Source organism: Pseudactinotalea sp. Z1739 (assembly GCF_049725055.1).
Classification (GTDB): Bacteria; Actinomycetota; Actinomycetes; order Actinomycetales; family Beutenbergiaceae; genus CALKWS01.
The window spans coordinates 1-57048 of the sequence record NZ_JBMPQA010000004.1; the positions used below are offsets into that span (position 1 = coordinate 1).

A 57048-nucleotide genomic window follows, 5' to 3' on the forward strand; every position below is an offset into this window, starting at 1 on the left:
CGGCCACCATCGCGATCAACGCCAGCCAGCAGACCTTCCCGCCCCAGATCCCGACCGACAAGCAGACCCTCCTCGACGCCCTCCACCACCGCTGAGATCACGCACTAACGAAATGACCAAACTCAGGTTACCTACCCCCGCGCCGAACCGCCGTTCACCTCATTAGAACAGGCGCCGGTGACATCCGGGGACGCTTTAGCGGTCCCGTGAAGGGTCGGCTGCTTCGAGCGGGCTTCGCGCACGGTGCTCAGACCCGCTTGGCATCCCGCTACACCAAAGCGCGTGCTGAATTCGAGATTAGCCGCGTGCGCTAAAGTCGGCGCAGAGTTCGTTTACACCCTTCAACCATTTGTGGATGAAGATAAACGGACCCACAATGATAAGGGCCCCCAGAATACTCCAGAGCCAGAAATCGCTAGCCGAAACCGATCTTTGCAGACCGCGACGCTGAAGTTCGTTACCTATGCGATTTGAAGTGCTGTGCCACCAGACGAGATAACCGACACCAAGAGTGATCGGACCGACGAGCAAGGCGAGAAGCCAGAAATTCATCGATCGCTTGTTGTCCCAGCGGCTTGCTATGGAGTTTAGATCGTCACCGGCTCTAGCAGTAACCCAGATTGCGTATATCCCGAGGGGACACCTAGAAGAACATACTTCGCGAGTGAGCGGTTAGTGTCATAGTTTGCGTGCGGTGCGGCCACTACAGTTGGGCTAGTCACAGTCGATCAGTCCCCCGACAGTCGATTTGGCGCTCACGCAATAAGCGTAAACGCCGCGGTTTATCAGATCCTAGGGATCTCTCTCGCAACAGATGCTATCTGGTCAATGCAGGCCATGTCCTCGAATCCCGAATCGTTTTTTCCCATTTAGCGATCACCCTGAGGCACCCCGGGCATCCCGCACCGCGAGCGCCACTTTCACCCGGTTGTCCACCCCCAACTTCGCCAGCACGTGTCCCACGTGGGTCTTCACCGTGGTCTCCGACATGTACAGCGCTGCCGCGATCTCCGCATTCGAGGCGCCCTCACCCACCAGGTCGGCCACCTCGCACCAGCGCATCATCGTCAGCGATCAGCACCCGGATCATCGCCGCTCCTGCCCTAACCCGTCTCGCACCTCGTCCGAGGCCCCCGAACTCCCGACCCCTTGAGCCGGCAGTTCCGCCCGCAGCACCCACCGCTCCCCCATCGGCCCGGCCTCCAGCGTGCCGCCCAGCACCCGCACCCGCTCGGCCAGTGACGCCAACCCCATCCCGGCCCGAGCAGCCTCCCCGCGCCCAGCAGAATCCCGGCGCCCAGCAGACCCCGGCAACGCATTGCTCACCTCCACCACCACAGCCTCACGGCCTCCCCCGCGCACCGAGACCTCCACCGAGCCCCCGGACCCGTGTCGCAGCGCATTGGTCAACCCCTCTTGCACGATCCGGTAGACGGCCCGTCCCACGGCCGGGCCCGCCTCCTCGTCCACCGCGAGCGCGAGTTCCACCTGCACCCCGGCCGAGCGGGTCCGCTCCACCAGGGCGGGCACCTCCTCAAGGCCTGCCTGCGGGGCCAGGGGAGCGTCGTCGTCGACCATCATGTCCAGCAGTCCGCGCAACTCCGCCTGCGCCTCCCCGGCCGTCTGCCGTAGCGATTTGGCCTGGGCTTCGACCACCTCCCGCTCGGCGTCGGGGTTCACTTCCAGGGCGCCGGCCTGCATGGAGATGAGCGCCAGTTTGTGGCCCACCAGGTCATGCATCTCCCCAGAGATGCGCTCCCGCTCGGCGGCCACGGCCCGGGCGGCCCGCAGTTCCTGCTCCTCCTCGGCCCGCCGGGCCCGTTCGCGCAGCGTCGCCACAAGGGCCCGGCGCTGGGCGAGGAACGCCCCCAGCAGCATCGGCAACCCGATCAAGAGCGCCAACTCGGCGGCCAACTCCAGCCACGGTTCGAGCAGAGCCGGCACCGGCTCTCCCTCGAACGTCAGTCCGGCGCCCATGGTCGACGGGAACGCCTGCACCTGGAAACTGATCACTACCAGCCCCGCGGCCAGCGCCGCCACCAGGGCGGTGAGTCGGTCCCGGCGCCGTAGCACCAGGGAGAACATCGCCACCGGCAGCACCGCATCGGTGCTGGTGGCCACCAGCACCAGGGCCACCACGGGCAGCACCAGCGGCCGGTGGTGACGCACCAGCACGCCCCACACCACCGCCGGAACAGCCAGGGCGATCAGCACTCGCTGCCAGGTGTGGGCATCGGGTTCGATGATCGCGGAGAGGCACGATCCCACAGTGATGAGCAGGTACAGCCAGGTCCACCCGCCCAGCCACCGGTGCAGCCACCCGCGCGAACCTGCCCGCGCCGGACCGCCGCTCACCGCTTCTGGACTGCCCCTCACGCGCCTCAGCCTACGGGCGGCCCTGCGCGCGGGTCCTCCTGCTTTGGTGCCCCACGACCCCGGCGGGCCTACGACGTTGGTCGCAGCACACTCCGGCCGTAGGCAGGAGGATCGCCGCGCGCCACCGCGGCAGGCTGCTGGGCATGATCACTTATGAGAACGTGACCAAGCGATACGGCGGGCGCACCGTCGTTGACGACGTGACCTTCACCGCCCCGGCGGGCGCGGTGACCGCGTTCCTGGGGCCCAACGGTGCCGGGAAGTCCACCAGCATGCGGATCCTGGCCGGCCTGTCCCGGGCCGATTCGGGCGCAGCCCTGGTGAACGGGCAGACGGTGACCCAGTTGCCCAACCCCGGGCGCGTGGTGGGCCTGATGCTCGATGCCAGTGCCCTGCACCGCGGGCGCACCTGCGCAGAATCGGTGCAGATGGCCGCCGCTGCCACCGGGGTGGGAACGCAGCGGGCGCGCGATGCCTTGGACGCTGTGGGCCTGGGCGCAGCCGCCGGAATACGGGTGGCGGCGTGCTCGCTGGGGATGCGCCAGCGGCTCGGCCTCGCGGTGGCTCTGGTCGGCAGACCCCGGGCGCTGGTGCTCGACGAACCGTTCAACGGCCTGGACCCCGAAGCGATCCACGACCTGCGCTCGGTGCTGCGCGACTTCGCCGCGGCCGGCGGGGCGGTGCTGCTGTCCTCCCACCTGCTGGGTGAGGTGCAGTCCGTGGCCGACCGGCTCGTGGTGCTGCGCGCCGGCACCGTGGTGGCCAACGGCAGTGCTGCTGATCTCACCGCGGCGGGGCGCACCAGGGTGCGAGCCGAGCGATCGGGCGATCTGCAACAGGCACTGACCGGTGACGGGCTGGAGGTCACGGCCGACGACGGCGACTGGCTGACCGTAGCGGCCCCGCCCGGGCAGGTCGGTCACCTCGCCCTGGCTGCCGGGATCGCGCTGACCGGCCTGGAGGAGCGACGCACCGACCTGACCGACCTGTTCCTGACCCTGACCTCCGGCGACTCGGCCCACGACGCCAGATCAACCCACGACGCCACTGATGACACCGAGACCGACCCCAACCACGACACTGCGAGGGCAGCCTGATGACCACCACGACCACCACCCCACCGACACCGGCCGCGTCGAACCCTCTCGCACGCCTGCTGGACTCGACCTCCGCTGGCACCCCGGCCCGGCCGATCACCATGCGCACCCGCCTGTACCTGGAACTGCGTAAGGCGCTGAACACCCGCTCGGGACTCATCCTGACCCTGGCGGCCCTGGCGTGGGCGCCCCTGGTGCTGATCGCCTGGCTCGTTGCCGTGGGCACCAGCGGGCACGACGCCGAGACGATCCTGGGCATCGGCGCCACCGGTGTGGCGGTGCTGTTGCCGATCGTCACGTTGTTGCACGTGACCGGCGAGTGGGGGCAACGCTCGATCCTCACCACCTTCTCCCTGGATCCCGCGCGCGGGAAGATCCTGGTCGCCAAGGTCTTGGCCGGTCAGGTGCTCGCGCTGGCCGTGATCGCCTCCGCACTCGCCTTCTCCCTGATCACCGCGCTCCTGATGGGAGTGGACCTGGGCGGCACTGAGGATCTGGGGCGCGTCCTGCTGGGTCTGGCGGCCGGGGGGACGCTGTATGCCCTGATGGGCTCGGCCCTGGGTGCCATGACCCTGTCCACCCCGCTGGGCCTGGGCGTTCTGCTGGTCGCGCCGCAGCTGGTGCTGAACCTGGGCCCCTTGGCCGGCGAGCGCTGGGCAGAGGTGGGGCCCTGGGTGGAGATCAGCATGCGCCTGGGCGAACTCACCGGCGGCACCGTCGCGCACTGGGGCCATCTGGCCGCGGCGTGCGTGCTCTGGATCGCCTTGCCGCTGTTTGTTGGGTTCTGGAGGGTTCGCCGGGCCGACGTGGCGTGAGGCTCTGCCGAGCACCGGGTCTCAGATCGCCATCGCCTCACACTCAGGTATAGACCGCAAAGCGTTCGCCGATCCTCCTCGACGAAGTCCAATCCTCCGCTCTAGGAGGCCCAGGCGCAGGTTTCCCTTGACACAGACGGAGGTTTCTCTAGTGTTGGTCTAGACCTGACTGGTGCGATACCCCACGGAGAACGATGATGTCTTCAGCCCGAACCGAGACCACCTCGACCGCCTTGTCACTCAAGTCCCTCACCACGTCGGTCAGCCGGCGCGCCGTCCTCCTGGGCGGCGGAGCCGGTGCGCTGAGCCTGGCCCTGGGGGGCGGGCGGGTGCACGCGGTACCCGGGGGCGAACCGGGCAGTTTCGCGATGCTGATGGACCTGCACATCGATGATGAGCGTCCCGCCCGCACCGCCGACTTCGAGCGCATCATGGCCCACATCGAGGCCCGCAACCCTGGCTTCGTGCTCAACTGCGGCGACATCACCGAACTCGGCCTGGCCCGGGAGTACGAGGCCTACCTGGCCGCCATCCCGGAGAGCCTGCGCGAAGCGATGATGGAGGTGCCCGGCAACCACGAGCAGCAGTGGAGCGTCAACTACGACCTCTACGAGCAGTACCTGGGCGAGGGCACCTACAGTTTCGACGCCGGCGGACTGCACTTCATCGGGCTGGACCCCCAGGCGATGATGGAGTGGGGCTGGTTCTACGACGACGACGTGCTCGACTGGCTGGAGCGGGACCTGCGCAGCGTCCCCGAGGACACGCCGATCATCCTGTTCCAGCACTACGCCATGGGCGCGGACTGGAACTATGTCCACAACGACGACGAGGTGCTGCGCATCATCGAGGGCTACCCCGTCCGAGGCATCTTCGTGGGCCACTCCCACCTCACCGAGGTCTCCCGGTACAACGGCGCCACCCAGGTCATCGGGAACTCCCTCAAGAACGGGCCGTACTACTACTGGGTGGAGCGCACGGACACCGACTCCGGGCCGGCACTGGAGATCACCGAGGTGACCGTCCACGCCGATGGGGAAGCCGAAGAGGAACAACTCGCGATCGTGCCCCTGGACGATCCGGGCCCCGGTGGAGACCTGGGCCCCTTCCAGATGCGCGCCAACCCCGAGGGTTCGGAGGTGTCGATGCGGGTGGACGTGCACCCGCGTGCCGACGTGCAGGAGGTTCAGGCCCGGGTGCACCCCTACGCCTACGGGCGGGACCTGGAGCGGTGGGTGAACCTGGACCGCACCGGGCAGGCCGGGGGGCGGCGCTGGGCCGGGCAGGTCGACGCCGCCGAACTGTGGCCCGGACCGCACAAGATGGAGGTGCGGGCCGTGGGCGCCGACGGTGCCGTCTACGACGACGTGGTGCGCTTTGAGTTGCCCACCTCTTCGGCCCGGGTGGAGTGGACCACGCAACTGCAGGGCCGCATCCAGGGCGCCCTGGCGGAGCGCGACCGCGTCGTGGTCGCCGGGACCACCACCGGTCACCTCGAGGCCTACGCCCCCACCCACCGGTCGAACCGCCCGGTCTGGCGCACCACCACCGGCCCGGTGTACCGGCAACCGGTGTTCACCCCGGACGGCTCGCAACTCCTGGTCCCCTCCTCCGACCATCACCTGTACGCCCACGACGCCGGCAGCGGCGCCGAACTGTGGTCCACCGAGCTCGGTTCACCCCTGGCCGGGGATCTCGCCCTGGCCGAGGTGGACGGTCAGGACCGCGTGTTCGTGGCGGTGGGGACCACCCTGTTCAGCCTGGACCTGGGCGGTGAGGTGCTGTGGTCGGCCGAGTTGAACGGCATCTGCGCCGGCCGCCCGGAGTGCGACGGGGAGCAGGTCTACATCGGCAGCGGGGACGGCAACGCCTATGCCTTCGACGCCCGCACCGGCGAACTGGCCTGGCAGCGGGCCCTGGTGGACCGGGGCAGCACCTACGGCAACGTGTTGTACGGCCCGTGGGCGTGCTACGTGCGCCTGCTGCCCGACGGTGCGGTGCTGTTCACCACCTTCACCAACGCCATCGCCCTCGATACCGCAACCGGTCAGGTGCGCTGGGAGGGCCAGGGCGGTGAACTGGGGATGCTCCAGGTGCTCTACACCCCGCCGACGCTGACCGACCACGGGATCCTGCTGGTGGACGGGTTCAACGGAACGGTGCACCTGGTGGATGAGGCCACCGGGCAGGAGAAGTGGCAGGCCGAGGCGCTGCCGCGCAACTTCGGTGCGGCCCCGGTGCCCAGCCCCGAGGAGGACTCGGTGTACTGGCTCATCGGGCAGAGCGGCCTGCTGATCCGGATCGACCTGGCGAATGAGTCGGTGGATCAGGTGCTGCAAGTGCTGCCGAACTACACCCAGTCCACCGCTGCGCTGGTGGGTTCGGGCAGTGAGCAGGTGCTGGTGGCGGGCGGTCAGGACGGGGTGCTGCACGGCGTGGTCGGCCTGGACCAGGTGTAGCCGACCTCAGGGCTCGGGTCGGGCCACCACGAAGGAGAAGTCGTACAGGTCCCCGCGGCACAGCGACTGCCCGCTCTCCACGACCCGGCCGCGCTGATCCCTGCTGACCCGCTTCACGTGCAGGGCCGCGGAGTTCGGTTCCACATCCAGCAGTTGTGCCGTGCGCTCACCGAGGTTGACCGCCCGGACGTCCTGGTGCGCCCGCTGCAGGCGGACACCGTAGCGCCGCTCCAGCAGTCGGTAGAGGGATTGGGCCAGGTCCTCCTCCAGCAACCCGGGGAACCGGGCCGCGTGTAGGCACACCTCCTCGTGGCACATGGGGCTGCCATCGCCCAGCCGCAGGCGTTCGATCCGGTAGATCGTGGTGCCCGGTGAGATGCCCAGGTCCACGGCGATGTGAGTGGGGGCGGGGATCTCCTCGGCCGCGATCAGTTCGGTGCGGGGGTCATAACCGCGCGCAGCCAGGTCCTCGGAGAACGAGGTCAGCGAGGGCCCCTTGGACACCCGGGGCCGTGCCACGAAGGTGCCGACACCTCGCACCGAGCGCAGCACCCCGTCCTCACGAAGTCCGTTCAACGCCTGGCGCACCGTCATCCGGCTGACGCCGAACCGCTCGGCCAGTTGGCGCTCGGTCGGCAGCATGTCATCGGGAGCCATGGTGGAGCGCACCTCCGCGAAGATGCGGTCCCGCAGTTCCTCATGCTTGGTCTGGTGCGCCATCGGTGCCTCCTGCAGCCAAGGCTAGGTCACCGCGCCGGCCAAACCGTTCACTCCGGGAAGCGGCTCAGGCCGGGAAGACCTGCAGGTACGGCTCACGGGATGGCAGGTCGCCCGCGGCCGCTCCGGCGGCCAGCAGCAGCGCGCCATCCAGGCTGCCTCCCTGCGGGGGCAGGGCCTGCGCCGTCGGGCGGTGCTTGCGCAGCCAGTCGCGAAACGGTCCGGTGAGCAGATCCCCGGCGTCGAACAACCCGCCGCCCCAACTGATCCGGGCGGGCGGGCCGCCGGCGACCGCGTCGGCAGCGGCGGCACCGGCCTCGGCCAGCCGGTGAGCCGCCTCGGTCCAGACCGAACGAGCGATCCCATCACCCTCCCGGGCGGCCTGGGCCACCGCCGGGGCGAAGGAAGCCAGCAGTGCCGCGGGCGCCTCGGCTCCGTGGACAGCCGCTACCAGGGTGAGCGGGTCCTCGAACCGGTCCCGCATCCGATCGGCCAGTAGGGCCGAACCGCCGGGACGGCCGTCGACCGAGCGCAGGGCCGCCTGCAGGCCGTGCCGGCCGATCCAGGCGCCACCGCCCTCATCGCCCACGAAGAGCCCCCAGCCGTCCACCTGATGCCACACGTCCTGATGATTGGTGCCCAGTGCGATCACCCCGGTGCCGGCGGCCACCACGGCGCCGGGCTGCCCCGCCAGGGCGCCGACGTGGGTGGTCAGGGCGTCCCCGGCGATCACGACGGCCCCGACCTGCAGTTCAGCGCGCAGGCCGCGAGCGATCTGCACCGGCTCCGGGACCAGCCCGGGCAACCCGGTGATCCCCAACGCCAGCGCCTCCACGCGCCGCGCGCCGAGCCGGGCCAGCAGGGGATGCACCTGCGCCAGCACCTGGGCGCACAACTGCGGCACGTCCACCTGGCCGCGCGAGCGCGGGATGGACACCTCGCGCCGTTCCTCCAGGCGCTCGCCCAGGGGCGCCTGATCGGCCTGGACTCGCACGCGCACGCCGCCGCCGCCGACGTCGACCCCCACCAGGGCCCCCGGCACCCCGGGCCGCTCCCGGCTCATCGGCGGCCACCGGCCAACAGGCCCAGGGCCGCGCGCACGCTCCCGCCCCGGGTCAGCGCCTCCTCGGCATCGGTCACGGGCACGCCGGAGAGCAGCACCGCCAGCGCCACCGGAACCCGGCCCGCGCACTGCTGCAATGTTGCGCGGCACTGCTCCTCGGGGCTCCCGGTGGCCTCCCGCAGGATCGCCACCGAACGCTCCCGCAGTTTCTCGTTGCTGGCCACCAGGCCCACCATCAGGTTGGAGTAGGTGCGACCCAGTCCGATCATCACGGCGGTGGAGAACGCGTTCAGCAACACCTTCGCAGCCGTGGCCGCTTTCAACCGGGTGGAACCGGTGAGGGCCTCGGCGCCGGTGTCCGGGGCGATCAGGATCTGCGCGTGCGCGGCCAGCACCGCGCTGGGGTTGCTGGTGATCAGCGCGGTCAGGGCCCCGGCCCGCCCGGCCGCGTCCAGCGCGCCGCGCACATAGGCGGTACTGCCCGAGGCACTGACCCCGATCACCACGTCGCCGGCCGTCACGCCGGCCAGGTCCGCCCGGCCCTGGTCCGCGGCGTCCTCGAGGTCGATGGTGGAGTCGGTCAGGGCCGCCGGGCCGCCGGGGAAGTGGGCTTGGATCAGACCGGGGTCGACGCCGAAGGTGGGGGTGGACTCGGTGGCGTCCAGGACCGCGAGGCGTCCGGAGGCGCCGGCGCCGGCGTAGTGGATCCGCCCTCCGGCCCGGACGCGGTCCACGGCGGCCTCCACCAGGTCCGCGAGCGCCGGGATCACCTCCCGGGCGGCCGCCACGGCGACGGCGTCCTGCCCCAGGATCATCTCCAGGCGCTGGGCGGGCGACACCACGTCGATGTCGCGGGTGGCCGGGTTGCGCCGCTCCGTGCTCGGCGACGGGGCGGTCATCGGGGTGCTCCGTCGTCGTCGGGCATGTCCTGCTCGCGCAGTGCGCGGGCGGTGTTGATGAACAACGGCCCGTACGTGTCGAGCAGTCGGCGGGAGACCACGGTCACCGAGTCGTGTGCTGGGGGCGCAGCGGGGCCCTCGCTCAGGAAGTCGGCCTCCATCTGCTGGAGACGGGCCTCCCACTCCTCGGCGCTCCCGATCGGGTGCCACCGCGCCCACTCGCGCCAGCGGCGTCCGTAGTAGCCCACCAGCCCGGACCAGTACCGGGCCGAGTAGTCATCGAGGTACCCATCCCCCACCTGCCCCCAGACGGTGACCAGGCGGCGGGCGTTGTCGGCGAGCACGCGCGCGTCCTCGTCGCTGGTCGCCCAGCGCAGGGCCTGGGCCTCCCAGTGGTCGTACCGATACTCGGGCCGGGTGGCCAGCAGCGCGTCGAGGTCGTCGAACACGGTGAGGAAGCGCTCGGCGGCCTCGTCGTCGCATCCCCCGGCGGGATCGAACGCGGCGAGGAAGGTGAGTTCGCCGCACCGGGCCAGCACGCCCACTGCGGTCTCGACCAGGTCCGCACCCAGCGGCCCGGAGGCGAGGTGGGGGTGTTCTTCGGCCAGTTCCACCAGCGTGGTCCAGGCCCGGATCAGCGTGTCCGGTTCGTACCAGAGCAGGGCGCGGACCTCCGCGGCGAGCGGCCCTGGGGCCTCGGGAGTGCTGGGCGAGGCCTGGGTGCCGCTGGTCCCGGGGGTGTCGGGAGTGGTGGGGGCTGCCTGTGAGGGGCGCGCCAGCGTGGTCTCGAACGGGTTCACCGGTGGGCGCATGGTGAGCAGTCCGGTGAAGGCCTCGGGGAATATCCGGTAGCCCCCAGCACCCAGCACCGTGCGGGCCAGCCCGTCCCAGGCGGCGCCGGCACGCTCAGCGGCCTCACCGGGAGGCAACCGGTAGCGTTGGGCGGCCCAGTCGCCCAGCCACTCCGTCAGCGGTGCGGGCGGTCGCCAGGTGGCATCCAGGACGCGTTCGAAGAACACCGGCACCGACCCGGTCGCCTCCATCGACAACCCGGCACCCATCGGCGGGTGGGAGGCGGCGAGGGCGGCCTCGAGCTCCTCGGTGACCCCGGGCAGGTCGGCCAGCGGCTCGTTGCGGCCGCCGAAGTTCAGCAGCGCGCACCACATCCAGTCACGCCCGCCGAAGCCGTCGAACCGGCGCCACTGCGGCTGCGCCTCGGCCCACAGGTCCAGCAGCACCAGGCGACCGGCGTCGATGTCACCCAGGAAGGCGCGCACGCGTTCGGCCGTCCAGAAGTGCTCCTGGTAGGAGAACGGCCAGGTCTGCAGGAACCAGGTGGCTTCCGGGTCGGCGTCGGTGAGCCCGGCGAGCAGCGCGGCGGCCACCCGGCCGGGGTAGCCGGGGTCATCCTGCACCGGGATCATCTCGATGAACGGGTCCGCGGCGTAGCGGTGGTCGGTGCCCCAGAACTTCTGCTGGGTGCGTACCGTCGCGGCGGCCAGCCTGCGGAAGGTCGGATCCTCGGGCCCGACGACGTGGGTGCGGTGGCCCTGCCAGTCCCGGGCGCCGGCGGAGTCGACGGAGTCGGCGGCCGTGGTGAGTGCAGCCGGCCCGGCGTCGCCGGCGAGTTCAGCGGGCACGTGCCCGGTGAAGGCCGGCAGTACCGGGCGCATCCCCAGTTCACGCTGGCGGGTCAGGATCTTCCCGGCCAGGTCCCGGTGGGCACCGATCCAGCCCTGCGGCAACGGGCCGGCGTGACCCTCCAGCGCGCCCATGGCGAACCAGGGCAGATAGGCCGGGCCGGCAAGGAACTTCTGCACGGTCTCGGCGGGCACACCATCATCGAGCAGCACCTGCTCCACCACGGCCTCGTGGCCGACCATCATCAGCGGGGCGGTGATCCCGCGCAGGGCCATCCAGTCGATCTCTCGTTCCCACTGCTCCCAGTCCCACCACGGGCTGGTGTAGCCGAAGGTGCAGAAGTTCAGGTAGTAGGTCTCGGCTACCCGGGCAGCCCCCTCGGTGCGTAGCGCATCGGGCAGGTGTGCCGGGGGCGGGGGGCGCAGATCGTCCCAGCTGACCGCGATCCGGCACTGCTCGCGCAGGTACTCGTGCAGCCCCACCGCGGCACTGGCGGCGTCGGTGGCGTCGACCCACAGCCGGTTCCCCTGCGCGCGGTAGGCGTACGCGCGTCCCTGGCCGGGCAGGGCACCGAAGGTGACGCGGGTGCCGATCGCTCCCAGGACCCGCTCAGCCAGAGCGCTCAGCGCCGGGGCCCAACCGGGACCGCTACGCGGGCCTGCGTCGCCGCTCACGGCGGTCCCGTCGTCGTCGGGTTCCTCCGAACCGCCGGCAGAGGGTAATGAGGTGGCGTTGTTCATCCCTTGATGGCTCCCTGGGTGATTCCGGAGATGAAACTGCGCTGGAAGGCCAGGTAGACCAGCACGATCGGGGCGATGGTGATGATGGTCGCGGCCGACAGCAACGGGATGTTCGTGGAGTACTGGCCCACGAAGAAGCCCAGCCCGCCGGGTGCGGTGCGCATCGCCGGGTTCTGCATCAGCACGATCACGAGCAGGAACTGGTTCCAGGACCACATGAACACCAGCACCGCCAAGGTGGTCAGTGCCGGCCAGGAGATCGGCAGCAGGACCCGGCCCAGCACGGTCAGGTCCCGGGCGCCGTCGATCCGCCCGGCCTCGACCAGTTCGGGGGGCACCGAGGAGAAGTGCGACTGCATCCAGTACACCCCGAACGGCAGGAACAGGGCCACCTCGGCCAGGATGACGCCGGTGTAACTGTTCGTCAGGCCCACGCTCTGCAGGTTGTAGTACAGCGCGATCACGATCAGTTCCACCGGCAGCGTCAGCCCGAGCACGAACAGGATCGAGATCGGGCGGGCGCCCCAGGCCTTGAGCACCGCCAGGGCGTAGCCGGCCAGGGTGGCGCACAGCGCCACCAGGGGCACCACGCCGCCGGAGATGATGAAACTGGAGCGCATCAGGTTGGAGTATCCGCCCGCCTCCCAGGCGAGGGCGAAGTTCTCCCAGTGCCAGGCCTCCGGCAGCCGCAGGCCCGAGACGGTAGATCCCGAGGGGTGCATGGCCGCCAGCACGATGGAGACGAACGGCAGCAGCACCATCAACGTCAGGGCGACCAGCACCAGATAGCGCATGCTGAGCCCGAAGGTGGTGGTCCTCATGACTCCTCCCGCGCCACCCGGCGGATCAGCGTGACGAACACGATCACCAGCGCGGTGAGCGTGATCGCCAGGGCGCTGGCGGTGCCGATGTCACCCTCGTTGAACGCCAGCCGGTAGACCAGCAACGCCGGCACCGTGGTCTGGTTCGCCGGGCCGCCGTTGGTGGTGACGAACACCAGGTCGAAACTGGCCAGCGCGGCGATCGTGGTGATCACCGCGGCGATGGTGATCTCCTTGCGTACCCCGGGAATGGTCACCGACAGGAACTGCCGGAAGGCGCCCGCGCCGTCCAGGGTGGCCGCCTCGTACAGGGCGCCGTCGATCTTCTGGGCGCCGCTGAGGAAGAGCATCATGCACAGCCCGCTCATGGTCCAGGTACCGATGAAGCCCAGCGCGTACAGGGCCAGGTTGTAATCCCCCAACCAGGCGCGGGTGATCGACCCCAGGCCGATGGCCTCCAGGAACTGGTTCAGCAGGCCGTTCTGGTTGTACAACCACCGCCAGGTGATCCCCACCGCCACCAGGGGGAGCACCTGGGGCAGGAAGTACACGGTGCGGAAGAAGGTCATGCCGCGCCGCACCCGGCCCATCAGCAGCCCCGTCATCAACAGACCCATGCACACCGGGATCAGGGAGAAGAAGATGATCAGCACCAGGGCGTGCAGGATCGAGTTGTACAGCGCCGCATCCTGCAGGATCGATGCGTAGTTGGCCAGCCCCACGTAGGAGGGTTGCTGCACCCCGTCCCAGTCCAGGAAGGACAGGTAGAAGGTGTTCAGCGCCGGCCAGATCGCGAAGCCGAGGTAGATCACCGCCGCGGGCGCCAGGTACACCCACGCCTTCAGGGCCCGCCGGTTCGGGCGCCGCCGACTACCGACGCCCCCGCTCGCGCCGCCGCGGGTGCGCGGCGGCGCGAGCGAATCCAGTGCTGCATCAGCCATGGTGGCCGGCCCACACCTCCTGCAGGGAGGCGAGGTAGTCCTCCGAGGTGGTCTGCCCGGCGATCACGCCCTGCAACCCGCCGGTGAGGGCGTCGATCATGCCCGGGGCGGCGAAGTCGGGGAAGGGCACGATGTTGCTCTCCTGGGCCACCGGGGCGAAGCTGTCCGCGATGTCGCCCAGCAGCCCCTCGGTGGCCACGTCGGCGCCGGTGTCCACGGGCATGAACCCGGTGTCGATCTGGATGGCGGCCGCCTCGGGTGAGTTCATGAAGTCCAGGAACGCCGCGGCCACATCCGGGTGCTCGCTGGCGGCGGAGATCGAGTACGCCACCGAGGACCCCGAGGCCACGGGAGCGGCACCGGGCTCGGTGCCGGGTAGGACGAAGAAGCCGGCGTTGTCCATCTCGCCGTCCACCGCGGCCGCGGCCCAGTTCCCGGTGACCAGGAAGGCGGCCTCACCGGAGGTGAAGTCGGCCAGGGCGTCGGCGTCGGACGTGGCGCTGGCGGCCTCGGTGATGTAGCCGGCCTCGACCCACCCGGCGATGATGTCGGTGGCCTGCGCGGCGGCGTCGGTCTCGATGGTGGCATCCGGTGCCCCGTAGACCCAGTCCAGGTAGTCCTGGCTGGGTCCCACGCTGTTCAGCACCGCGTTCCACAGGTGCAGGGCCCCGACTTCCAGGGCGCCCAGGCTGAGCGGACGGTCCCCGTTGTCGGAGACCGCGGCCATCGCCTCGGTGAATTCATCCAGGGTGGCCGGGGGCTCGGCGATCCCGGCGTCGGTGAGGATGTCCTCGTTGTAGTAGACCCCGAGCACCGACAGTGCGCCGGGCACCGCGTACAGGCCCCCGGTGCCGAACTGCTGGGCGTCGTCGTCGGACATCAGCTGCTCAAGGCTTGCCGGTGGGAACGCGCCCTCCCAGCCGTACAACTCCGAGTACTCACCCAGTTCCAGCACGTGCCCGGCCGGAACCAGAGAACGCATCGCACCAGGGTTGTACTGCGCGATGTCCGGGGCGGTGTCGGAGGCCATGGACCGGGTGATCGAGGTGATGTAGTTGCCGAAGTCGGTCTGCTCGGTCTCGATGGTCACGTTCGGGAACTGCTCGGTGAAACCCTCCACGAGCGCTTCCGTGGGCGGGTCGTCGGTGTAGGCCAGGCGCAGGGTGACCTCCTCGTCGGTGACGTCGGACGAGACGTCCTGGGCCTCGCCGTCGTCGCCGTTCTGGTCCTCACCGTTGCCGCTGCCTGCGGTCACGCAGCCGGTCAGGACGAGCAGGGACGCGGCGAACAGGCCGAGACTGCGGGTGGTGCGGGATGGAGCCTTCATGGAAACCTTCTCCTTCGAGTGATTCGGGTCCGGGTGGGGTGGCCGGGTCGGCCGCGTCAAGGTCGGGCTCCTCTCTCGAGGGGGACGTACCGGTTCTGTTCCAACTCGTCGAGGCAGTGCCGGATCCCGCCCTGCACGACGGCGTCGGCGCCCAGGGTGGAGACCTGCAGTTCGGGTAACTCCAGCGGGAAGTCCACCAGCGCGGAGCGCAGCGCTTCCAGGAGTGGTTCACCGACGCGGGCCAGCGGGCCGCTGAAGACCACCAGGTGTGGGTCCAGCAGGGTGCGGATCGCGGCCAGGCCGATCGCGAAGCGTTCGGCCACCCGGGTCAGGGCGGTACCGGCGTCACGATCGCCGGCCTGGATGGCGGCCAGGACCAGGTCCAAGGCGTCGTCGCCCGCGTCGAGGACCTGTTGGGCCCGGCCGGCATCGCCGGACCGGGTCATCTCCTCCACCGCGAGCGCGGTCAGCGCGGACGCCCCTGCCCAGGCCTCGAAGCGTCCCAGGCCGGAATCGGTGGTGCCGTGCCCGCCCTCGGCTATCACGTCCAGGAAGCCCAGGTCACCGGCGTCGTTCGTGGCGCCCCGGTACAGCGAGCCGTTCAGCACGATCCCGGCGCCGATGCGCTCGCCCCAGTGCACCACCACCAGCGATTCGTCGTCGCGGCGCACCCCGTGCCACTGCTCACCGCGGGTGGCAAGTTTGACGTCGTTGTCGAGGTAGACGGCGCAGTCCAGGTACTCCCCCAGGGCGCGGACCGCGCCGTCGCCGCTGAGGCCGGACATGGAGGGCACCAACCGGATCACGCCCGCGGTGGGGTCCACGATGCCCGGGGCCCCGATCGCGGCCGAGTACACCTGCTCCGGTGCGGTCCCGGCCCGGGCGAGTAGTTCCCGCACCTCTTGCACCATCAGCGCAATGGCTGCCTCGCCGTCGGCCCCGTGCTCGAGCGCGGCCTGCCGGGAGGTGACCATCTCCCCGCGCAGGTCGGCCAGGCCCAGCCGGATCTGGTGCGGGTCGATGAACGCGCCGACGACGTAGCCCGCCCGGGCGCGGAAGCGCACCAACTGGGCCGGTCGCCCCGAGCGCTTGGCGTCGCGTTCGGGGGGCAGGTATTCCACCAGACCGACGTCCTGTAGTTCGGTCAGGGACCGGGTGACGGCCTGGCGGGAGAGTCCACTGGCCTTGGCGAGTTCGGCCACGCTCATCCGGTCCTGGCGGCGCAACCGCTCCAGGACGGCAGTCGCGTTGACCTCGCGCATGAACCGCAGATCCGCCGCCACCGGCATGTCCGCCATCGGTCCTCCTCGACGCTCACGCCCGGTTCTTCGGGGCGCCGGCCCACGGGACTTCCGTGGGCTCTGCGTCGAAGCATACTTACGTGCTGTACGAAATTAAAGAGCCAAGTTCGATCCCGCACGTCAGCGGCACCGAACGCGCGGACTTTGAGGTCCCCTTCCCCATAGGGGTGGTCCCGGCCGACTTGGTCCGACCCGCGCCATAGGCGGTCCGGCTCAGGCGTGAGGGCCGGTGCTCCGCGTCCTCACTGCGCCAGGGTCGCTCCGGAGAATTCGATCGGTGTGAACTTCTACGGGCGGTGGTTGTCATCGCTGCCCACCGGCGTCCATGCCCAGCCCACGTTCTGGCCGAGTTCGGCCAGGCGCTCGTAGCGGGCGAACTGGAACATCCAGACCTCACCCTCACGCGGTGGTAGGGACCGTTCCCCGGCGAACCCGTGCAGCGACTCCCACGGGATGCTGATCAGCGCCTCCCACCCCACATCCACATCGGAGTCATCGTTCAGTGTTCCGTCCAGTGCCACCTGGGTCTGCAGGCCGGGCATGTCCCAGTCGGTGAAGGCCCACCGCAGGCCGCGTGGGTGCGTGCCGGTCCAGAACGTCTCCGCGTTCCGGTCATGGTTGCCCCCGAACGTGATCGCGCCCCGCTTGATCGGGTCAAGGTCACGAACCAGTTCGCTCGTGGAGCCCGTCATGGCGTCCTGCCAGAGGAACAGCGCCTCGTAGACCACGTTGCGGGCATTGACCTCGAGTTCGTAGTAGACGTCGCCGCCGTCGATGAACAACTCGACGTTGTTCTCGTTGAACAGCAGCGAATCGCGCTCCTCGAAGGTCGCGTTCAGGAAGGGCTCCTGCACCCAGTACTTCACATACAGGTGGCGGCGGCTCCAGACGACGGCTGCATGGGTGCCAAGGGTCGCCGGCTTGCCGTTGACGATGTTCACGAAGCGCGGGGACTTCTCCGTCAGGTCCCAGAACTCCGACCGGACTCCGACATCTGCCGCCTGCGCATCGGTCAAGCGTTGTGCCACGTACGACACGGTCAACCTCCTACCGGCGACCCCGCCGGGTGTTCGAAACTGGGTGTGAGTGAGTGACGTCCCTGACCCGCGGGGCGCTCAGCCGAACGCCGCCGCAGGGATGCCCGCCACCGTCGACGGAGCGGTGATGACACGGCCGTCGTGCTCGCCTGTCTCATCGAGTCCGATCGTTGCCGAGGTCACGATCACCCGGTAGGGCGGTTCGACGCTCAGCGCCACACTGGTCGGCTGGCGCACCGGAACCGGGATGCGCTCCAACAACGTCCCCTCCGGTGAGTAGCGGTGCAGGCAGGAGGCGCCCCAGATCGCCGACCAGAGGCACCCCTGGGCATCAACGGTCATGCCATCCGGGCCACCCTCACCGACATGGGCGAAGTCCTGAGCCGCGCCGAGTTCACCGGTCGCCGTATCCACCCGGTGCCGGCGGATCCACCCGGTGGGGGTATCGGCGAGGTACATCACGGCACCACCAGGGCTGAACGCCGGCCCGTTCGGGATCGAGATGCCCTCCAGCACCAGGTGCACGCCGCCGTCGGGATCCATGCGGGCCAGGAAACCCTGCCCGTGCGCGCCGTCGTAGGCCATCGCACCGGCCCAGAAACGGCCATGAGGGTCGGCCACCGCATCGTTCATCCGCAGCGCCACGCCACGTCCGGCGGCTGGGGTAGCCAACACCTCGGTCACGGCCAGGCGCCCGCCGTCGCTGCGCAGCCGCGCGAACCCCTCTCCGACCGCACCCACCCAGGCCGGCTCATCGCCCTTCACCTGCGCCACGGCACCCAGGGGGCGGTCGAGCTCGGCGCGCAGGGTCAGCCCGCCGGCGGGCTCGCCCGTGGTACTCAACAGTTGTCCGCGAAGGAGGTCCACGCACACGAAGAACGCTCCCTCGCTCCCGCCGGCAGCCTCGCCCTCGGCATCCCCGAAGGAGACCGAACCGAGGAACCGGGCGCCCTCCCCCAGTTCGAACCGGCGCTCATCCACCGGCCGCCACGCCCCGGTGATGACCGACCCTTCCGAGCCGGTGCCAACCTTGCTGTTCATCGGTTCCTGCTCCTTCATCTCACCACTCGGCGAATGACCCATCGGGGTGCTCCCAGACCGGATTGCGCCACGTATGGGCCCGGGCATCGGCGGCACGGACGGCGTCCTCATCGACCTGCACCCCTAGTCCCGCGCCGTCCCACCGTTCGATGTGCCCGTCCTGGAACTCGAACGGTGTGGTGTCGACGACGTAGTCCAGCAATTGCGTACCGCCGGTGTTGTAGTGCATGCCGATGGACTGTTCCTGGATGAGGAAGTTGGGGGTCGCGAAGTCCACCTGCAGGCACGCGGCGAGCGCGATCGGGCCCAGCGGGCAGTGCGGCGCGAGCAGCGCACCGTACATCTCGGCCAGGGCAGCGATGCGGCGGGACTCCGAGATACCCCCGGCGTGGGACAGGTCCGGTTGGACGACGGCGACGCCCGCCTCGAGCGGGGCCTGGAAACTCAGCCGGTCGTACAGTCGTTCCCCGATCGCCAGCGGAATCGTGGTGCCGGCCACCAGGGCCTGCAGTTGCGAGCCGAACTCGGGCAGCACCGGTTCCTCGACGAACAAGGGCGCCACGGGCTCGAGGGCCCGCAGCAGCCGCCTGGCGTCGGCGGGGCCCACCCGGCCGTGGAAATCCAGTCCGAGCCCGAAGTCCTTGCCGGTGGCCGCCCGCACGGTTTCGGCGCGGGCCACTGCGGCATCGACGCTGGAGGCCGGCGCGAACGGGTCCCACCGGCCGGTGGCGTTCATCTTCACCGCCGTGAGCCCCGCCTCCGACTGGGCCACCGCGGCATCGGCCACCTGCGCCGGGTCGTCTCCGCCGATCCACCCGTACACCCGCACCCGATCTCGCACAGCTCCGCCGAGCAGCACGTGCACCGGCACACCGAGCGACTTGCCGAGGATGTCCCACAGCGCCTGGTCCAGGCCCGCGACCGCGCTGGAGAGCACCGGGCCGCCACGGTAGAAGCCTCCTTTGGTCATCCGTTGCCAATGGCGCTCGATCTGCCGCGGGTCCTCACCGATCAGCAGTTCGGACAGCGCCGCGACCGCGCCGCGAACCGCTTCGGTGCGCCCCTCGACCACCGGTTCCCCCCACCCGATCAGGCCGTCGTCTGTTTGCACGCGACAGAACAGCCATCGCGGCGGGACGGCGAAGGTCTCGATCCGCGTGATCTTCATGTCGTCTCCGGCTGTTCGGCACTCATCACGCGTTCGACGTCGGCGATGCTCTGATCCACCAGTGCCTCCGCAGCCGCGGCCGCTTGCTCCGGGTGCTGGGCCGCGATCGCCTCGACCACGCGCTGGTGCGTGGGCACCGGGTCGCTGGTGGAGTGATCGTGCACCAGGTGGTCCCGGGCCAGCAGTGCCGGTTCGACGAACACCGCCATCTGGGCGAAGAGCTCATTGCCGGTGGCGCGCAACAACACCTGGTGAAAGACGAGGTCCGCCCGGGCGGCCTCCTCCGAGGTACCTCCCCGGGCGCGCTTCATTCCCTCCAGAGCGCCGTGCAGCGCCGTCAGGTCTACCTCGGTGCGGCGCTCCGCAGCCAGGGCCGCCGCTCGCGGTTCGATCGCCGAGCGAACTTCGGCCAGGTCGCGGAAGAGCGCTCGGGAATCACCGTTGACCTGCCGCCAGCGCAACACATCGCTGTCCAGGGCGTTCCACTCCGAACGGGGGCGCACGAAGGTGCCCTTCTTCTGCCGCGCGTCCAGCAGCCCCTTGGCCATCAGTACCTTGATCGCCTCTCGCAGTGACGTCAGGGACAGTCCCAGTTCATTGCCCACGGCGGCCAGGTCCAGTACCTCCCCGGGGGCGAACGTTCCGTTGACGATGCGCGTGCCGAGCAGTTCCACCGTCTGCCCGTGCACTCCGCGGCCCTTGTATCGGCTACTCACTCATCCTCCGTAGTCTGCCCGCGCCCTCAGGCGGAGTCCTTGGTGATGCTCCACCCGCCGTCGACGGGGATGGTCGCTCCGGTGATGTAGGAGGACCGGTCGCTGAGGAGGAAGGCAATCACCTCAGCCACCTCCTCCGGCTCACCCATCCGGGCCAGCGCCGTCTGCCGGCCACTGCGCTGCCGGTCCGCCTCGGAGACCCCGTCCCACAGCGCGGTGCGGATCGGCCCTGGGGTGACGCAGTTGATCCGCAGGCGCGGGCCGTACTGCGCCGCGACCTGCCGGACCAGTCCGGTCTGACCTGCTTTCGTCGCGGCGTAGCCGGGCACGTCGAGCAGCCCGAAGTGGGCGTGCACCGATGACACGATCACCGCACGTCCCTCACCTTCTCTGACCAGATCGGGCAGGCACGCGCGCAAGCCGAGGAAGGCCCCGGTCAGGTTGACATCGAGTTGGCGCTGCCAGGCCTCGGGAGTCATCTCGTGCAGCGGATGGGTGTCGGTGGCCAGGGCGTTGAGTACGAGCCCGTCCACCGGGCCGAGGCGATCGTTGGCCTCGGCCACCGCCCGCTGCCAATCCTCGGCCGAGGCCACGTCGGCGACGATCCCGTGAGCCCGCCCACCCAGTTCGGCGGCACGCTCGGTGACCTGTGGGTCGACGTCGGTCAGTGCCACCCGCCACCCAGCCCCGAGCAGGTTCTGCGCCGTCGCCTGACCGATCCCGCGCGCTGCGCCGGTCACGACTGCTACAGCCATCCTCTGTTCCCTTCTGATCCGCATCTCCCCTGCTCTACGCGACCTTGCGCAGCACGATGACGTCACAGTCGCCGTACCTCCACCGCACCGGCACGCCCGCCGAGGCCAGTTCCGCACCGCTGAGCACGTCGTCGTCCCCATCCTCGCAGGCGAACCTTCCGGCAGGCGTGAGTCCGCCCAGCGGGATACGTGATTCTGCGCGGCCCCCGTGACGTTTCCACGCCAGCACCACGATGGCGTCATCGGTCGTGTACTGCAGGGCGTAGACGTCATCGCGGGGGTCGCCGTGGCGCCGCACCACACCATCGACGATGATCCGGCGTATCGATAGGTACCGCTCGATGAGTTCCCGGGCCCGCTCCCGCGCGGCGGTATCCCAGGCAAGGAGGTCCGAGCCGATCCCGAGCACCCCGGCCATGGCGACGACGAAGCGGAAGTCCGGGCTCGCCGGATCGGTGTCGATCAGGTCCGGTTCGTCGGTGACCCACGAACTCATCGTCCAACTGGGAAAGGCGCTGAGATATCCGTGCTGGATCGCCAGCCGGTCCCGCGGTCCGGTTTCGTCACTCGGCCACACCACGTCGGTGCGCGCCAGGACCTCCAGGTCGATCCGACCCCCACCTCCGGCACACGCCTCCACCGTGACGTGCGGGAACTCCGCGCGGATCACGTCCAGGACCCGGTAATAGGCCTGAGTGTGCAGCCAGGACCAGTCGTCCCCACCCGCTCGGACCTGGCCGCCGTCCTCGATGGAGCGATTCATGTCCCACTTCAGATAGGTGATCTCATGAGCCGAGAGCAGACTGCGCAGCACGTCGATCACCCACGCCTCCACCTCCGGGCGCCCCAGGTCCAGCACGTACTGGTTGCGCAGGGTGCGCAACGGCCGTCCCTGGGCGTGGTGGACCCACTCCGGGTGGGTGCGGTAGAGATCGCTGTCCGGGTTCACCGCCTCCGGTTCGACCCACAACCCGAACCGCATCCCGTGCTCGAGCACACCCTGAACCAAGGTGCCCAGGCCGTCGGGAAACTTGTCAGGATCGGTGTCCCAGTCACCCAGGCCGCTGCGGTCGGAGTTGCGCCCGCGGAACCACCCGTCGTCGAGGACGAAGACCTCGGCACCGATCTGCGCCGCTACCTCCGCCAGCGCCAGCTGATGGTCCGCACTCACGTCGAACGTGGTGGCGTACCACGAGTTGTACACCACCGGCCGGTGATAAGAATCGGTGGACCGGGACAGGGTGCGTTGGTAGTCGTGCCAGGCCCGGCCGACGCGGTCGGCATCTCCACGGATGCGCAGTCCCGCCACCACCGGCGTGGTCAGGTGTTCCCCGGGGCCGAGGGTGAAGATCCCGCTTTCGTCGTCGGACCCGCCCGCCACCCGGATCCGCCCGGTGAACGGCACCGCATCGGCGCTCATCCGCCACGAACCGCTCCAGCCCAGCCCGATCGAGTGGGCCAACTCCGGATCCTGATCCGAGCGCACCGTCAGCACCGGTGCGTAGGTGTGGGAGGTGATCCCTTGCCGGCTGCCGATGCTGAGCGTGCCCGCGCCGAGGCCGACCCGGGCCGGGGTGAACTCCCGGGACCAGTGCCCGTGCAGGACCTCGACCGTGGCGCCGGTGGCGTTCACCTCGAACGCACCGCCCCAGGCGCGCAGCAGTTCGGTGGCGACGGGGCTGGTGTTGCCGATGGTGGCCCACTTCTCCACCACGTCATGGGTGGTGGAGGTGCGGATGTGCAGGTCCACTTCGAGGCCTGCGTTCTCATCCACCAGGGGGCAGGTCAGATGGGTGGTGTCCCCGTGATGGACGACGACGTCGCTGCGCAGGCGCAACCGCGCCCCCCGCAGGCCATCGGTGCGGCGTGCGATGATCTCTGCCGAGTGCACCGAGCGGGTGCCCAGCGCGGTGGCTTCGAGGGGCAGCAGGTCACCTTCGCTTTCGAAGGACGTCGTTCTGCGTGGCAGTGCGGCCGGAGGAATGTCCTGCCTGGGCTCACCCCAGTGGCGCAGCATCAGGCCGGCACCATCGGGCGTCAGGCCCACCACGTACGCCCCCGATTTGGTGGGCAGGCGCCAGGTCCGGTCGGCGTCGCCGGTGCGGTCACCGTGCTGTCCGGATGCGTTCACTTGTCACTTCCCACAAGGAGCCCGGAGACGAACTGTTTCTGGAAGATGAAGAAGACGATCGCGGTGGGCACGGCCGCGACCAGCGCGCCGGCCGCGACGACGTTCCACTGGCTGCCGAAGCCACCCATCAGATTGAGCAGTTGCGCTGTGATCGGGAACTTCGCTTCACTACGCAGCACCGTCATCGCCCAGATCAGGTCGTTGAAGATCCAGGTCGTGGCGAGCACCCCGAGCGCGGCCAGGGAGGGGCGGGACAGGGGAAGCACGATGCTGACGAAGATCCGTCCGGCACCCGCGCCATCGATCCGCGCCGCATCGAAGACCTCATCGGGCAGGTTCCGCATGAACCCGTACAGGACGAAGGTGTAGAACCCGATGCCGAACCCGACCTGGACCACCGTCAACGCCAGGAGCGTGTCGTAGATCCCGAGCGCGCCGGTGATGGCCGAGATGGGGACCAGCAGGATCTGCGGGGGCAGCAGATTCCCGGCCAGCATCGTCAGCAGAATCACCTTGCGGAAAGGGATCGCGAAGCGGCTCAGCGCATAGGCGGCGATCGAGGACAGTGCCAGGGAGAGCACGACACCGGCTGCGGTCACGATCAGGCTGTTGCCCAGGGCTCGCCACAGTCCGCCACCCCCGAACGCGGTCACGTACCCCTCGAATGACACCGAGGTCGGAAGGGCGCCGATTCCGCGGCTCATGATGTCATCGAACGAACGCAGGGAGACGAAGACGACGAAGATGATCGGGCTGAGCCACAACAACGAGATGGGCACCATCGCGACGTGCAGCCAAGGGGAACGGGATGTGCGCGAGCGGCGCCGTGATCGGGTGGGGACCATCGACGGTGGTGCCGATGCTGGAGCAGTCATGTCGAAGGGCCTCCGCTCTCAGTCTTCATTCCTGGCCTGCCGGGCCAGGTAGACGATGATGAATCCAATGGCCAGGGCGAAGATCACCACGGAGATCGCCGAGGCGTATCCCAGGTTCCCCGCGGTGAAGGCCTGCTGGAACATGTAGGTGCTGAGCAGTTGGGTCTGGTTGTAGGGCCCGCCCCGGGTCATCGCCCAGACGATGTCGAAGGTGCGTAACGCGTCGATGACCGTCACCGCGAAGACCACGGTGTGCACCCCCTTGAGTTGGGGCATCACGATGCGCCAGAAGCGTTTCCACGCGTTCGCGCCATCGACTGCTGCGGCCTCCTCCAGCGTCTCATCGCAGGCTTTCAGGCCGGCAAGATAGAGCACCATGATGTAGCCGACCTGGCGCCACACCGCCGCGATCAGCACGGCGTAGAGCGCCAGGTCGGGATGGGCGAGCCACTGGCGTTGGAGTGATTCAAGTCCGATCAAGCCCAGCGCACCGTTGATCGGACCATCGGGGGCGTACATGACCCGCCAGACCAGGCCGGTCACGACCAGAGAGACCACCATCGGCAGGAAGATCGCGCTACGGTACGCCCCCACCATCGGCCCGGGCTTGTTCAGGGCAACCGCAAGGGACAGCCCGATGGCCACCGAGAGCGTGCCGAACCCGAGGAGCCAGACGACGTTGTTGCTCAGCGCGGTCCGGAAGATCGGATCGGCCCACAGGTCGGCGAAGTTCTGCAGACCAACCGGCTCAGCGGGTGTGATCCCGTTCCACCGCGTCAGCGACAGCGACAGCGAGTTCAGCGCCGGCCAGAAGACCCAGAAGATCTCGAAAGCCACGGGCAGCAGCAGGAAGACCCACACCAGCGGCGGAACCCGCCGGAGCCGCTCCCAGGCCCGTGCTCGAACGCCCCGCTGCTCGCCTCCGGTCGGCGGCGTGCTCGATCGATGAGGCAACGCCTGGGTTGCGCGCTGGCCTCTCATCAGTCGAATGTGGCTTCGGCAGCCTGCTGCCATTCGTCGAGGATCTCCGCCACCGAGTCCGGATCGTCCAGGAAACGGGTGAGCGCGGCGTCAGCCGTCGCCTGCAAGGCGTCGGACCCGTCCCGGTTGAAGAACTGGGTGATCTCCTCGGTGTTTTCCAGCAGTTCGATCCCCTTCTGCACAATGGGACTGAAGCCGGAGGTGTCCACATCGGGTGAGGTGGGCAGGTTCGAGGTGCCGGAGATCTCGATGAAGGCCTCTTGGCTCTCCCTCGAGGCCATGTAGTCGAGGAAAGCCAACGCCCCCTCCGGGTTGTTGCTCCCGGAGGCAGCGAAGAACCCGTCGGTGGGGGCTTCCTCGGCTGTCGGTACCCCGTCGTTGATCATCGGCACGGAGAAGAAGTCGACATCATCGTGCTGATCCTCGGGGAAGAACTGGGTGACGAACGCCCCGACCAGGTACATGGCAGCCTCGTTCTGCACCATCGGTGTGACGGCTTCCTGCTCGTCATAGGAGGCCATGTTCGGGTGGAAATAGGGAATGAGCCGTTCGTACTCGGCCATCACGTCGAAGACCTCCGGGTCATTGAAAGCCCGTTCCCCGGCAAGCAGTTCTCGGTGGTACTCCGGACCGTTGATCCGCAGGTTGAGGTAGTCGAACCATCCCGACGCCATCCACGGCGTCGGCCCGATCCCGTTGGTCAGCGGGATGACGTCCTGGCCGCTGAGGTTCTCGCACAGGGCGTGGAACTCATCCCATGTGGTCGGTGGCTCCACCCCCCATTCCTCGAACGCGGACTTCTTGTAGAACACCGACCACCAGTAGTAGTGCGTGGGGACGAAGATCTGTCGCCCTTCGTCGTCGCTGGACAGGCTACGGAGCGCGTCGGAGAAGTTCGCACACGCGCCGTCACCCTCCCAGAGCGGGGAGACGTCGAGTAGAAGCCCCTCGCGCGCATAGTTCCGGGCCACCGAACCCGCATACCAACTCAGCACATCCGGCGGATCGTTCGATCGCAGGTAGTTGGTCAACTGGGCACGGAACTGCTCGGTCGCGACCGAGTTCATGGTGACGTCGCCGTCGTCGTACTCCTCGACCAGGTGCTCCAGCGCCTCCAGGGGTCCGGGGTTCTGCTGCGAGTTCTGGAAGACGATGGATCCGCCTCCGCCGTCCTCGTCACCCTGCCCGTCGCCGCCACCGTTCGGGGCGCTACCACCACCGCCCACGCAACCGGCGAGCATGCCGCCGAGGCCCAGCGCACCACCGCCGAGCAGCAGGTTCCGGCGCGAGATCTGTGTTCGCGAGTGACTCATCACTCCTCCTTATGACGTCATCGTCAGCGGGGGCCGGGGCGCCGCCCGCGTCATGCTCACACGAGTCTGCTCCCCGGCCACAGTGAATGTCAACCTATTATAGGTTTTAATCTGCTCGACGATCTGACTGCGGCGGAGCAGCTTGGAGCGCGTCGGCAAGCGTCTGCGCGTCGATGCTGGAGGCGGGGGCGAAGTCGTCGCTGGCCATATACGCCAGCAGGCTGCGCCGGAACTGCCGGGCCGCCAGCCTGCCCTCGCTCGGGTCCAGGTTCAACGAGGTCACGACCAGGCGGCCGGCACCGATGTTCACTTCGAACAGCACGCCCAGCCGCCGCGCCTCGAACCATGTGTCGATGACCTGCACAGTGGGCCGCAGGGACAGCGGGAGGTGATCCATCACGATCGCCTTCGCCCCGTGGAGCAGGTCCCACCACTGCCAGTTGGTCGCACCGTCGGTCGGGAAGGCGTCGAACAACCGGTGGTCCGGATCATGCAGCAGCCCGAGCGTGTGCGGGGCCTGTCCGCCGGTCCATGCGGTGTTCCAGAACACCGGGGCGAACCCCAGGGCGATGTCGTTGTGCACGTCCTCCGGCTGCAGTTCGAGCAGGACTCGCTCACCCCCGGTGGCGAGTTCGATCGCTTCCTCGATACGCGTGCTGGTGCGCACTGCGGACTCCTGAGCCGGCTCGCCGTCCTCCGCGAAGATCCACAGGTCCCAGTCGTTCTCATACCGGGCGCCGTCCGCGCCCTCCAGGGTGAGCACCAGTGTCACCTGCGCGGGGCCGGTGCACACGCCGCTGGGCAGGGCGACCGGGCCGCTGTGGGTGCCGTTGCCCAGGGGCACGCGCAGGTCCTGGGCGATCGACCCGCCGGCCAGTTCCTGTCCAGTACGGTCTCGCAAGCTCCAGGTGAGGCCCGCGTGCAACGGCTCGGGGCCGAAGTGGGCGATCTGGGCGTCGAAGACGATCGCCTCATCGCTTCGCCAGACCCGGCGCGGAAGCCTGGCCAGTGGCACCGTGGGGCCGCTGAACCTCGCGAACTCCTCCGGCGTGCAGTATCCCTTGGACTCCCAGAACGCGTTCAGCACACCGACCAGGGCCGTGCCCTGCCCCGGGAAGTCGGTCAGGCCGAGCAGGTGGAACCCTGCGAATCCCTCGGTGCGCAGCGCTGCTTCGATGTCCTCCTTGTAACACAGAGCCTGCAGGCGGCCGGAACTGTGCAGGAAGTCGTCGGCCTGGTCGAGCATCCCCGAAGCCTGGAGGAAGTCGGCGAAGATGCCGAAGTTCCGCGGTTGCATCAGACCGGTGTACTTCGAGACCTCGTTCAGGTCCGGGTGGGCGCACCACTGGCCGATCTCGTGGCTGATGATGGGGCGGGGCGAAGCGGCGACCCACTCGCGGTAGTCGGACCGCGTCTCCGGCGGGGTCGCATTCAGCCGGGACTCCAGGCCCTCGCCCCAGCGGTGGGCGCGGGGGGCTGGGATGTTGTCGAAGTCGTTCTCCTGCACGGCCGGCCATCCGGCTCCCGTGGTGTACAGCCGCCGGGGGTCCTGGGTCCGCCAGGCGTTCACCCACGCGGTCAGGAACTCGACGTCCCGGCCGCCGGGTTCGTTCCCGTGAGCCATCATGATGAAGGACGGGTGGTTGCCGTACTCGCGCAGGATCCGATGGGTCTCGTCGATGAGGAAGGCATCCACATCCCGGCCCTCACCGAGTGCGGCGCCTTGGTTCGCCCACACCGGTGCCTCGACCTGCAGGTAGACGCCGGCTTCATCGGCCGCCGTGAAGGCAGCCTTCGGCGGGCACCAGGAGTGGAATCGGAGCAGGTTGAGGCCGTGGCTGCGCAGTACCTCCAGGATGTGGCACCAGGAGCCGACGTCGGTCGGGGGGTAGCCGGTGAGAGGAAAGACGCAGGATTCCAACGTGCCTCGGATGAACGTTCGCTTGTCGTTGATCGTCACCTGCGTGCCCTCCACGCCGACCTCGCGCAGCCCGAAGACGGTGGTGGCCTCGTCGTGGTGCACCCGCCCGGAGGCCTCGGCCACCAGGTGCACCGTGAGGTCATACAGTGCCGGCTGGAACTCGTCCCAGGTCATCGCCTCCTCGCCGAGGGGAAGCTCGATATCGAGGTGGGTGCCACCAGCGGTCAACCCACGCTCGGCCAGGTCGCGGCCGTGATCGACCTCGAACGGTGCGGTCACCGGGCCGATCACGTGCTCACCGGCTCCGTTCCGGCGCTTGGCCGACAGCTCGATCCGCCCGTGCTTGGTGACGGCGGTGCCGGTGAGGATGTCCACCTTCACCAGGGCGGATCGCCGGCGCACGTCCGGGAAGACCCGCACCTGATTGATCTGGACGTCGTCCTGGGCGCTGAGGCTGATCTCCCCGATGATCCCGTTCCAGTTGCCCTGGGTGTGGTCGGAGACGCTGTGCGCGTTCGGGCCGACATTGACCACGGCGCGGTTGTCGACGCGGATGGTCAAGCGGTGCCGGCCGGGTTCGAGGCGCCCCAGGTCGTGGCGGTGGGCGGTGCTCAGGCTCGCTTCGATCCCGACGCGGCGCTCATCGATCCAGACGGTCGACTCCCAGTGCACGCGCTCGAGCGTGAGCTGCACGCGTCGGTCGGCCCAACCCTCGGGGACGTCGATCTCGCGTTGGAACCAGGCCGCTCCCTGGTAGTACACCTGGGGTTGCAGCCAGAAGGGCACGCTGATGTTTCCCGGCTCCCGGTACGGCGCGTACCGCTCGTCGGTGAAGAAGGACCGGTCGACGATCCCGCCGGTCCAGGGTGTGTCCAGGGTGACGTCCGCACCGATGCCCTGGTGCTGCAAGGACCCGGGCAACGCGACCTCGGGACTGTCCTGCGGCAGTGGCGCTCGAAACCACTGGTCCAGCTCACCGACCGAATCAGGGTCCAGCCGGCACTGCCAGGTACCGGCGATGTCGAGTTCGCGGACACCACTGTCGAGGTTGCGCGTAGTACTGGTCACTTTCGGTGATCCTCCCGGGGTTCGTCCCCACACTGCGAGATCGGGCCGATTCGCCCGACATGGATCCAACAACGGTCAGGCCAAACGTAGGATGGCTGGAGAGCACGGGTGAAGGGACTCCTGAACGCACCTACATGGATGATCCGCTGAAACGGCTACCCTTGGCCCCATGAGCCTCGAAGCAGGCTTCCCGGGGGAGCGCGTCCGGATCCTGCCACCCGCCGTCGCGCGAGACGCAGCGACAGCGCCGGTGACGAGAGATCTCCTGGTCACCGACTGCGGGTGGTACCCCCGCGCGAACAACCACGGGCGTTCGCGGCGATGGGGCACCGACGCCATCGTGGTGATCGTCTGCTTGGCCGGTCGAGGCTGGTACGCCGATACCTACGGACGCCGAACCATCACGGCCGGACAGGCCCTCGTCATCCCGTCGAGCCTGGCCCACAGGTACGGCGCCGCAAGGAGGGACCCCTGGACGATCGCATGGATGCACGCCTCCGGACCCCATGTGCGTGCGTTCGAGGCAGCCCTCCCCGATCGAGGTGGGCGAGGTCTGGTGGTCGACCTGCACGACCCCTTGAAGGTGCAGGCACTCATGCGATCACTGATGGAGACGCTGGAGGTCGACGACAGGCTTCCCACCCTGATGCGGGCGAGCGGTGCCGCGTGGGACGTGCTCTCCCAGTTGGCCGCAGATGTGGCGGAAGGTCCGCCCAGGCGTCAGCAGCCCGTCATCGACGTGCTGTCCCATCTACGGCTCAATTTCGACCAACCGGTGGCCGTCGCTGAACTTGCGTCGATGGCCGGGTTCTCGCGTTCCCACTTCTCCGCCCTGTTCCGGGAGGCGACGGGGCAGAGTGTCGGGGCTTACGTCAGGCGCCTACGAATGGCACGGGCCTGTGAGTTGCTGGTGACGACCGGGCTGCCCGTCGGCGTGATCGGACGGTCCGTCGGCTACGACGATCCGCTGTACTTCTCGCGCCAGTTCCGCCTTGTTCATGGACGCAGCCCCACGAACTTCCGCGAGCAGAAGGGCACGACGGTCGCCGCCGGGATGGCCGAGGACTAGTCCGGCATGCCGCGCGGCATTGCGCGGTGGGCGGGTCAGGCCGCAGCCGCGGAGTAGATCGCTATCGCGACGAAGGTGGTGGTGTGACGAATTCTTGGATGATGCTTCCCGAGGCGTGGATGCAGAGCATGTGCAGGTCCGCCGCGCCAGTGTTGCGGAACCGGTGAATGGTGTGGGCCGGGACCGTGACGATATTGCCTGCCTGGGCTCGGAGTTGTTCTTCGCCCGTCTCGATCTGCACGTCACCGTCGAGAACGACCCATGTCTCGGTGTACGGGTGCCAATGGAAGTCCGGGCCCTTGCCAGGCGGTGTGTGAACCCAGAACAGCGAGACGTCCGCACCGTGGTCACTGCCTTCAAATCGCGTGGTGGCTGAACCGGAGAGTTGCAGTGCGCTTCGATCGGCGACGGTGATCATTGCGGCTTGGTGGCTTTGCCGTCGAGCCAGAGCGTGTCGGACTCGTCTCGGTGGGACCCGGCCGTGCCGACGTGCTTGGCGTCGATCCTCGGGCCCTTCTTGATGACGTGGACCAGGGCCATACCGTGGCCGCGCCCGAGCCCGTAGTCGTCATTGAGCCATTCGAGGATGACGCCGGCCTTCACATCGGGGGCGTCGTAGCCACGGGTGGTGGCGATTTCGAGGAACTGGCGGGGGGTCAGTCCGGTCTGGTCCTCGATGGTGTCGAGATATGCCTGGAATGACATCGTGGGTCCCTTCTTCGGTTGTGTGGGTAGTCCGTATCGGCGGGCCCTGCGCCTGGACTGCTGAGCGCCACTCGGAGCGTACGGTACCGTTCAGTACTGACTCAAGATGTTATCCACACAAAGAGGAAGCCTGAGTGCACGTGTCCAGATCGGCGCAGAAGCGCGAACTCATCCTTGAACGCGCGATCGACGTCTTCACTGCCCATGGCTACGTGGGCACCACGACCGATCAACTTGCTGCAGCCGCATCGGTGTCGAAGCAGACGCTCTACAAGGAGTTCGGCGACAAAGAGGGCGTGTTCGCCGCACTGATCCAGTTTGCTTGCGATCAGGTCGATGACCCCTTCGCGCCGCTGGTCGAGCAGATGCACAGCATCGCCTCGGCCGATGAGGCCGTGGAACTGATGGCGACGCAGTTCACGCGGTCGATCATGTCGCCATACGTTCAGCAGTTGCGCCGTCTGGTGATCGCCGAGGCGACCCGGTTCCCGCACCTGGGGATGCTGTACTGGGAGGAAGGATTCCTTCGCGTGGCGAACTCGGTCGCACGCTGTCTGTCAGTCCTCGCCGACCGAGGGTTGCTGGACCTGCCGGATGCGCAACTCGCGGCCCACCACTTCGCGGGGATGCTGCTGTGGATCCCCGGCAACCAGACGATGTTCGCCGTCTCACAGCCTCTCGATGAGCCGGAGTTGATCGAGACCATCACAGCGGGCAGCAAGGCGTTTCTTCGCGCCTACCGGCCCTAGCCAGCCCACCGTTGCGGTAGTGCAAGAAAAAGACCTGACATCCATGGTCGCGATCTTGTCCGCCGGGCTTGTCGCGGCCGCGGTCTCCCGTCGGAGGTCAGCGGCCGGCTCAGCCAGGGACGGTGCGGCACCTCACACCAGTCCGGCGGGTGCTGCCTGAGGCGGATACGGACGCCGCGGTCGCGTTACGCTGATGTGAGGATGGTCGGGGCAAGAGCCTCCTCGAAACGGATCGGAGAAGCACATGACGCACCGCGCGTTCGTGATCGCCGGGTCGGAAGCCACAGGTGGTGCCGGGATTCAGGCAGATCTGAAGACCTTCCAGCAGTTGGGGGTCTATGGCACCGGGGCGATCACCTGCATCGTCTCCTTCGACCCCGGTAACAACTGGGCGCACCGCTTCGTCCCGATCGATCCGCAGGTGATCGCTGACCAGATCGAGGCCGCAACCGCCGCTCATGACCTGGACGTGGTCAAGATCGGCATGCTGGGCACTCCGGCCACCATCGACGTGGTCGCCGAGGCGCTGGGGCAGCGCTCATTCAGCCACGTGGTGCTGGACCCGGTGCTGATCTGCAAGGGGCAGGAACCGGGCGCCGCGCTGGACACCGACAACGCCCTGCGCGAGCAGATCGTCCCCCATGCCACCGTGGTCACTCCGAACGTGTTCGAGTCCACGACCCTGGCGGGCATGGACGCGATCGAGACGGTCGAGGACCTCGCCGAGGCTGCCCGCCGCATTCACGCCCTGGGCCCCGACTACGTGCTGGCCAAGGGCGGGGTGGAACTGCCGGGCGAGGACGCCGTCGACGTGCTCTACGACGGTACGGACATCCACGTGTTCTCTGCGCCGAAGGTGGGCAAGGAGCGGGTGTCGGGTGCGGGTTGCACTCTGGCCGCGGCCATCACCGCCGAACTGGCCAAGGGCGCGGACGTGCGCGATGCCGTGCAGACCGCCAAGGACCTGGTCACCGCCGGCATCAAGGAGCGGCTCAGCGCCCACACCCCGTTCGACGTGTTGTGGCAGGGCGCAGGGGTACCCGCTCGCACCTCCTGAAACTCACACCACGAGCATCGGGTGAGTTCGCTGCTCACTAATCCGGCTATGCGATCGCGCCGTCGCAGTCGGAAATTGACTGGCCCTCCCTCGGCCCGCCGGACCTAGACTGCGAGGCGGTACGCCAGACGCCCCTGAGGGGACGGCTCGTACGCCGGGGCAGCGTGGCCCGATTCACCCAGATCATCACCGTGCCAGGAGTTGCCCCCATGAGCGTCGAACAGCAGAGTCCGAAACCCGACGTCGCTGACGCCAGATCCGGAGCGACCGGTACAGCCGAGGCTGCAGCGCCGGGACCCAGCGCGGAGGAGACGATCTCTCCTCAGGTGAAACTCGTCATCGGGGTACTCCTGGTGGCGGCCTTCGTGATGATCCTGAACGAGACGATCATGTCCGTAGCGATCCCGCGGCTGATGGTGCAGTTCGCTGTCACCGCCGCCACCGCGCAGTGGCTGACCACGGCCTTCATGCTCACCATGGCCGTGGTGATCCCCACCACGGGACTGATCCTGACCCGGTTCTCCACCCGCTCGGTGTTCATCGGCGCGATGTCGATGTTCACCGCGGGCACGCTGATGGCCGCCGTCGCCCCGGTCTTCCCGGTACTGGTGGCCGCCCGAGTGGTCCAGGCCACGGGTACCGCCGTGATGCTCCCGCTGCTGCTGACCACCGTGCTGACGTTCGTCCCCGTGTCCCGGCGCGGACGCACCATGGGGCTGATCTCGATCGTGATCTCCGTGGCTCCGGCCATCGGCCCGACGTTCTCCGGGTTCATCCTGGTCAATCTGACGTGGCGTTGGATGTTCCTGACCGTGCTGCCCATTGCGCTCGTGGCCCTGGCGCTGGGTGCCGCCTTGGTCAAGAACATCACGACCCCCAAGTCCACCCCGTTCGACGTGCTCTCGATCGTGCTCTCGGCGATCACCTTCGGCAGCCTGATCTACGGGCTGTCCAGCATCGGGGAGTCCACCGAGGGCAACGCCGCCATTCCCCCCGCGCTGCCACTCGTGATCGGGACCCTCACCCTGGTGGCGTTCGTGTGGCGGCAACTGGTGCTGCAACGTACCGACTCGGCGCTGTTGGACCTGCGCCCGTTCACCTCGCGCACGTTCTCGGTGGGCCTCGGGATGATGCTGATCTCCATGGGGGCCCTGTTCGGCACCCTCATCCTGCTGCCGATCTATCTGCAGAACGTGATGGGCCTGACCACCCTGGAGACCGGCCTGATGCTCTTCCCCGGCGGGTTGACGATGGGTCTGATCGCACCGTTCGTGGGCCGGCTGTTCGACAGGATCGGCCCCCGCCCGCTGGTGATCCCAGGCTCGGTGATGTTGGCCGGGGCGCTCGGGGTGATGACCCTGCTCAGCGCGGACAGTGCCACCTGGCACGTGGTGGGTGCGCATATGTTGTTGTCTCTGGGCCTGGGATTCCTGATGACTCCGCTGATGACCTCGGCCCTGGGGTCGCTGCAGCAGCACCTGTACTCCCACGGCAGCGCCATCATGAACACCCTGCAGCAACTGGCGGCAGCGGCAGGCACCGCGCTGTTCATCACCATCATGAGCGTGCGCACCGCCAGCGAGTTGGACGCGGGGCTGGGGCCGGTGGCGGCCCAGGCCGCCGGGGTGCACCAGGCGTTCCTGTGGGGCGCCGGAGTGGCGCTGGTCGCGGTGGCCACCTCGTTCCTGGTGCGCAAGCCGGAGCCGCAGCAAGCGACGGTCGAGCCCACCAGCGCCTCCGCCAACTAAACGCCACCGAGACCGGTCGAGCGCGGTGCGGCAGCGCCGGGCCGGCACCCTCGGCGCCCGGTGAACCTCAGGTGATTCCGAAGTCGAACGCGTCGGCCTGGCGGTGTCCGAACTTCTCCCGCAGGAAGTTGCCCGTCGTGGTCAGTTGCGCCGTCGTGCGGCTATGCCGGCTGGAGTGCAGGGCCTGGGCCTGACCGGAGAGGAGCTGGAGTTGCTCGGTGAGTTCCTCCTTGGGCGTGCGCCCGTTGGGCTGGCGGGCGTCCACCATGTTCGGTGGGATCGCCAGGTAGCCACGCAGCACCCCGGGCAGGTACTTCCTGACAATGGCGTCCAGTTCGTAATCGAAACGCGCATCCTCCGACGGCTCGCGTCGCTCCGCCTCGACGACGCCCTCCAACAGTTGGCGCGTCCGCACGAAACTGCCGTACGCCTCTGCGGGCAGCCGGCGCCTGTGGTGCTCGGCGAACGAACCGGCCCATCCCAGGGCGGCGACCCGGCCGTCCGCACCCTCGAGCGCGGCCTCCGGGGGCGGTGTGTCACTCACCTCGACGGGCGGCTGCCGCTCCTCCGGGACGAAACGGTGCCACCACCGGCGGCGAGCAGGCAGCCACAGATCCCGCAGGTGCCAGGCGCGCACCCCCGAAGCACCCATCGATGCCAGCGCCAGCAGGCCGCCGATGCCGGCGATGTCGAGCCAGAAGACGCCCACCGAGAACCCGGCCGCGTAGATCAAGCCCTCGAGAATCACTCTGAGGTGCTTCTTCACCCCACCGATGACCAGCACGAGGTAGGCCAGCAACGGCAGGAAGACGACGGCCAGGCCCACCTTGACGACGTTGCCCAGCGTCCAGCGTGACATGGGTCAGCCTCCCTCGGTTTCTTGGGTGGAGGCGTCGGCGGTGTGGCTGCGCTCGAGTTGGAGACGGGCTCGGGTCACCTGTCCCTCCAGCACGTCGACTGTTTGCTTCATCGAGCGGGCCGCCTCGGCCTTGTAGTTGTCGATCTCGTCCAACGCCTGGAACACATTGTCGAAGGCCTGCTGCAGTTTCTCCGGGTCGATGGTGGCCTGGGATGCCTGCTGCTGGATGCCGGCGCCCTGGCTGCGGAGCAGTTCCGAGGTGGAGAGGATCATGTCCGAGGTGGTCGTGTTCAGCGCCTCGATCTGGGCGAGCACGATCTTCTGCTGGGCGAGGGCCTGGGAGACGATCACCGCTACCCGCAACGCGGCCAGGGTGGTGTCCAGGGCGCGGTCGACGCCCTTGATGAGTTCGACGTTGTTCTTCCGCACCACATCCAGTGCCAGGTAGCCCTGGGCCGCCACGGCCATCTGGGTCATCAGGTCCTGGTGGCGTTGGCGGACGTAGAAGAGTGCGTCGGCCTCCAAGGTGGTGGCGTCGTCAGCCTTCCCCTCGTTGCGGGCGGCGGCGATCCGCTGCTCCAGCCCGTCGCCGAGGTGGCGGGCGAGAACGGCGTAGTTCGCCAGCTGTCCCAGGCTCGACCACAGCGCGTCACGTTCCGTCTGGATGGCCGCGTTGTCCAGCCGCAGTTCGTCCTGGCCGCCCTTGAGCGCCTTTGTGATCGCGTCGAGCTGGTCCTGCGCGGACTCATACTTCTGGAAGTACCGCTGGATCCCGCTGCCGCTCGGCAGGAACTTCAGGAAGCGCCTGGTGCCGGTGAGGTCGTGGCGGTTGGGGTCGAGTTCGGTGACGATCTGACGCAACTCCGCCAATGTAGCCCCGGTCCGCGATGCCGGGTCGGCGCCGGTGCCTGCCAGGGCCGCGGCGGGGCGTTGGAGCATCCGGTTGGAGGAGTCGGCCGCCTGGTTCATCGTGTCCTCGCCCAGGCGGGTCAACTGCGCCAACTTGGTCTGGAACTCCGGGCTGTGCAGTGGAACGGCGAGCAGCTCCTCGAGGAAGGCCCGGGCCGTCTCGGCATGCTTGCGCTGGGCCTCGGCGTCCACGAGGATCATGCCACCGAGTTTCTCCGGTTCGCGGACCTCCACCTCGTCCGCGGGCGCGGGAGACTCGAGGTGTAGCGGGTTCTCGGCGGCCGGGTGCTGGTTCGTACCGTGGTCGAGCGGGTTCGACATACCGTGCACTCCTCAATACTCGGGGCTACTGACCATTCTCTCAGTACGCCGCGGTCCAAGCACCGCGTATTTTTCGGGACCGGTTCGGGAGGATCGAGCGCCCGGGTGCTGCGGTGGGCCCCGCGGGCCACCACCGCAGAGCAAGGTGCGGAACAGTGAAGGCCACCGCCGCTGAAGCCCCGAGCGCAGGTAGGACGCGCCTGCTCGCCAAGGCCTCCGTCGTCGGGCCCTGCGTCAGCCACCGGTGCATAGTAGGGGGTTGGCGGCGCGTGGAAGGGCGTGAATGGGCGAGAGCGGCAGCGGCGAGGACAGCAACGCCGAAGCGCGATTGAGCAGGGACCAGCGGCAACTGCTGGCGGTGGTGCTGGTGCCGCTGTTCATGTCGCTGCTGAGCGTCTCCATCGTCAACGTGGTGCTGCCGTCGATCCAGATCTCGATCGGCGCCAGTAACACCGGTTTGCAGTGGGTCCTGACCGGTTACACCCTCGCCTTCGGAGTGTTCCTGGTTCCGGCCGGACGCGCCGGGGACCTGTACGGCCGGGCCCGGCTGTTCCTCGCCGGTCTCGTCCTGTTCGGGCTGGCCTCGTTGGCTGCCAGCCTGGCACCCAACGAGATGGTGCTGAACATCGCCCGGGTGTTCATGGGCTTCGGCTCCGGGTTCCTCAACCCCCAGACCGTGGGCCTGGTGCAACAGTTCTTCCAGGGTGAGCAACGCGGACGGGCCTTCGGGTTGTTCGGCTCCATCGTGGGGGTCTCCGTGGCCATCGGTCCGATACTGGGCGGCGGCCTGATCGCGCTGCTGGGCCCGGACTGGGGGTGGCGTGCGGCGTTCCTGATCAACGTGCCGATCGCCGCGATCGGGGTCATCACCGCCTTCATCTGGCTCCCCTCCTCCGCCTGGCGTGCCCTGCCCGAAGCCCTGGGCGGCAGCGTGGAAGGCAAGCGCCCCGACCTGGATCCGGTGGGCCTGGTTCTGTTGACCGGTGCCACGCTGGCGATCATGCTGCCGTTCCTGCAGGCCGGGGCCGGCGGCTGGATCTGGTCGCTGCTCGGCCTGGCGGCCATACTGGTCTTTCTGTGGCTGCGGTGGGAACGCCGGTACAAGGACCGCGGACGTTCCCCGATGGTGGACGTGGCGCTGTTCCGGATCCGCACCTTCGCCAACGGTGCCCTGCTGATCGGGTTGTACTTCACCGGGATGACCAGCGTGTGGGTGGTGGTGGCCCTGTACCTGCAACTGGGCCAGGGCTACTCCGCGCTGGAAGCCGGCCTGGTGGGGCTGCCCTCGGCGATCACCTCCGCCATCGCCGCTGCGATTGCCGGGCGGTACGTGGTGCGGGTGGGCCGGATCATCGTGTTGTTCGGGATCGGGATGCTCCTGGTGGGGGTGGCCGGCAGCGGGATGGTGCTGGTGCTGCACGAGCGGCTCGGGATCAGCATCTGGTGGTTGCTGCTGAGCATGGCGTTCATCGGGTTCGGTCAGGGCAACGTGGTGAGCCCGAACCAGACGCTGTCCCTGCGGGAGGTGCCGCTGTCCTACGCCGGCTCGGCCGGGGGTGTGATGCAGACCGGGCAACGCATCGGCACCGCCGTGGGCATCGCGTTGAACACCGCGATCTTCTTCGCCGCCCAGGCGGTCTGGGGCTGGACGCCGGCGATCCTGCTCGCATTCGCCTCGATCGCGATCATCGTCATCGTTTCCGCCGGCGTGGGGGTGCGGGACTGGGTTCAGGACCGGCAGGAGGGGTAGGAGCCACCCCAAGGAGCCGGGTCACCACAGCAAGCTCACCAGCGCCAGTGGAACCAGCGCAGCAATCGCGGTGGATACGGCACTCAACAGCACCACATGCCACGGCATCGGGAACAAGTTGCGGAACTGGATCCCCAGGCCCAGGCCGAACATCCCCGCCGCCAGGAGCAGCGTACCGGCGTGGTTCACCAGCGGTATCGCACCCTCCGGGATTACCCCCAGCCCAGCGAGAACTGCGGCGATGACGAAACCGACGAGGAACCACGGCACCAAGGGCGGGGCGCCGCCTGAACCAGTCCCGGCGGCGCCGGGCCCGCGGCGATCGCGCCACCGCGCTGCCCCGACCGCAAAGGCCAGCAGCGCGACCCGACCGAGTTTGACCGCCGTGGCCGTCGTCACCGCCGTGGTGCCCACCAGTGAGGCGGCGGCCACCACTTGCGCGACTTCGTGGATACTCGCCCCGGCCCACACGCCGATCAGCTCCGGCGGAAGGCCCAATCCGGCACCAGCGGCCGGGACAACCAGGATCATCACCGAGCCGAAGAGAGTCACCATCGCCAGTGCGATACCGACATCCTCGTCGCGGCGCCGGATCCCGCTCTCCACCGCAGCAATTGCGGCGGCTCCACAGATCGAGAAGCCGCTGGCGATGAGCGTCACCAGCCCTCGGTCCAAGCCCAACCGGTCCCCGATCACTCCGGTCGCCATGAACACGATCACCACCGTGATCAGGATGACCGCGAGCCCAGGCAGCCCGAGCAGCATGATCGCGTCGACCGAGAGGCGGGTGCCCAGCAGCACCACGCCCAACCGCAGCAGCGTCTTGGCGCCCTTCGTCGACTGGGCGATCAGTGCCGTTCGGATCGCCGCGGTGTTGGCCAGGACCGCACCGAGGACCAGTGCAATGATCAACGGGCTGAGCAACGGCACCGCGATCCCGGCAAGCACGGACACCAACCCCGCCAGGGCGGCCGGCCAGGCGCGGGCGAGTGCGGTCAGGCCGGAGGTGAGAGCGGGGTTCGCAGCCCTCATCGACCTCAACTCGGTGGTCCGGGCGTACCGGGACCGGACGCCCCGGACCCGGGCGTCCCGGACTGATAGAACCTGAGCAGCACCGACTGCACCAGGGCAGCGGTGGAGTCGATGATCGGCACCGCGCGGTGCCCGGGCAGCACCAACGACAATTCCGTGCACGCGGAGATGATGGTCATTGCCCCGGACGCCACCAACTGGTCGCACACCACCGCGAGCGCTGCCGCGGCCCGCCCGAGTGCCGCAGTGGTGCCGACCTTCACCTGGTAGATCGCCTCGATCAGGCGTTCCTGGTCCGGCGGTTCGGGCAGGAGCGCCGCCCGGTCGCGTTCTGCCAGGGCCTGCTGGTACAGGCCCGAGCCAAGGGTGGCCGACGTCGCCAGGACCCCGATCGGGCCAGCCTCGATCAGACCTGCCTCGACCGCGGCATCGCTGCCACCCACCTCGAGTGCCCGCTCGATGGTCGCGTCCACGATGCTGAGCAGTTCCACCCCCTGCTCCCGGGCGACCGGACCCAACCACACGTGGGCGGTATTGCACGGGGACACGATCACGTCAGCCCCACTGGCCTGCAGCGCGCGTACGCCCCGCTCCAACCAGGGCACCACGCTCGGCCCCGCACCGGTCAGGGCAGCGGTGCGGTCCGGCACGGTCGGATCCGCCCACATCACCACCCGCAGATGGTCCTGATCGCGCGTCGCCGGTGTGCGCGTAACCAACTGGGTGTAGAAGGCAGCCGTGGCTGCCGGCCCCATGCCACCCAGGATGCCCAGGAGGGGACGCTCAGGCATCAACGTCCTTCAGTGCCGCGTCCGGGTAGGCATACAGCGCCGGAGCGCCACCGGTATGAAGGAACAGCACGTCCTCGTCAGAGGCGAAACGCCCCTGGCGGATCAGGCCGATCAGCCCTGCCGCGGTCTTGCCGGTGTACACGGGGTCGAGGAGAATCCCCTCGGTGCGCGCGAAGAGTTGAATGGCAGCGGTCATCTCATCGGTGGGAAGGGAGTAGCCCGGCCCCACGTAGTCATCCACCACCTGCACGGCCTCCTCGGTCACCACCGGGTCGAGGCCCAGGCGGCCCAGCGCAGCGTTCGCCAGGTTCCGGATCTTTGCTTCCTGGCCGGCCTTGTCCGCGCGGACGCTGATGCCCGTCACCGGGATCCGCGAGGACAGCGCCTGCTGGCCGGCGAGAAGCCCGGCGTGGGTGCCCCCGGATCCACTGGCACACACGATGTGGTCAAAGGAGGGGCCGGCGTCGAAGGCCTGCGCCTGGATCTCAGCAGCGCAGGCGGCGTAGCCCAGCGCCCCGAGATCATTCGAGCCGCCACCGGGGATGATGTAGGGCTGACGGCCCCGGCCACGCAGGTCCTCGGCCATCTGCTCCATCGCCCCCTGCAGGTCGGTGCCTGCCGGCACCACCTCGGTGCCGTCCACGCCGAGCAGCCGGAACAGGAAGTGGTTGCCCAGCGCCTCCTCGTGGTACGAACCGGGGACACGCTCCTCCAGCACCAGATAGCAGGACATTCCTTCCCGTACAGCAGCAGACAGCGTCAGCCGGCAATGGTTGGACTGCACCGCCCCGGTGGTGACGATCGTGTCGGCTCCGCTGTTGATCGCATCCGCCATGAGGAACTCGAGTTTGCGGGTCTTGTTTCCCCCGGCCGTCAACCCGAGGAGGTCGTCGCGCTTGATGTGAATCCGTGGTCCACCCAGTTCCCTGCTCAGGTTCGCCAGGAACTCGATCGGGGTGTGTCCGGCGGTGTAACGCCGGCGCGGAATACGTGCCAGGTCCATCGTTCTACTCCTCGTCCTCTGTTCGGGGTCGTGCCGGCAAGCACGCGGTTCACAGCGTCACGGCCCGTCCGGTCTGCACCGACTCCTCGGCGGCCAACCCGATGCGGACCGCTTGCACGCCATCGCGCAGCGTCACCTCGACCGGTGCGCCATCAAGCACGGCCCGTCGGAAGCCCAGGTGCTGGAAGTAGGTCGACCCGTGGTGGGCACCGGCAGCGAGCACCGCAGGATCAACCGGGACCGAACTGCGCACCGGACCCTGCGGTGCGCGCGGGCTGAACTCCACCTCGGCCTCGCGTAGTTGACCGGCGGGCCAGTGATCGGCATCGACCGGCACGAAGCACTCGGCCTTGGCCACATCCCCCACCAACGAGATGTGCTCCTGGAAGGCTGAGCCCTCGGCGAACATGCACAGGTCCAACATGGCGCGCACACCGGCGGCGAAGTCCACGACGACGAACGCGTTGTCGAGGATGTCCGGGCGCCGCCCGTCATAGGACTCATCGGCGTGATTCACATCCGACCCTCCGGAGGCATAGACCCGGATCGGCTCATCGGCGGTGAGCAGCCGCATCAGGTCGAAGAAGTGGCAGCACTTCTCCACGAGCGTCCCCCCGGTTCGTTCGGAGAACCGGTTCCAGTCATCGACCTTGTCCAGGAAGGGGAACCGGTGCTCACGGATCGACAGCATCCGCAACCGCCCCAGATCACCGCCGCGCAACCGCTGCAGTATCTGCTGCACCGGGGGCATGTAGCGATACTCCATCGCCACCCAGATGGGCGCCGGGTGCGCAGCCGCTGCCTCCTCCAACAGGTGAGTATCGGCCATCGTGGTGCACACCGGTTTCTCCACGAGCACCGGGTAGGGGTGGGGGTGGGAGAAGATCTGCGTGAGGATGGCCGCGTGGGTGTCGTTCGGGCTGGCGATGACCAGGGCATCCACCAGGCCCGAGGACAGCAGATCCCCGGGCTGGTGGTAGCGGATGACGTCGTGCGGGGCGTTCGGCAGGCCCATCACCTCGGCGTGGGTCGCCTCGAGCGATTCAGCGTTGGGGTCGGACAGTGCGGTCACCACACTCCCCGGGATGAGCGCGAGGTTGCGCACGTGCTCACGCGCCATCTGCCCCGCGCCGATGATGCCGTAGCGGATCGTTCGCTGCGCGGGTCCGGAATGCTCCACGGTCTGCCTCTCGGAGTGCTGGGTCTCGGTGTACTGGAACTGCTTGTGGCGGTCGGTCATGGAGCGCTAGCGCCAGGCGAGGTAGCGCACACTCTGAAACTCTTCCAGGCCCAGGCGTGAGCCCTCCCGGCCCAGACCGGACTGCTTCACCCCGCCCATCGGGGCGTAAGCCGCGGCCGGCACCGGATCATTGATCCCGAGGATCCCGACCTGCAGGCTCCGAGCCATCCGCCAGCACCGGGAGGCATCGGTGGTGAACACGAAACTCGCCAGACCCATCTCGGTGCTGTTCGCCCGTTCGACCACCTCTTCTTCGGTGTCGAACCGGAAGACGCCGGCGACCGGACCGAAGATCTCCTCGGTCGCGATCGCACAATGCCCGGGCACCTCGGCCAGGAGCGCCGGAGCGACGTAGGGTCCTTCCGGCACGGTCGCGCGTGGGGTGTTGACCACGTGCGCTCCCGCGCTCAGGGCCTCCTCGACCATCGCCTCCACCGCGGCGCGCCGATCCTCATCGATCAGCGGCCCCAAGTCGGGCATCGGTTCGCTCGTCGGGTCCCCGATAGTCATGTCCTGGATCTTCTCGGCGAGGCGGCGGGTGAACTCCCCGTAGACCCCGGCCTGGACGAAGAAGCGGTTCGCCGCTACGCAGGACTGTCCGTTGTTGCGGAACTTCGCCACCAGGGCACCTTCTACTGCCAGGTCCACGTCGGCGTCGTCGAAGACGATGAACGCCCCGTTTCCGCCCAGTTCCAGCAGCGGGTGCACGACCCGCTCGGCGGCCTTGGCCATGATCTGACGCCCGACGACGGTGGAGCCGGTGAAACTGACGACCCGCGTGCTGGGGTGCTCGAGCAACGCCTCGGTCACCTCTTGCGGCGGTCCGTGCACCAGGTTGATCACTCCCGCCGGGAATCCGGCCTCGGCCAGGCAGCGGATCATTTCCGTCACCGCCAGTGGTGCCTTCTCCGACACCCTCGCCACCACGGTGCACCCGGCTGCGAGCGCCGGGGCGAGTTTGCGGGCCTGGATCGAGCAGGGGAAGTTCCAGGGCGACAGGCTGACCACCACCCCGGCCGGTTCACGGAGGGTGAGTTGCTCACGTCCGGACGCTTCGGGGGTGAGGACCTCACCGGCTGGGCGGCGTGCTTCCTCGGCGAACCAGCGCAGATACTCCATCGACAGGTTCACCTCCGCCACTGCCTCGGGCAGGCGCTTACCGGTCTCCCGGGCCAGGAGCGTCGCGATCTCCTGGTGCCGCCGCCTCAGCACTGTCACCGCCTGCATCAGGATGTCGGCACGCTCCCGGGCCGGCCGGCCGCCCCACTGCGCCAGTGCCCGCCGGGCCGCGTCGGCAGCGGCCACGGCCTGCTCGGCACCGGCCCAGGCCAGGTGAGCGATCACAGCACCATCGGCGGGATTGTGCACCGGGCGGGTGGTGGACGATCCCACCCAGTCGCCATCGATCAGCATCGCGACGGTAGGGGCATCGGACGTGGTCATCGGTTCTCCTCATCGGGTGGGATCGTCTCGGTGCAGCGGACCGGTACACCACCGGGCGCGGGCAGGGCTGTCATCCCTTCACCGCCCCCGCGGTGATACCGGCCACGAAGTAGCGCTGCAGGAAGATGTAGGTCAACGTGATCGGCACCGAGGCGATCACCACACCGGTGAACAGCAGGGGGTAGTCGGTGAGGAACTCCCCCTGGAAGTTCAACAGTGCCAGGGGGATGGTCTTCTTCGAATCGGTATTGATGAACAGCAGCGGATACAGCAGGTCGTTCCACTGGATCACGAACAGGAAGATCGCGGTCGCCGCTACCGAGGGCATCGACATCGGCAGCACGACCGACCAGTAGGTCCGCATTGGGCCGGCGCCGTCCACGGCGCTGGCCTCATAGGCCTCCCGGGGCAGGGTGCGCATGAAGCCACCGAGGATGAACACCGCCACCGGCAGGCCCACGGCGATATTGATCAGCACCAGTCCGAGGCGGTTGTCGAGTAACCCGAGCTGGTCGAACAGCGCGTACTGGGGAATCATGTTCGCCTGCGGTGGGATGGACATGCCCAGCACCAGGAACCCGAAGATGAGCCAGCCCTTCCACCCGGGAATGCGGGCGGTGGCATAGGCGGCCAGGCTGCCCAGCAGCAAGGTCAGGAACACCGAGGCACTCGTGACCATCACGCTGTTCAGGAACGCCTGGTCGAGACTCTGCTGGTTGAAGACGATGTCGTAGTTCTGCAGCGACACCGACGACGGCAGCCCGAAGGGAGAGGCGAACAGTTCCGGGGTGGTCTTGAAACTACCGAAGATGACCACGGTGATCGGCACGAGAATCAGCGCCGCGTAGACGGTGAGGATGGTGGTCCGCGTGATCGTGTAACGCATGGTCCTCAGGCCTCCTTCTGCGTGAGTTTCAGCAGGCGGCGCTGGGCGATGACGATCGCGGCGATGAAGGCCATGAAGATCAACGACTGGGCGGCGGCGTACCCGAACTCGGTGTTGGCGAAGGTGGAGTAGATCCGGGTGGACAAGATGTCGAGGCTGCGTCGCGGCGGGAGCCCGCCGAGTCCGAGGATCAGGTCGAAGGCCTTGAAGGACTGGATGGTGGTGTAAGCCACCACGATCGCCGTGGCCGGGGCGATCATCGGCCAGGTGATCTTGGTGAACTGCTTCCACTTCCCGGCACCGTCGATCTCGGCGGCCTCGTACAACTCCGCCGGCACCCCTTGCAGCCCGGCGATGAAGATCACCATCATCTGCCCGGCGTGGAACCAGACCTGGGTGATCGCCACCCAATAGATCGCCTGCTCGTTGTTTCCCAGATAGGCGCTGGTGTACTCGCCCAACCCCACGGCCTCCAGCACAGAATTGCCCAGGCCGTAGTTCGGGTCATAGATGAACTTCCAGATGTAGGCCACCGAGACCGAGGACAGGATCGTGGGGAAGAAGAACAGCCCCCGCAGCAGTGTGGAGCCGGTGGAGTTGCGCACCAGGAAGATCGCCAGCATCAGCGCCAGCAAGGTCTGGAAGACCACCACGACCAACATGAACTTGAGGTTGTTCGACAACGCGTTCATGAACAACGAGTCGTTGGTGAACAGGTTGCGGAAGTTGCCCAACCCCACGCTCTCGTACTCGGCGCTGAACCCGTCCCAATCGGTCACCGAGTACTGCACGGCCTGTAACGCCGGGATAGCGAAGAAGATGATGTAGATGACCAGGGCCGGGATGGGAAACACGTACAGCGCCGGATGCACCCGCGTGGGCCCACCACGCTTCCTGCGCGCCGGAGGCAGTGCCGGGTTCGGCGGAACCGGCGGGCGTGCCCGCCGAACCGGTTCCGCGGATGTCCCTGTCATGTGTTCCTCAGCAGGTTCGCCGACCGGGTCGCGCCGATAGTCGGGTAGAGCCGTCGGCGGGACCTGATGGTCATGGGTCAGCGGTTGATGCGCTGGTCGATGATTTCCTGGGCCTGTTCCGCGGCCTCGTCCACCGAGGTACCGCCGACGACGTCGATGCAGGCCTGCTCGGCGGCGTTGCGGATATCCAGGTCGTTGAACTGGAAACGAGCGGCCAGCATGGTCTCCTTGTCCAGCCAGTCCGTGGTGGCGTCCAGGTCCTCGTTGTCGTAGTCGACGTCGGACACCGTCAGGTGCTGGGAGGTGCCGTTCGCGTAGGTGCTCGCGGGCCCCGACTCGCTCAGGAACCGCAGGAACTCCAACGCCGTGGCCTGGTTGTCCGAGGCGGAGTTGACCCCGAGCACGAAGGTGGCGTTGTGCACCCCCTCGTACTTGCGCTCCTCGGCCGACACGGTGACAGGTGCGGCCATGCCGAAGGGGAACTCCGCCCCCAGTTCGCGCACAGCTGCCATGTGGAACGAGCCGGTCATCAACAACGCCGCGTCACCCTGGGCGAACATCTGCTGGACCGGTTCCACCGCGGTGCCCGTGGAGTTCGCCTGGAAGTACGGGCGCAACTCCTCGTACTGGCTCAGGGTGTGCAGGAACCAGTCGTCGGTGACCTTGTACTCCCCGGTCTCGATCTTGACGCACATGTCATCACTGGGCGCGTTGTTCATCACCATCGCGTTGAACAGGTGCCCGGCGTTGCCGATCTCGCCACCCGACCAGGCCATCGGGACCTTGTCCAGGGACATGATCGCCTCACACATGGCCAGCCACCCCTCCCAGTCACCGGGGGGTTCGGTGATCCCGGCCTGCTCGAGCAGGTCCAGGTTCGTGATCGGCTGGTTGAACACCAATTGGTAGGGCAGGCCGTACTGGACCCCGTCGCGCGCGCCCGAGTCGATCAGGCTGGCGTTGTACAGGTCCGGCACGCCGGTACCACTCAGGTCGGTGTAGAGCCCTGCGTCGACCATGTCCTCGAACTGGGCGCCCCGGAAGGCCACGAACAGGTCACCGATGTTGCCGGTGCGGATCTGCTGCAGGGCGTTGGACTGGTAGTCGTTGGAGGGCGAGATGTCCTGGGAGATACTGACCCCCTCGTGCTCGGCAATGAACTCCTCGATGAGTTCGGCCAGGATCGCCTGGTCCTCAGCGCGCCAGTGCGCGAAGGAGATGGAGCCGTCCACCTCACCTTCGAAGGCCCCGCCGTTCTCCTCCGAGGTGCCACCATCCCCGCCACCGGAGCCGGGCCCGGCACAGGCGGCCAGGAATGCCGCGGAGCCGGTGGCGCCGAAGAGTTGCAGGGCGCGGCGCCGGGACAGTGCCGCACGGGAGAGGGGCCGGTTCTGGTTGGTGTTCATGTCGTTCTCCTTCGAACTGTTGGTTTCTCACCATTCGATGACGGGGATATTGAGGAGATCGGCAGCAGCACGTAGTTGCGGCCGAACGTCGGTCCAGGCAAGGACCGTGTGGTGGGGGAAACCGCCGGTGACGAGCCCGTGCACGAATTCACTGGCATCGGTGTCCAGGCGGACATCGGCGGTGTTGCCCTGGAACCGGTTCGGCCCGGGCAGTGACTGCCCGCTGCCGATCAGTAGGCGCAAGCCCTCGCCGGCGAGGTCTTCGGTGAACCGGGCCATGATCACCGGCCCGGTGCGCAGGGGGAAGTTGCCGGCCACGCCGATCTTGCGGTTGCAGTGCACCGACTGGACGGCGTTGGCAGGGTCGGCAGCCAAAGTGGTGGCCGCCGAGCCGCAATGCCAGAACCGCACCACGTTGCGTCCGGTGTCCAGGTCCACGGTGTCCACCAAGTAACTCATCCCCGCCCCGAGGGCCTGCAACGTCAACATGGTGGCCGCGCCGTAGACATCCCGTTCACACTGGGTGGGTACGCCTTCGCCGGCCAGGCGGGACAGTGATGAGCACGGGCACACCCCGACGCGGGTGGGGAACTCCGGCCAACAGCGCACCGCGACCGAAGCGAGGTCGTGTGTGCCGGACCATTCCCGCAGCGCCACCGTGATGGCGGCGTGCTTGCTCACCTCGGTCGGGTCCAGGTCATCCAGGCTGGGCTGGGCTGCGACGGCCGCACGGAACTCCTCGTGCTGCGCTTCCGACCCGACCGCCTCGACCCGGGCGAAGGCCTCGTCGATACTCAACTGCTGCACCCGCAGCCCGAATACCTGGGTCAGCAAGTCCGGGTCGTACTCACTGGGTGTGAAACCCGGTGGCGGATCGCCGATCACGCCGATACTGCGCCCGTGCAGGGACGCCAGAGCGGTGCGCACCGCCTCGGTATCGGCGCGTTCACCGGCCGCGCTCGGCAGAGCCGGTGCGGGCGGGAGGTCACCGGTGAGTGCCGCCTGCAGGGCACGGCGGACCTGGTCCTCCTCGGGATCACCGTAGAGGAGTCGGACCTGCCCCCCGGAGCGGGCCAGCGCGTGGCCGAACAGGTTGGCACCGCAGAGCGAGTTCAGCCACAACCGGTCGCCGACAGGGCCGGGTTCCCGGAAGGCCCACAGCAGCACGGGTACCTGCTGGTCGGCATAGAGCTGCAGTGCCGGGTTGGCGTCGGAGAAGGACGCACAGACGTTGATCACCAGGTCCGCGCCCTGGAGATGCCCGGCGGCGGCCCCGATGTCCTCGGGCGTCATCACCAACTCCCGGGGCCCGCGCACCTGCGCACCGAGTTCGGTCAGCAGCGCCCGGGCCTGATCGGCCCGCTGCTGGGCGACGTCGACGGCGAACGTCGGCCTCGCCGTCGGGATCATGGCGACCTTCATGCTGCCTCCCCGACCACGTCGTCGACGATCTCGCCCAGGTGCTGCAGCCGGGCGACGGCCGCCGTCCGCAGGTCCGCTTCGACGTCGGGTGTTGCGATGCTGGAGGCCCACACCGCCCGTCCCGCGAGGAAGCCCGAGGCCCCTTCGGTGCACGCCAACCGAACCGCGGTGGGGAACGCGTCCTCGGGGACCCCGCTGGACAGCACCACCCAGGGCGAGTCGACCGCGGCCGTGATCTCGGCGCACCGGCGGCGGATCTCCTCGGGTGCGCCCTGACCGTGCAGGGGCACCTCACCCTTGTACAGGTCCGCGCCGAGCGAACCCAGTTCGCGCGCCGCGGCGAGCACCCCGGCGTCCCAGTCCCAGGTGCTACCCGAGACCGGTGCGCGGGAAAGCGGTTCGATGATGCTGAGCAGACCGGCGTCGTGGCAACGGCCGATGAACTCCTCCACCATCGCGATCCGTTCCCGGGGCTCGGTGTCGGGCCGGTAGATCACCAACAGTTTCATCGCCCGAGCGCCCTGGTCGCGCACCCGCACCGGATCCACCTGGTAGTCGATCGTGACGTTCCCGACCAGTTCGCCATGGGCGCTCTCGAAGTGATCCGCCGCCGCGATCAGGGCGCACCGCTCATCGACCACTCCGGCCTGCACGATCGGCTCCCAGCCGAACTGACGGTCGATCAGCACCGCCGAGGCGTGCGGGGAGAGGATTCTGGCGGCGGCGATCTTGAAGTCGGTCACGTCCTGGTCGCTGACCGGGCCCCGGGTGTGTTCGGCGAACATGCCCCGCAGCGCCTCGCGCTGGTCAACGGCCAGCATCGCGAAAGCACCGGAGGGTCGTTGCAGGTCGCTCAAGTGGGGTGGGGCGGTCGTCGGCTCAGCCATCAGCGGGGGCCTCCTCAGGCACGGTGGTGGTGCGGGAGGCGAGTGCCGCCAGCACGTCGTGGTGGGTGGGGATGGCGCTGCGGCCATCCACCGCTGCGCAGGACAGGGCGGCAGCGATGTTGGCATAGGCCATGGCATCGGGCCGGGGCAGTCCGCGGTGCAGCGCGGAGACCAGCGCGCCGTGGAACACGTCCCCGGCGCCCAACGTGCTCACCAGCGGGGCTGGATGGGCGGGGGCGTGCACCAGGTTGCCGTCGGCGTCGAGCCCTACGCATCCGCGGGCACCGTCGGTGGCGACGACGCTGCGGGCACCGTCGTCGAGGGTGCGTTGCAGCAACTCCGGGGCCGGTGCGCCGCGGTACTGGCGGCGCAGTGCCTCCAGGGTGGGGGCGTACAGGTCCACTCCGGTGGGGTCGAAGTCCTCGATCGGGTTGCCACCATCGACCGACAGGCGCGGGTGCTGCTCTGCCGGCAGTTCCTGCAGGTAGCGGCGCACCGGCGCCCAGCCCATCTGGTCGACGTGGATCCAGATGGCGCCGTCCAGCAGTTCCGCGGCAGCCTCGCCGATGCGCGGGCGGGTGGCCGGTCGGTTCACGATCGCCCGGGTGTGCCGGACCGGGTCCACCAGCACCACACTGGCCGCCGAGCGGACACCGGGGGTGATCTGCACACCACGGACGTCGACACCTTCGTCCTGCAGGTCGGACAGGATCTGCCGGCCCTCGGTGTCGTCACCGACGGTGCCGATCATCGCGACGCTCGAGCCCAGCCGCCGGGCGGCGACCGCCGCCGTCGCCGCCGGACCTCCGCCGGCGAAGACCACATCCTGGGCGACCTGCCGCGAATCGGGTGCAGGGAACTGCTCGACCACCGCGATGGCGTCGTAGGTGAGCACCCCGACACAGACGATGTCTGCGGTGTTCCCAGCATCCATGCCCACTCCTCACCATTGAATGAGGCAAACTCAACACGCGAGTGTTGAATAATCAACACGTCCATCTTTGCGAACCGGCATGATGTCTGTCAAGGAGTGATGCCACATGACCGAACCGACCACGGCCAGGAGCCTGCCCGGGGCCGAGCGTCGCGCCCGCATCATGGAACTCCTCAGCGTGCACGGCTTCCAGAAGGTGACCGACCTGGTCGACCTGCTCGGAGTCTCCGACATGACCGTGCGACGAGACCTGCGCAAACTGGCCGCAGCAGGGGAACTGCGGGTGGTCCACGGTGGCGCCAGCCTGCTGCACGCGACCCTGCGCACCCCAGACTTCACCAGCCGGGGAGCTCATCAGCGGGCAGCCAAGCAGCGAATGGCACAGGCAGCCCTGGGGCTGATCAAGCCCGGCGCCACGATCGCCTTCGATGCCGGGACGACCGCGTTCGAACTCGCCGCGGCCCTACCCCCCACGTTCTCCGGGTGCGTGATCAGCCACTCGGTGCCGGTGCTGCAGCACATGCTCAACTTCCCGCACCTCCGGGTGATCGGACTGGGCGGTGAACTCCTGGTGGACAGTCAGGCATTTGTCGGCGGGCAGACGGTGGCAGCCCTGGCGAACCTGCACGCCGATGTGCTGTTCATCGGCGTCGCGGCGCTGCGCAGGTCGGGGATGTACGTTGCCACCGACCAGGAGCGCCCCACCAAACAGGCACTGATGCAGGCGGCCGGCCGGGTAGTGCTGCTGGCCGACCATTCCAAGTTCGATGCCGCCGCGCCGGTGCTCCTGGGCGAGCTGGACCAGGTGGACGTGCTCGTGACCGATCGACCGTTGCAGCCGCCACTGTCGCAAGCGTTCGCCGAGGCACGGGTGCAGGTTCTCACCGCAACCTGACCACTCGGCGTCATCAGTCGCGCCACCGACCACCGGCGCCTACTGCGGGCGCGTCCCCCCGCTCACTGCAGCCGTGCCACCGCCGCAGCGATCGCCGCGATACCGTCCTCGATGGTGTCCAGGTCGGTGGCATAGGACATCCGGAAGAACGGCTCGGCGCCGAAGGCTGAACCCTGGATCACCGCCACGCCTGCCTCCTCCAGCAGGTACAGGGTCACCTCTTGATCATCGGTCAGTTCCGCACCCTGCGGCGTGCGCCGCCCGAGCAGGCCCTCGCAGTCCAGGAACAGGTAGAACGCTCCGTCCGGCTCGATCGGGTTCAATCCGTCGACATCGGCGATGAGTTCCAGGGCGCGGTCGCGGCGCTGACGGTAGGCGCGGACGGTCTCGGCGACGAAGGACTGATCCCCGGTCAATGCCGCCACGGCACCGGCCTGGGAGATCGAGGACGGGCACGTCGACGTCTGGGATTGCAGCAGGTTGATCGCCCCGATGAGGGCAGGGTCGCCAACGGCGTACCCCAGGCGCCACCCCGTCATCGCGTAGCTTTTCGACACGCCGTTGACGGTCAGGACCCGGGACCGGATCGAGGGTGCGGCCGCGGCCAGCCCGAGCAGGGGCTGGTCGGTGAAGGTGATGTCATCGTAGATCTCATCGCTCAGCACCCAGACGTGGGGCGCCTCCTGCAGGACTGCGGCCAGGGCGTGCAGTTCGGCTCGCGTGTAGGCCACGCCTGTCGGGTTGCTGGGACTGTTCAGGATCAACCAGCGGGTGCGCGGGGTGATCGCCTCCCGTAGTTGTGCCGGCGTGATCTTGTACCGGTCCTGCGCCTGGGTCTGCACGATGACGGGAGTACCGTCGTTGGCGCCGACCATGTCCGGGTAGGAGACCCAGTAGGGGGTCGGGATGATGACCTCGTCACCGGCATCGAGGGTGGCGCTGAACGCCAGGTAGATGACCTGCTTGGCCCCTCCGCCCACGGTGATGGAGCCATCGGGGTAGGAGATGCCTGAGGTGCGCTCCATCCGCTCCCGAATCGCAGCCCGCAGTTCGACCGTGCCATTGACCGAGGTGTACCTGGTGTCGCCCGCGTGCATTGCGCGAGTGGCGGCGTCCTTGATGTGCTGGGGTGTGTCGAAGTCCGGCTGGCCGACGGTGAAGTCGAAGATCCGGTTCCCGGCAGCCTTCAGTTCCCGTACTCGCGCAGCAGCGGCGGTGCTGGGGGACTCCTTGATCCGCCGCACCCGGTCAGCCGGTGTGAACGGTGCGGCAATGTGGGTGCCCGTCATCGGGAAACTCCTGGGTGTTGGTCTGGAACGGCTGCTGCGCGAACAGGGTAGCCGGTGCCCGCCGGCCCGGTGCCAGAAAGCTCAGGCCTTCCCCTCGACGGCATCCTCGGGCGCCTCCCGGCCGGCCGGGCCGTCGCCGGCCGGGGCACTGACGCGGTCCCCGCCCAGGGCCAGGTTCTCCCAGTAGTGGGCCCACCAGCCCTGGTCCACGCTGCCCTCCAGCACGATCGCGCCGGTGTTGCTGATCGGGTTGTGCGTGGCGTACTCGCCGCTGATGTTGGCCGCCCGGGCCGCGGACCAGGAGCGCATGATCGCCCCGTGGGTGAACATCACCGCGGTCCGCACCCCATCGGCCGCGGCTTCGGCGAACACCTGGTCATAGCGGTCCCAGACCTCCTCCCCGCTCTCTCCGCCGGGCACGGTCAGGGTCGGGTCATCGGCCCAGCCGAAGATGGTGCCCAGGTAGGCCCGGATCGCCTCGTGGTCCCCACGCATCTCGAACTCACCGGCACTGATCTCCCGCAGCCCCTCGTGCACCCGGAATTCCGCGTCGCGCTGGGCCAGCAACGGCTCCGCCGTCTGCTGGGTGCGCACCAGGGTGGAGGCGTAGACGACGTCGATGTCCTCATCGACCAGGCTGCGCGGCACCGCGGCAGCCTGCTTGCGGCCCAGTTCGGTCAGGTCGGCACCCGGTTCCCCGGTGTCCAACAGGTCGGCCACGTTGGAGGGGGTCTGGCCGTGGCGGATGAGGATCAATCGCATGCCTTCATCATCTCCCGAAAAGGTTGACCGAGTCGTGGCCCACCGGTGAGCATCCGGTGCACACAGGTCGGCCCCGGGTAGGGAGGCACCCGATACTCGCTCTCGCCGTCGCCCTCGCCCTCGCCCTCGCTCGAGCCGATCAGTCCGGGAGGGACAGCGCGACGCGGGCGACGCGGACCAGATCGACCGAGGTCACCGAGATACCGTCGGCAACATCGCGGACCGCCGGATCCACCCACACGCCGGTCTCGGCGCGCCAGGGCAGGAGCTCCAACTCCAGGCCCTGGCGCGTCACCACCTCGCGGTGCTCGGTCAGGTCGATGTCCCACACCCTGCCGTGCCAGAAGTTGTCGCTGACCACCTGGCCATCGATCACCGCGCGGCCCACGTCACCGGTCCAGTTCACGCGCAGCAGCGCCCGGTCGACGTCCTCCAGGAGGTCGCCGGGGATCCGCACGGGCACGGCGGCGGCCCCGGAGAAGTCGGTCGGGGCGCTGAGCCGGTTCATCGGCCCACCGGTCCGGGGCGCGGGCGGGCTGGGCGCGGTCGGACTCAGGTCCGAGGCGATCCGAAGGGTGCCCACAGCGAGGGTCGACAGGCGCCACGTGGCCCAGAGCGAGCCGTGCGCGGCCTCGGAGTCGCGCGCCAGGAGAGCGGGCGGTGCCGTTACGCCGGGCTGCGTCGCGGCGCCGGTGGGTGCCGTGGGGCCGGACCCCCACGTGCCCGGTGCGACCTGCAACGCCGCCGGGGCGGGCAGCACCGAGATCGACGCCGAGTCCACCTCGGTGTCGGCCACCAACTGCCCGTCCAGGGCGTACACCGGCACGTCGGCGAGCACGAGTCGGTCCCGGCCGCCCAGATCCAGACGGTACAGCCGGTTCGCGGCCTGCTCATCCAGCACCACCACCCGGATGCCGGGAAGGTCCACCACCGTCTCGGGACCCGGTGGGGCATCGAGCGTGACCACGGTCGCGGCACCCTCCCGCCGCGCTGACCCGGCGCCGCCCACGGGGATGTCGCCGTCGTCGGCTCCCTGCTCCCTGCCACCGGTCCGTTCCAGGACGAGTTCGACCGGCACGCCCTCGGTCGCACTGAGGACCACCACCTCACCGGCGTCGTCGCTGATCCGGGTGAGCAGTTCCGCCGTCGCGCTGCGCAACCGGAGGTGATCGGTGAGGGGGTAGCGCACCGGCCACGCCACCGAGATGCCACGCGGCAGGTCGACCGGCTCGGCGGGAACGTTGACGACGTCGTCGTCGAACTCGATGCTCACCCGGAAGCCGGGCTGGGCGGCGATGGGCTGCTTCGGCGGCTGGTAGGTGCTGCAGAACAGGTAGCCGCGCCGGCCGTCCGAACGCACCGCCCAGCGCAACTCCTCCGGGTCCTCGCTGCCGCCACCGATGCTGGTGGTCATGGTGGCCAGCGCCGTCCCGTCGGTGGCCAGCCACAGGTGCTGGCGCCGCAGGGTGTGGTGGTGGGCCCTGATCTGGCCGTGCTCACCGATCGGGGCGTTGAAGTCGTAGCTCCGGGTCGGCACGTCATTGGGGTAGCCGGTGGCGTGCGACTCCTGCTCCGGGCCGGCAGCACCCGCCCGCTGGGTGCCCCCGGCGTACATGTAGTAGCCCTGCCAGATGGAACCGCTGCCGATCTTGGCCAGTGCCAGGGCGGTGACGTCCTGGGCGCTGACCAGGGGACGGCGGTGGTAGGCCACGTGCATGCCGCCACCGAGCTCACAGGTGGCGAACGGCAGGTCCGCCGCGTCGGTCCGCGGTGCCGCCGCAGCACCGGTGATCCCGTCGAGGGCCTCGCGCAGGTCGGCACCGACGGTGAGGTCATCGCGCACCTCCCCGTAGCGGAAGTGGTGCTGGGCGAAGGGGGGCCACTCCGTGGTGGTCTCGGCCCAGAATCCGTCGGCGTAGGCGCTGTAGACCGGCAGCAGCGTGCCGGGAACCTCGGCTCCGCCCCAGCCGGTCACGGTCCAGATCGGCACCTGCAGACCGAGGTCTTCGGCGATCCTGCGCAGCGTGGCCAGGTGCTCGGGCTGGTCGTAGAGCTCGTTCTCGATCTGCACACCCACCACGGGTCCGCCCTCGGCGTGGGTGAGGCCGGTGAGCTGGGTAATGACCTGGGCGTAGAGCCGGCGCGCCAGTTCGAGGTAGGCGGGGTCGTTGGTGCGGGTGGGCAGGTTCTGCGCGATGAGCCAGTCCGGGAACCCGCCGTACCGGGCCTCGCCGTGGGCCCAGGGCCCCATCCGCACGATCACCTCGAGGCCGTGCCGGCGGGCCAGGTCGATGAAGGCGCGCAGGTCCCGGTTACCGTCCCAGCGGAACCGGCCCGGATCGGGTTCGTGCGCCTGCCACAGCACGTAGCAGGCCACCGAGGTCAGGCCCCCGGCCCGGGCGTGCCCGAGGGTCTGGGACCAGCGCTCGCGGGGCAGGCGGGCATAGTGCACCTCCCCGGTCACGGGGAACCAGGGACGGCCGCCGCGCTCCAGCCAGCGGCCGGTGACCTCGATGCGGTCCGGCGCCTCCGGGGAGCTGCCCATCGGCGGGTGGCCGCGGCGGGGTGGCCGGGGAGCGGTCACGCGCAGGTGGCGGGCGGTTCGGGCGGGAACGGGGGTGTCGGTGGGCATCCTTCGCGATTGTGCCACGGGCGCGAGCGCGGGCTCCGTCAGGCCCGGAACGGTCCCGGGTCGGCAACGCGTGGCGCGCCTACATCGCCCGGGAGACGGCCCGGCGCAGCGCCACCGCGCCGAGGGCGATCAGCACCGCCGCCATCGCGGCCAGCACCCCGAGCTGCGGGGCGATGTCGGCCACCCCGCCCCCATGGCGCTGGAGTTCGGCGAAGGCCTCATACCCCCAGGCGTGCGGGGTGGCGTGGGCCACGGTGCGCAGGGTTTCCGGGAACAGGTCCAGGGGGAACATCAACCCACCCAACGCGGCCAGCACCAGGCCCAACCCCACCGAGACCCCGGTGGCGGCGCCCTCGTGGTCGATCAGCGCCCCCAACAGCATCGCCGTCCCGGTGGCCACCGCCCCGAACACGGCCACCAGCACCAGTGCCGCGGCGAGGTTGCCGAAGTCCACGTCGAACAGCACCATGCTCGCCACCATGATGTAGCCGCCCTGGACGAACGCGATCACCCACCGGCCCAGCACCTGCCCACCGATCGCCGCACCGGCCGAGACCGGGGAGACCACCACCCGGGCCTGCACTCCCAGGCGCCTGGACTGGATGAGCGTGACGGCACTGGACAGGGTGGACAGGAACACGAACAACAGCAGCATGCTGCCCGCCTCCAGGTCGAACCGGCCCAGCCCGGCGAAGACGTTGGTCTGGCCGCCGGCATCGGTCACGGTCAGGCTCACCGGCGCCACCGCCTCCCGGGCCCCCACCAGGGCCGCGTCGGCCTCCTGCGGCGGTACGCCCGCCTGCGTCAGGGCCGCCACCTCCGCACGCGGCCCGGTCAGGGTGCCCAGCGCGGTGAGCACCCGTTGCTGCACCATCGGGGCACCGGCACCGGAGGCAGCGATCATCTCGATCTGACCGGGCTGTCCCGAGGCGTAGTCGCTCTCCGCCTCCGCATCGATGTACAGGCCCACCTCGGCTCGCTCTCGGGCCACCTCGGTGCGCATCTCCTCGGCGCCGGCGACACCGTCGACCTCGGTGCCGGTGCGCTCCAACTCCTCGGCGAGCCCCTGGCGCAACTCCCCG

General features: G+C 68.7%; 49 protein-coding genes (1 of these 49 only partly in view). 9 read left to right on the plus strand and 40 right to left on the minus strand.

The features are described from left to right. Nucleotides 1–297: 297 nt before the first annotated feature. The 3 genes from ACO0LV_RS06200 to ACO0LV_RS06210 form a co-directional block, all read right to left on the minus strand. Nucleotides 298–630 carry a DUF4234 domain-containing protein gene (locus ACO0LV_RS06200; protein ID WP_424787305.1) on the minus strand — a complete coding sequence of 111 codons (333 nt, stop codon included), beginning with the start codon at nt 628–630 and terminating at the stop codon, nt 298–300. A gap of 246 nt (nt 631–876) precedes the next feature. Continuing rightward, complete coding sequence (locus ACO0LV_RS06205; RefSeq protein WP_424787007.1) at nt 877–1065, minus strand: LuxR C-terminal-related transcriptional regulator; 189 nt, start codon at nt 1063–1065, stop codon at nt 877–879. A 21-nt stretch (nt 1066–1086) separates the two neighbouring features. Next, a complete protein-coding gene (locus tag ACO0LV_RS06210) occupies nt 1087–2376 on the minus strand; it encodes a sensor histidine kinase (RefSeq protein WP_424787008.1) in 1290 nt (429 codons plus the stop codon). Between the two features lie 143 nt (nt 2377–2519). On the opposite strand from ACO0LV_RS06210, the gene ACO0LV_RS06215 reads away from it, so the two are divergent. From ACO0LV_RS06215 to ACO0LV_RS06225, 3 genes are all read left to right on the plus strand, one after another. Then, a complete protein-coding gene (locus ACO0LV_RS06215) occupies nt 2520–3473 on the plus strand; it encodes an ABC transporter ATP-binding protein (RefSeq protein WP_424787009.1) in 954 nt (317 codons plus the stop codon). Then, nucleotides 3473–4288, plus strand: coding sequence for a hypothetical protein (locus ACO0LV_RS06220; RefSeq protein WP_424787010.1), 816 nt, complete (start codon nt 3473–3475; stop codon nt 4286–4288). Before ACO0LV_RS06215 ends, ACO0LV_RS06220 begins: the two co-directional genes overlap by 1 nt. A 197-nt stretch (nt 4289–4485) precedes the next feature. Further along, entirely contained in the window at nt 4486–6747 is a 2262-nt protein-coding gene (locus tag ACO0LV_RS06225; RefSeq protein WP_424787011.1) for a PQQ-binding-like beta-propeller repeat protein, read from the plus strand. Nucleotides 6748–6753: 6 nt separating this feature from the next. Here the strand turns inward: ACO0LV_RS06225 and ACO0LV_RS06230 are convergent, their stop codons facing one another. From ACO0LV_RS06230 to ACO0LV_RS06315, 18 genes are all read right to left on the minus strand, one after another. Beyond that, entirely contained in the window at nt 6754–7467 is a 714-nt protein-coding gene (locus ACO0LV_RS06230) for a GntR family transcriptional regulator (protein WP_424787012.1), read from the minus strand. A gap of 64 nt (nt 7468–7531) precedes the next feature. Beyond that, nucleotides 7532–8527 carry an N-acetylglucosamine kinase gene (locus ACO0LV_RS06235; protein WP_424787013.1) on the minus strand — a complete coding sequence of 332 codons (996 nt, stop codon included), beginning with the start codon at nt 8525–8527 and terminating at the stop codon, nt 7532–7534. Next, a complete protein-coding gene (locus ACO0LV_RS06240; RefSeq protein WP_424787014.1) occupies nt 8524–9426 on the minus strand; it encodes an N-acetylmuramic acid 6-phosphate etherase in 903 nt (300 codons plus the stop codon). The genes ACO0LV_RS06235 and ACO0LV_RS06240 overlap by 4 nt, the downstream gene beginning before the upstream one ends. Then, complete coding sequence (locus ACO0LV_RS06245) at nt 9423–11807, minus strand: alpha-N-acetylglucosaminidase TIM-barrel domain-containing protein (protein WP_424787015.1); 2385 nt, start codon at nt 11805–11807, stop codon at nt 9423–9425. The genes ACO0LV_RS06240 and ACO0LV_RS06245 overlap by 4 nt, the downstream gene beginning before the upstream one ends. Beyond that, nucleotides 11804–12628 (minus strand): carbohydrate ABC transporter permease, encoded by an 825-nt coding sequence (locus ACO0LV_RS06250; RefSeq protein ID WP_424787016.1) that lies wholly within the window; start codon nt 12626–12628, stop codon nt 11804–11806. The genes ACO0LV_RS06245 and ACO0LV_RS06250 overlap by 4 nt, the downstream gene beginning before the upstream one ends. Beyond that, a complete protein-coding gene (locus ACO0LV_RS06255) occupies nt 12625–13569 on the minus strand; it encodes a carbohydrate ABC transporter permease (protein WP_424787017.1) in 945 nt (314 codons plus the stop codon). Before ACO0LV_RS06255 ends, ACO0LV_RS06250 begins: the two co-directional genes overlap by 4 nt. Further along, entirely contained in the window at nt 13562–14896 is a 1335-nt protein-coding gene (locus ACO0LV_RS06260) for an extracellular solute-binding protein (RefSeq protein ID WP_424787018.1), read from the minus strand. The genes ACO0LV_RS06255 and ACO0LV_RS06260 overlap by 8 nt, the downstream gene beginning before the upstream one ends. Before the next feature lie 56 nt (nt 14897–14952). Next, entirely contained in the window at nt 14953–16194 is a 1242-nt protein-coding gene (locus ACO0LV_RS06265; RefSeq protein WP_424787019.1) for an ROK family transcriptional regulator, read from the minus strand. 290 nt (nt 16195–16484) lie between these two features. Continuing rightward, nucleotides 16485–17225, minus strand: a complete 741-nt coding sequence (locus ACO0LV_RS06270) for a carbohydrate-binding family 9-like protein (RefSeq protein ID WP_424787020.1) — start codon at nt 17223–17225, stop codon at nt 16485–16487. An 87-nt stretch (nt 17226–17312) separates the two neighbouring features. After that, nucleotides 17313–18275, minus strand: coding sequence for an SMP-30/gluconolactonase/LRE family protein (locus tag ACO0LV_RS06275; RefSeq protein ID WP_424787021.1), 963 nt, complete (start codon nt 18273–18275; stop codon nt 17313–17315). A 19-nt stretch (nt 18276–18294) separates the two neighbouring features. Further along, nucleotides 18295–19443: a galactonate dehydratase gene (gene dgoD, locus ACO0LV_RS06280; protein ID WP_424787022.1), complete on the minus strand. Its 1149-nt coding sequence runs from the start codon at nt 19441–19443 to the stop codon at nt 18295–18297. Next, nucleotides 19440–20159 carry a FadR/GntR family transcriptional regulator gene (locus tag ACO0LV_RS06285; protein WP_424787023.1) on the minus strand — a complete coding sequence of 240 codons (720 nt, stop codon included), beginning with the start codon at nt 20157–20159 and terminating at the stop codon, nt 19440–19442. Before ACO0LV_RS06285 ends, dgoD begins: the two co-directional genes overlap by 4 nt. Nucleotides 20160–20185: 26 nt before the next feature. After that, nucleotides 20186–20914 carry an SDR family NAD(P)-dependent oxidoreductase gene (locus tag ACO0LV_RS06290; RefSeq protein ID WP_424787024.1) on the minus strand — a complete coding sequence of 243 codons (729 nt, stop codon included), beginning with the start codon at nt 20912–20914 and terminating at the stop codon, nt 20186–20188. Between the two features lie 34 nt (nt 20915–20948). After that, nucleotides 20949–23045, minus strand: a complete 2097-nt coding sequence (locus tag ACO0LV_RS06295) for an alpha-galactosidase (RefSeq protein ID WP_424787025.1) — start codon at nt 23043–23045, stop codon at nt 20949–20951. Continuing rightward, nucleotides 23042–23920 (minus strand): carbohydrate ABC transporter permease, encoded by an 879-nt coding sequence (locus ACO0LV_RS06300; RefSeq protein ID WP_424787026.1) that lies wholly within the window; start codon nt 23918–23920, stop codon nt 23042–23044. Before ACO0LV_RS06300 ends, ACO0LV_RS06295 begins: the two co-directional genes overlap by 4 nt. An 18-nt stretch (nt 23921–23938) precedes the next feature. Then, nucleotides 23939–24901, minus strand: a complete 963-nt coding sequence (locus tag ACO0LV_RS06305; protein ID WP_424787027.1) for a carbohydrate ABC transporter permease — start codon at nt 24899–24901, stop codon at nt 23939–23941. Continuing rightward, nucleotides 24901–26214, minus strand: a complete 1314-nt coding sequence (locus ACO0LV_RS06310) for an ABC transporter substrate-binding protein (protein WP_424787028.1) — start codon at nt 26212–26214, stop codon at nt 24901–24903. The genes ACO0LV_RS06305 and ACO0LV_RS06310 overlap by 1 nt, the downstream gene beginning before the upstream one ends. 106 nt (nt 26215–26320) lie before the next feature. Continuing rightward, a complete protein-coding gene (locus ACO0LV_RS06315; RefSeq protein ID WP_424787029.1) occupies nt 26321–29203 on the minus strand; it encodes a sugar-binding domain-containing protein in 2883 nt (960 codons plus the stop codon). A gap of 169 nt (nt 29204–29372) precedes the next feature. On the opposite strand from ACO0LV_RS06315, the gene ACO0LV_RS06320 reads away from it, so the two are divergent. Then, a complete protein-coding gene (locus ACO0LV_RS06320; protein WP_424787030.1) occupies nt 29373–30272 on the plus strand; it encodes an AraC family transcriptional regulator in 900 nt (299 codons plus the stop codon). A 61-nt stretch (nt 30273–30333) separates the two neighbouring features. Here ACO0LV_RS06320 and ACO0LV_RS06325 read toward each other — a convergent pair whose 3' ends face one another. After that, a complete protein-coding gene (locus ACO0LV_RS06325) occupies nt 30334–30690 on the minus strand; it encodes a cupin domain-containing protein (RefSeq protein WP_424787031.1) in 357 nt (118 codons plus the stop codon). Then, complete coding sequence (locus tag ACO0LV_RS06330) at nt 30687–30977, minus strand: DUF4287 domain-containing protein (RefSeq protein WP_424787032.1); 291 nt, start codon at nt 30975–30977, stop codon at nt 30687–30689. The genes ACO0LV_RS06325 and ACO0LV_RS06330 overlap by 4 nt, the downstream gene beginning before the upstream one ends. Before the next feature lie 140 nt (nt 30978–31117). Between ACO0LV_RS06330 and ACO0LV_RS06335 the strand changes: the two genes are divergently transcribed. From ACO0LV_RS06335 to ACO0LV_RS06345, 3 genes are all read left to right on the plus strand, one after another. Next, on the plus strand, nt 31118–31726 hold the full coding sequence (locus ACO0LV_RS06335) for a TetR/AcrR family transcriptional regulator (RefSeq protein WP_424787306.1): 609 nt from the start codon (nt 31118–31120) through the stop codon (nt 31724–31726). Nucleotides 31727–31970: 244 nt separating this feature from the next. Further along, a complete protein-coding gene (gene thiD, locus ACO0LV_RS06340; RefSeq protein ID WP_424787033.1) occupies nt 31971–32783 on the plus strand; it encodes a bifunctional hydroxymethylpyrimidine kinase/phosphomethylpyrimidine kinase in 813 nt (270 codons plus the stop codon). Between the two features lie 209 nt (nt 32784–32992). Continuing rightward, the gene (locus tag ACO0LV_RS06345) at nt 32993–34531 is read left to right on the plus strand and encodes an MDR family MFS transporter (protein ID WP_424787034.1); all 1539 of its coding nucleotides are present in this window, start codon (nt 32993–32995) and stop codon (nt 34529–34531) included. A 67-nt stretch (nt 34532–34598) separates the two neighbouring features. Here the strand turns inward: ACO0LV_RS06345 and ACO0LV_RS06350 are convergent, their stop codons facing one another. Beyond that, nucleotides 34599–35390 carry a hypothetical protein gene (locus ACO0LV_RS06350; protein ID WP_424787035.1) on the minus strand — a complete coding sequence of 264 codons (792 nt, stop codon included), beginning with the start codon at nt 35388–35390 and terminating at the stop codon, nt 34599–34601. A gap of 3 nt (nt 35391–35393) precedes the next feature. Continuing rightward, nucleotides 35394–36620 (minus strand): toxic anion resistance protein, encoded by a 1227-nt coding sequence (locus tag ACO0LV_RS06355; RefSeq protein ID WP_424787036.1) that lies wholly within the window; start codon nt 36618–36620, stop codon nt 35394–35396. 283 nt (nt 36621–36903) lie between these two features. Here ACO0LV_RS06355 and ACO0LV_RS06360 point away from each other — a divergent pair, with 283 nt between their 5' ends. Next, the gene (locus ACO0LV_RS06360; protein WP_424787037.1) at nt 36904–38370 is read left to right on the plus strand and encodes an MFS transporter; all 1467 of its coding nucleotides are present in this window, start codon (nt 36904–36906) and stop codon (nt 38368–38370) included. Nucleotides 38371–38391: 21 nt separating this feature from the next. Here the strand turns inward: ACO0LV_RS06360 and ACO0LV_RS06365 are convergent, their stop codons facing one another. The 11 genes from ACO0LV_RS06365 to ACO0LV_RS06415 all read right to left on the minus strand — a co-directional run bounded on the left by ACO0LV_RS06365 (nt 38392) and on the right by ACO0LV_RS06415 (nt 50388). Further along, a complete protein-coding gene (locus ACO0LV_RS06365) occupies nt 38392–39402 on the minus strand; it encodes a YeiH family protein (protein ID WP_424787038.1) in 1011 nt (336 codons plus the stop codon). Between the two features lie 5 nt (nt 39403–39407). After that, a complete protein-coding gene (locus tag ACO0LV_RS06370) occupies nt 39408–40193 on the minus strand; it encodes an aspartate/glutamate racemase family protein (protein ID WP_424787039.1) in 786 nt (261 codons plus the stop codon). Beyond that, complete coding sequence (locus ACO0LV_RS06375) at nt 40186–41196, minus strand: D-cysteine desulfhydrase (RefSeq protein WP_424787040.1); 1011 nt, start codon at nt 41194–41196, stop codon at nt 40186–40188. The genes ACO0LV_RS06370 and ACO0LV_RS06375 overlap by 8 nt, the downstream gene beginning before the upstream one ends. 49 nt (nt 41197–41245) lie before the next feature. Continuing rightward, nucleotides 41246–42436 (minus strand): Gfo/Idh/MocA family protein, encoded by a 1191-nt coding sequence (locus ACO0LV_RS06380; RefSeq protein WP_424787041.1) that lies wholly within the window; start codon nt 42434–42436, stop codon nt 41246–41248. Between the two features lie 6 nt (nt 42437–42442). Continuing rightward, the gene (locus ACO0LV_RS06385) at nt 42443–43879 is read right to left on the minus strand and encodes an NAD-dependent succinate-semialdehyde dehydrogenase (RefSeq protein WP_424787042.1); all 1437 of its coding nucleotides are present in this window, start codon (nt 43877–43879) and stop codon (nt 42443–42445) included. A 70-nt stretch (nt 43880–43949) separates the two neighbouring features. Beyond that, the gene (locus ACO0LV_RS06390) at nt 43950–44765 is read right to left on the minus strand and encodes a carbohydrate ABC transporter permease (RefSeq protein ID WP_424787043.1); all 816 of its coding nucleotides are present in this window, start codon (nt 44763–44765) and stop codon (nt 43950–43952) included. 5 nt (nt 44766–44770) lie between these two features. Further along, nucleotides 44771–45637, minus strand: coding sequence for a carbohydrate ABC transporter permease (locus ACO0LV_RS06395; RefSeq protein ID WP_424787044.1), 867 nt, complete (start codon nt 45635–45637; stop codon nt 44771–44773). Nucleotides 45638–45816: 179 nt separating this feature from the next. Continuing rightward, on the minus strand, nt 45817–47145 hold the full coding sequence (locus ACO0LV_RS06400) for an ABC transporter substrate-binding protein (RefSeq protein WP_424787045.1): 1329 nt from the start codon (nt 47143–47145) through the stop codon (nt 45817–45819). A 27-nt stretch (nt 47146–47172) separates the two neighbouring features. Further along, on the minus strand, nt 47173–48567 hold the full coding sequence (locus ACO0LV_RS06405; RefSeq protein ID WP_424787046.1) for a hypothetical protein: 1395 nt from the start codon (nt 48565–48567) through the stop codon (nt 47173–47175). Continuing rightward, nucleotides 48564–49454 carry an aldolase gene (locus ACO0LV_RS06410; RefSeq protein WP_424787047.1) on the minus strand — a complete coding sequence of 297 codons (891 nt, stop codon included), beginning with the start codon at nt 49452–49454 and terminating at the stop codon, nt 48564–48566. Before ACO0LV_RS06410 ends, ACO0LV_RS06405 begins: the two co-directional genes overlap by 4 nt. Beyond that, complete coding sequence (locus ACO0LV_RS06415) at nt 49447–50388, minus strand: PfkB family carbohydrate kinase (protein WP_424787048.1); 942 nt, start codon at nt 50386–50388, stop codon at nt 49447–49449. The genes ACO0LV_RS06410 and ACO0LV_RS06415 overlap by 8 nt, the downstream gene beginning before the upstream one ends. Before the next feature lie 106 nt (nt 50389–50494). On the opposite strand from ACO0LV_RS06415, the gene ACO0LV_RS06420 reads away from it, so the two are divergent. Beyond that, a complete protein-coding gene (locus tag ACO0LV_RS06420) occupies nt 50495–51283 on the plus strand; it encodes a DeoR/GlpR family DNA-binding transcription regulator (RefSeq protein ID WP_424787049.1) in 789 nt (262 codons plus the stop codon). Between the two features lie 62 nt (nt 51284–51345). Here the strand turns inward: ACO0LV_RS06420 and ACO0LV_RS06425 are convergent, their stop codons facing one another. The 4 genes from ACO0LV_RS06425 to ACO0LV_RS06440 all read right to left on the minus strand — a co-directional run. Continuing rightward, nucleotides 51346–52572, minus strand: coding sequence for an aspartate transaminase (locus ACO0LV_RS06425; RefSeq protein ID WP_424787050.1), 1227 nt, complete (start codon nt 52570–52572; stop codon nt 51346–51348). An 81-nt stretch (nt 52573–52653) separates the two neighbouring features. Continuing rightward, nucleotides 52654–53334 (minus strand): histidine phosphatase family protein, encoded by a 681-nt coding sequence (locus ACO0LV_RS06430; RefSeq protein WP_424787051.1) that lies wholly within the window; start codon nt 53332–53334, stop codon nt 52654–52656. Nucleotides 53335–53473: 139 nt separating this feature from the next. Beyond that, complete coding sequence (locus tag ACO0LV_RS06435) at nt 53474–55966, minus strand: beta-galactosidase (protein ID WP_424787052.1); 2493 nt, start codon at nt 55964–55966, stop codon at nt 53474–53476. Nucleotides 55967–56045: 79 nt separating this feature from the next. After that, nucleotides 56046–57048, minus strand: the 3' portion of a protein-coding gene (locus tag ACO0LV_RS06440) for an ABC transporter permease (RefSeq protein ID WP_424787053.1). 164 nt of this gene lie beyond the right edge of the window; the window shows 1003 of its 1167 coding nt (coding positions 165–1167); its start codon lies off the right edge, out of view; the stop codon is at nt 56046–56048.

What these genes read in the sequence shown, in the direction of transcription:
- ACO0LV_RS06310 (WP_424787028.1), bottom strand. Translation starts at nt 26,214, where the DNA reads ATGAGTCACTCGCGAACACAGATCTCGCGCCGGAACCTGCTGCTCGGC.
- ACO0LV_RS06330 (WP_424787032.1), bottom strand. Translation starts at nt 30,977, where the DNA reads ATGTCATTCCAGGCATATCTCGACACCATCGAGGACCAGACCGGACTG.
- ACO0LV_RS06260 (WP_424787018.1), bottom strand. Translation starts at nt 14,896, where the DNA reads ATGAAGGCTCCATCCCGCACCACCCGCAGTCTCGGCCTGTTCGCCGCG.
- ACO0LV_RS06205 (WP_424787007.1), bottom strand. Translation starts at nt 1,065, where the DNA reads ATGATGCGCTGGTGCGAGGTGGCCGACCTGGTGGGTGAGGGCGCCTCG.
- ACO0LV_RS06400 (WP_424787045.1), bottom strand. Translation starts at nt 47,145, where the DNA reads ATGAACACCAACCAGAACCGGCCCCTCTCCCGTGCGGCACTGTCCCGG.
- ACO0LV_RS06275 (WP_424787021.1), bottom strand. Translation starts at nt 18,275, where the DNA reads ATGAACAGCAAGGTTGGCACCGGCTCGGAAGGGTCGGTCATCACCGGG.
- ACO0LV_RS06405 (WP_424787046.1), bottom strand. Translation starts at nt 48,567, where the DNA reads ATGAAGGTCGCCATGATCCCGACGGCGAGGCCGACGTTCGCCGTCGAC.
- ACO0LV_RS06240 (WP_424787014.1), bottom strand. Translation starts at nt 9,426, where the DNA reads ATGACCGCCCCGTCGCCGAGCACGGAGCGGCGCAACCCGGCCACCCGC.
- ACO0LV_RS06305 (WP_424787027.1), bottom strand. Translation starts at nt 24,901, where the DNA reads ATGAGAGGCCAGCGCGCAACCCAGGCGTTGCCTCATCGATCGAGCACG.
- ACO0LV_RS06300 (WP_424787026.1), bottom strand. Translation starts at nt 23,920, where the DNA reads ATGACTGCTCCAGCATCGGCACCACCGTCGATGGTCCCCACCCGATCA.
- ACO0LV_RS06235 (WP_424787013.1), bottom strand. Translation starts at nt 8,527, where the DNA reads ATGAGCCGGGAGCGGCCCGGGGTGCCGGGGGCCCTGGTGGGGGTCGAC.
- ACO0LV_RS06390 (WP_424787043.1), bottom strand. Translation starts at nt 44,765, where the DNA reads ATGCGTTACACGATCACGCGGACCACCATCCTCACCGTCTACGCGGCG.
- thiD (WP_424787033.1), top strand. Translation starts at nt 31,971, where the DNA reads ATGACGCACCGCGCGTTCGTGATCGCCGGGTCGGAAGCCACAGGTGGT.
- dgoD (WP_424787022.1), bottom strand. Translation starts at nt 19,443, where the DNA reads ATGAAGATCACGCGGATCGAGACCTTCGCCGTCCCGCCGCGATGGCTG.
- ACO0LV_RS06350 (WP_424787035.1), bottom strand. Translation starts at nt 35,390, where the DNA reads ATGTCACGCTGGACGCTGGGCAACGTCGTCAAGGTGGGCCTGGCCGTC.
- ACO0LV_RS06430 (WP_424787051.1), bottom strand. Translation starts at nt 53,334, where the DNA reads ATGCGATTGATCCTCATCCGCCACGGCCAGACCCCCTCCAACGTGGCC.
- ACO0LV_RS06215 (WP_424787009.1), top strand. Translation starts at nt 2,520, where the DNA reads ATGATCACTTATGAGAACGTGACCAAGCGATACGGCGGGCGCACCGTC.
- ACO0LV_RS06230 (WP_424787012.1), bottom strand. Translation starts at nt 7,467, where the DNA reads ATGGCGCACCAGACCAAGCATGAGGAACTGCGGGACCGCATCTTCGCG.
- ACO0LV_RS06290 (WP_424787024.1), bottom strand. Translation starts at nt 20,914, where the DNA reads ATGGCTGTAGCAGTCGTGACCGGCGCAGCGCGCGGGATCGGTCAGGCG.
- ACO0LV_RS06320 (WP_424787030.1), top strand. Translation starts at nt 29,373, where the DNA reads ATGAGCCTCGAAGCAGGCTTCCCGGGGGAGCGCGTCCGGATCCTGCCA.
- ACO0LV_RS06250 (WP_424787016.1), bottom strand. Translation starts at nt 12,628, where the DNA reads ATGAGGACCACCACCTTCGGGCTCAGCATGCGCTATCTGGTGCTGGTC.
- ACO0LV_RS06325 (WP_424787031.1), bottom strand. Translation starts at nt 30,690, where the DNA reads ATGATCACCGTCGCCGATCGAAGCGCACTGCAACTCTCCGGTTCAGCC.
- ACO0LV_RS06435 (WP_424787052.1), bottom strand. Translation starts at nt 55,966, where the DNA reads ATGCCCACCGACACCCCCGTTCCCGCCCGAACCGCCCGCCACCTGCGC.
- ACO0LV_RS06410 (WP_424787047.1), bottom strand. Translation starts at nt 49,454, where the DNA reads ATGGCTGAGCCGACGACCGCCCCACCCCACTTGAGCGACCTGCAACGA.
- ACO0LV_RS06255 (WP_424787017.1), bottom strand. Translation starts at nt 13,569, where the DNA reads ATGGCTGATGCAGCACTGGATTCGCTCGCGCCGCCGCGCACCCGCGGC.
- ACO0LV_RS06420 (WP_424787049.1), top strand. Translation starts at nt 50,495, where the DNA reads ATGACCGAACCGACCACGGCCAGGAGCCTGCCCGGGGCCGAGCGTCGC.
- ACO0LV_RS06225 (WP_424787011.1), top strand. Translation starts at nt 4,486, where the DNA reads ATGTCTTCAGCCCGAACCGAGACCACCTCGACCGCCTTGTCACTCAAG.
- ACO0LV_RS06220 (WP_424787010.1), top strand. Translation starts at nt 3,473, where the DNA reads ATGACCACCACGACCACCACCCCACCGACACCGGCCGCGTCGAACCCT.
- ACO0LV_RS06370 (WP_424787039.1), bottom strand. Translation starts at nt 40,193, where the DNA reads ATGCCTGAGCGTCCCCTCCTGGGCATCCTGGGTGGCATGGGGCCGGCA.
- ACO0LV_RS06265 (WP_424787019.1), bottom strand. Translation starts at nt 16,194, where the DNA reads ATGGCGGACATGCCGGTGGCGGCGGATCTGCGGTTCATGCGCGAGGTC.
- ACO0LV_RS06360 (WP_424787037.1), top strand. Translation starts at nt 36,904, where the DNA reads ATGGGCGAGAGCGGCAGCGGCGAGGACAGCAACGCCGAAGCGCGATTG.
- ACO0LV_RS06355 (WP_424787036.1), bottom strand. Translation starts at nt 36,620, where the DNA reads ATGTCGAACCCGCTCGACCACGGTACGAACCAGCACCCGGCCGCCGAG.
- ACO0LV_RS06380 (WP_424787041.1), bottom strand. Translation starts at nt 42,436, where the DNA reads ATGACCGACCGCCACAAGCAGTTCCAGTACACCGAGACCCAGCACTCC.
- ACO0LV_RS06415 (WP_424787048.1), bottom strand. Translation starts at nt 50,388, where the DNA reads ATGGATGCTGGGAACACCGCAGACATCGTCTGTGTCGGGGTGCTCACC.
- ACO0LV_RS06245 (WP_424787015.1), bottom strand. Translation starts at nt 11,807, where the DNA reads ATGAACAACGCCACCTCATTACCCTCTGCCGGCGGTTCGGAGGAACCC.
- ACO0LV_RS06345 (WP_424787034.1), top strand. Translation starts at nt 32,993, where the DNA reads ATGAGCGTCGAACAGCAGAGTCCGAAACCCGACGTCGCTGACGCCAGA.
- ACO0LV_RS06375 (WP_424787040.1), bottom strand. Translation starts at nt 41,196, where the DNA reads ATGGACCTGGCACGTATTCCGCGCCGGCGTTACACCGCCGGACACACC.
- ACO0LV_RS06425 (WP_424787050.1), bottom strand. Translation starts at nt 52,572, where the DNA reads ATGACGGGCACCCACATTGCCGCACCGTTCACACCGGCTGACCGGGTG.
- ACO0LV_RS06385 (WP_424787042.1), bottom strand. Translation starts at nt 43,879, where the DNA reads ATGACCACGTCCGATGCCCCTACCGTCGCGATGCTGATCGATGGCGAC.
- ACO0LV_RS06365 (WP_424787038.1), bottom strand. Translation starts at nt 39,402, where the DNA reads ATGAGGGCTGCGAACCCCGCTCTCACCTCCGGCCTGACCGCACTCGCC.